General features: G+C 67.8%; 58 protein-coding genes (1 of these 58 only partly in view). 27 read left to right on the top strand and 31 right to left on the bottom strand.

Features of this window, described 5'->3' with window-relative positions:
• Positions 1–991, bottom strand: partial view of a zinc-dependent metalloprotease gene (locus BLQ10_RS20305; protein ID WP_175558710.1) — the 5' portion only. 182 nt of this gene lie to the left of the window's left edge; only the first 991 of its 1,173 coding nucleotides appear in the window; its start codon is at positions 989–991; its stop codon lies beyond the left edge, outside the window.
• 112 nt (positions 992–1,103) lie between these two features.
• Positions 1,104–2,609: a D-alanyl-D-alanine carboxypeptidase/D-alanyl-D-alanine endopeptidase gene (gene dacB / locus BLQ10_RS20300; RefSeq protein WP_254785691.1), complete on the bottom strand. Its 1,506-nt coding sequence runs from the start codon at positions 2,607–2,609 to the stop codon at positions 1,104–1,106.
• A gap of 141 nt (positions 2,610–2,750) precedes the next feature.
• On the opposite strand from dacB, the gene BLQ10_RS20295 reads away from it, so the two are divergent.
• Both BLQ10_RS20295 and BLQ10_RS20290 read left to right on the top strand, forming a co-directional pair.
• On the top strand, positions 2,751–3,242 hold the full coding sequence (locus BLQ10_RS20295; RefSeq protein ID WP_091564802.1) for an inorganic diphosphatase: 492 nt from the start codon (positions 2,751–2,753) through the stop codon (positions 3,240–3,242).
• 100 nt (positions 3,243–3,342) lie between these two features.
• Positions 3,343–4,092, top strand: coding sequence for a DUF429 domain-containing protein (locus BLQ10_RS20290; protein WP_091564801.1), 750 nt, complete (start codon positions 3,343–3,345; stop codon positions 4,090–4,092).
• Between the two features lie 14 nt (positions 4,093–4,106).
• Here the strand turns inward: BLQ10_RS20290 and BLQ10_RS20285 are convergent, their stop codons facing one another.
• Positions 4,107–6,491 (bottom strand): phosphoketolase family protein, encoded by a 2,385-nt coding sequence (locus tag BLQ10_RS20285; protein WP_091564800.1) that lies wholly within the window; start codon positions 6,489–6,491, stop codon positions 4,107–4,109.
• 176 nt (positions 6,492–6,667) lie between these two features.
• Here BLQ10_RS20285 and BLQ10_RS20280 point away from each other — a divergent pair, with 176 nt between their 5' ends.
• Positions 6,668–7,267 carry a MarR family transcriptional regulator gene (locus tag BLQ10_RS20280; protein ID WP_091564799.1) on the top strand — a complete coding sequence of 200 codons (600 nt, stop codon included), beginning with the start codon at positions 6,668–6,670 and terminating at the stop codon, positions 7,265–7,267.
• 42 nt (positions 7,268–7,309) lie between these two features.
• On the opposite strand, the gene BLQ10_RS20275 is transcribed toward BLQ10_RS20280, so the two are convergent.
• Positions 7,310–8,245, bottom strand: a complete 936-nt coding sequence (locus BLQ10_RS20275; protein WP_091564798.1) for an HAD family hydrolase — start codon at positions 8,243–8,245, stop codon at positions 7,310–7,312.
• A gap of 148 nt (positions 8,246–8,393) precedes the next feature.
• Positions 8,394–9,674 carry a serine--tRNA ligase gene (gene serS, locus BLQ10_RS20270; protein WP_091564797.1) on the bottom strand — a complete coding sequence of 427 codons (1,281 nt, stop codon included), beginning with the start codon at positions 9,672–9,674 and terminating at the stop codon, positions 8,394–8,396.
• A gap of 78 nt (positions 9,675–9,752) precedes the next feature.
• Here serS and BLQ10_RS20265 point away from each other — a divergent pair, with 78 nt between their 5' ends.
• A complete protein-coding gene (locus tag BLQ10_RS20265) occupies positions 9,753–10,817 on the top strand; it encodes a diacylglycerol/lipid kinase family protein (protein ID WP_091564796.1) in 1,065 nt (354 codons plus the stop codon).
• Between the two features lie 23 nt (positions 10,818–10,840).
• Here BLQ10_RS20265 and BLQ10_RS20260 read toward each other — a convergent pair whose 3' ends face one another.
• From BLQ10_RS20260 to BLQ10_RS20250, 3 genes are all read right to left on the bottom strand, one after another.
• The gene (locus tag BLQ10_RS20260; protein ID WP_018774949.1) at positions 10,841–11,062 is read right to left on the bottom strand and encodes a hypothetical protein; all 222 of its coding nucleotides are present in this window, start codon (positions 11,060–11,062) and stop codon (positions 10,841–10,843) included.
• 94 nt (positions 11,063–11,156) lie between these two features.
• Positions 11,157–12,140 (bottom strand): prephenate dehydratase, encoded by a 984-nt coding sequence (gene pheA / locus BLQ10_RS20255; protein WP_091564795.1) that lies wholly within the window; start codon positions 12,138–12,140, stop codon positions 11,157–11,159.
• 18 nt (positions 12,141–12,158) lie between these two features.
• Positions 12,159–12,485, bottom strand: coding sequence for a rhodanese-like domain-containing protein (locus tag BLQ10_RS20250; protein WP_091564794.1), 327 nt, complete (start codon positions 12,483–12,485; stop codon positions 12,159–12,161).
• Positions 12,486–12,773: 288 nt separating this feature from the next.
• On the opposite strand from BLQ10_RS20250, the gene BLQ10_RS20245 reads away from it, so the two are divergent.
• The 4 genes from BLQ10_RS20245 to BLQ10_RS20230 all read left to right on the top strand — a co-directional run bounded on the left by BLQ10_RS20245 (position 12,774) and on the right by BLQ10_RS20230 (position 18,319).
• Entirely contained in the window at positions 12,774–14,249 is a 1,476-nt protein-coding gene (locus BLQ10_RS20245) for an amidase (RefSeq protein ID WP_091564793.1), read from the top strand.
• Positions 14,250–14,694: 445 nt separating this feature from the next.
• Complete coding sequence (locus tag BLQ10_RS20240; protein WP_091564792.1) at positions 14,695–15,828, top strand: alcohol dehydrogenase catalytic domain-containing protein; 1,134 nt, start codon at positions 14,695–14,697, stop codon at positions 15,826–15,828.
• A gap of 126 nt (positions 15,829–15,954) precedes the next feature.
• Positions 15,955–17,460: a peptide MFS transporter gene (locus tag BLQ10_RS20235; protein WP_091564791.1), complete on the top strand. Its 1,506-nt coding sequence runs from the start codon at positions 15,955–15,957 to the stop codon at positions 17,458–17,460.
• Positions 17,461–17,464: 4 nt separating this feature from the next.
• Positions 17,465–18,319 (top strand): phosphotransferase, encoded by an 855-nt coding sequence (locus tag BLQ10_RS20230; RefSeq protein ID WP_175558709.1) that lies wholly within the window; start codon positions 17,465–17,467, stop codon positions 18,317–18,319.
• Between the two features lie 31 nt (positions 18,320–18,350).
• On the opposite strand, the gene BLQ10_RS20225 is transcribed toward BLQ10_RS20230, so the two are convergent.
• The gene (locus tag BLQ10_RS20225) at positions 18,351–19,001 is read right to left on the bottom strand and encodes a DUF4190 domain-containing protein (RefSeq protein WP_091564790.1); all 651 of its coding nucleotides are present in this window, start codon (positions 18,999–19,001) and stop codon (positions 18,351–18,353) included.
• A 148-nt stretch (positions 19,002–19,149) separates the two neighbouring features.
• On the opposite strand from BLQ10_RS20225, the gene pgm reads away from it, so the two are divergent.
• Positions 19,150–20,799, top strand: coding sequence for a phosphoglucomutase (alpha-D-glucose-1,6-bisphosphate-dependent) (gene pgm / locus BLQ10_RS20220; protein WP_090583114.1), 1,650 nt, complete (start codon positions 19,150–19,152; stop codon positions 20,797–20,799).
• Here the strand turns inward: pgm and BLQ10_RS20215 are convergent.
• From BLQ10_RS20215 to BLQ10_RS20205, 3 genes are all read right to left on the bottom strand, one after another.
• Entirely contained in the window at positions 20,789–21,949 is a 1,161-nt protein-coding gene (locus tag BLQ10_RS20215; RefSeq protein WP_091564789.1) for a GGDEF domain-containing protein, read from the bottom strand. The two genes, pgm and BLQ10_RS20215, sit on opposite strands and share 11 nt — an antisense overlap.
• Before the next feature lie 158 nt (positions 21,950–22,107).
• A complete protein-coding gene (locus BLQ10_RS20210; RefSeq protein WP_091564788.1) occupies positions 22,108–22,680 on the bottom strand; it encodes a hypothetical protein in 573 nt (190 codons plus the stop codon).
• 234 nt (positions 22,681–22,914) lie between these two features.
• The gene (locus tag BLQ10_RS20205; protein WP_091564787.1) at positions 22,915–23,520 is read right to left on the bottom strand and encodes a malonic semialdehyde reductase; all 606 of its coding nucleotides are present in this window, start codon (positions 23,518–23,520) and stop codon (positions 22,915–22,917) included.
• Between the two features lie 288 nt (positions 23,521–23,808).
• On the opposite strand from BLQ10_RS20205, the gene BLQ10_RS20200 reads away from it, so the two are divergent.
• Positions 23,809–25,164, top strand: a complete 1,356-nt coding sequence (locus tag BLQ10_RS20200; RefSeq protein ID WP_091564786.1) for a uracil-xanthine permease family protein — start codon at positions 23,809–23,811, stop codon at positions 25,162–25,164.
• 153 nt (positions 25,165–25,317) lie between these two features.
• Here the strand turns inward: BLQ10_RS20200 and BLQ10_RS20195 are convergent, their stop codons facing one another.
• Entirely contained in the window at positions 25,318–25,839 is a 522-nt protein-coding gene (locus BLQ10_RS20195; protein ID WP_091564785.1) for a hypothetical protein, read from the bottom strand.
• 59 nt (positions 25,840–25,898) lie between these two features.
• Positions 25,899–26,849, bottom strand: a complete 951-nt coding sequence (locus BLQ10_RS20190; RefSeq protein WP_254785690.1) for an SDR family oxidoreductase — start codon at positions 26,847–26,849, stop codon at positions 25,899–25,901.
• Between the two features lie 236 nt (positions 26,850–27,085).
• Between BLQ10_RS20190 and BLQ10_RS20185 the strand changes: the two genes are divergently transcribed.
• Both BLQ10_RS20185 and BLQ10_RS20180 read left to right on the top strand, forming a co-directional pair.
• Positions 27,086–27,586, top strand: a complete 501-nt coding sequence (locus BLQ10_RS20185; RefSeq protein WP_091564783.1) for a DUF6328 family protein — start codon at positions 27,086–27,088, stop codon at positions 27,584–27,586.
• Positions 27,583–28,293, top strand: a complete 711-nt coding sequence (locus BLQ10_RS20180) for a DUF6766 family protein (protein ID WP_368086533.1) — start codon at positions 27,583–27,585, stop codon at positions 28,291–28,293. Before BLQ10_RS20185 ends, BLQ10_RS20180 begins: the two co-directional genes overlap by 4 nt.
• A gap of 53 nt (positions 28,294–28,346) precedes the next feature.
• Here BLQ10_RS20180 and BLQ10_RS20175 read toward each other — a convergent pair whose 3' ends face one another.
• Positions 28,347–29,471, bottom strand: a complete 1,125-nt coding sequence (locus BLQ10_RS20175) for a glycerate kinase (RefSeq protein ID WP_091564781.1) — start codon at positions 29,469–29,471, stop codon at positions 28,347–28,349.
• Positions 29,472–29,627: 156 nt separating this feature from the next.
• Between BLQ10_RS20175 and BLQ10_RS20170 the strand changes: the two genes are divergently transcribed.
• The gene (locus tag BLQ10_RS20170) at positions 29,628–30,395 is read left to right on the top strand and encodes a histidine phosphatase family protein (protein ID WP_254785692.1); all 768 of its coding nucleotides are present in this window, start codon (positions 29,628–29,630) and stop codon (positions 30,393–30,395) included.
• Positions 30,379–31,305, top strand: coding sequence for an NAD(P)H-hydrate dehydratase (locus tag BLQ10_RS20165; RefSeq protein WP_091564779.1), 927 nt, complete (start codon positions 30,379–30,381; stop codon positions 31,303–31,305). Before BLQ10_RS20170 ends, BLQ10_RS20165 begins: the two co-directional genes overlap by 17 nt.
• 33 nt (positions 31,306–31,338) lie before the next feature.
• Here BLQ10_RS20165 and BLQ10_RS20160 read toward each other — a convergent pair whose 3' ends face one another.
• From BLQ10_RS20160 to BLQ10_RS20120, 9 genes are all read right to left on the bottom strand, one after another.
• The gene (locus tag BLQ10_RS20160; protein ID WP_091564778.1) at positions 31,339–32,181 is read right to left on the bottom strand and encodes a glycerophosphodiester phosphodiesterase family protein; all 843 of its coding nucleotides are present in this window, start codon (positions 32,179–32,181) and stop codon (positions 31,339–31,341) included.
• A 109-nt stretch (positions 32,182–32,290) separates the two neighbouring features.
• Positions 32,291–32,539, bottom strand: a complete 249-nt coding sequence (locus BLQ10_RS20155) for a hypothetical protein (protein ID WP_091564777.1) — start codon at positions 32,537–32,539, stop codon at positions 32,291–32,293.
• 173 nt (positions 32,540–32,712) lie between these two features.
• Positions 32,713–33,531, bottom strand: coding sequence for an HAD family hydrolase (locus BLQ10_RS20150; protein WP_091564776.1), 819 nt, complete (start codon positions 33,529–33,531; stop codon positions 32,713–32,715).
• Positions 33,532–33,713: 182 nt separating this feature from the next.
• Positions 33,714–34,226 (bottom strand): YbhB/YbcL family Raf kinase inhibitor-like protein, encoded by a 513-nt coding sequence (locus BLQ10_RS20145; RefSeq protein ID WP_091564775.1) that lies wholly within the window; start codon positions 34,224–34,226, stop codon positions 33,714–33,716.
• 13 nt (positions 34,227–34,239) lie between these two features.
• Positions 34,240–35,193 (bottom strand): carbohydrate kinase family protein, encoded by a 954-nt coding sequence (locus BLQ10_RS20140; RefSeq protein WP_091564821.1) that lies wholly within the window; start codon positions 35,191–35,193, stop codon positions 34,240–34,242.
• Positions 35,194–35,249: 56 nt separating this feature from the next.
• Positions 35,250–36,611, bottom strand: a complete 1,362-nt coding sequence (locus BLQ10_RS20135; RefSeq protein WP_091564774.1) for an MBL fold metallo-hydrolase — start codon at positions 36,609–36,611, stop codon at positions 35,250–35,252.
• 15 nt (positions 36,612–36,626) lie between these two features.
• Positions 36,627–36,929: a rhodanese-like domain-containing protein gene (locus BLQ10_RS20130; protein WP_091564773.1), complete on the bottom strand. Its 303-nt coding sequence runs from the start codon at positions 36,927–36,929 to the stop codon at positions 36,627–36,629.
• 159 nt (positions 36,930–37,088) lie between these two features.
• Positions 37,089–38,438: a Na+/H+ antiporter NhaA gene (nhaA, locus tag BLQ10_RS20125; protein WP_091564772.1), complete on the bottom strand. Its 1,350-nt coding sequence runs from the start codon at positions 38,436–38,438 to the stop codon at positions 37,089–37,091.
• A 156-nt stretch (positions 38,439–38,594) separates the two neighbouring features.
• Positions 38,595–39,392: an alpha/beta hydrolase gene (locus BLQ10_RS20120; protein WP_091564771.1), complete on the bottom strand. Its 798-nt coding sequence runs from the start codon at positions 39,390–39,392 to the stop codon at positions 38,595–38,597.
• A gap of 233 nt (positions 39,393–39,625) precedes the next feature.
• On the opposite strand from BLQ10_RS20120, the gene BLQ10_RS20115 reads away from it, so the two are divergent.
• Entirely contained in the window at positions 39,626–40,732 is a 1,107-nt protein-coding gene (locus BLQ10_RS20115; protein WP_091564770.1) for a GTP pyrophosphokinase, read from the top strand.
• Positions 40,733–40,899: 167 nt separating this feature from the next.
• On the opposite strand, the gene BLQ10_RS20110 is transcribed toward BLQ10_RS20115, so the two are convergent.
• The gene (locus tag BLQ10_RS20110) at positions 40,900–41,691 is read right to left on the bottom strand and encodes a sigma-70 family RNA polymerase sigma factor (protein ID WP_091564769.1); all 792 of its coding nucleotides are present in this window, start codon (positions 41,689–41,691) and stop codon (positions 40,900–40,902) included.
• A gap of 386 nt (positions 41,692–42,077) precedes the next feature.
• Here BLQ10_RS20110 and BLQ10_RS20105 point away from each other — a divergent pair, with 386 nt between their 5' ends.
• The 4 genes from BLQ10_RS20105 to BLQ10_RS20090 all read left to right on the top strand — a co-directional run bounded on the left by BLQ10_RS20105 (position 42,078) and on the right by BLQ10_RS20090 (position 43,959).
• Positions 42,078–42,503 carry a hypothetical protein gene (locus tag BLQ10_RS20105; protein ID WP_091564768.1) on the top strand — a complete coding sequence of 142 codons (426 nt, stop codon included), beginning with the start codon at positions 42,078–42,080 and terminating at the stop codon, positions 42,501–42,503.
• Between the two features lie 111 nt (positions 42,504–42,614).
• Positions 42,615–42,932 (top strand): hypothetical protein, encoded by a 318-nt coding sequence (locus tag BLQ10_RS20100; protein ID WP_254785689.1) that lies wholly within the window; start codon positions 42,615–42,617, stop codon positions 42,930–42,932.
• On the top strand, positions 42,929–43,390 hold the full coding sequence (locus tag BLQ10_RS20095) for a hypothetical protein (protein WP_139164303.1): 462 nt from the start codon (positions 42,929–42,931) through the stop codon (positions 43,388–43,390). Before BLQ10_RS20100 ends, BLQ10_RS20095 begins: the two co-directional genes overlap by 4 nt.
• Positions 43,391–43,431: 41 nt before the next feature.
• Positions 43,432–43,959 carry an HPP family protein gene (locus tag BLQ10_RS20090; protein WP_254785688.1) on the top strand — a complete coding sequence of 176 codons (528 nt, stop codon included), beginning with the start codon at positions 43,432–43,434 and terminating at the stop codon, positions 43,957–43,959.
• A gap of 572 nt (positions 43,960–44,531) precedes the next feature.
• Here the strand turns inward: BLQ10_RS20090 and BLQ10_RS20080 are convergent.
• Together BLQ10_RS20080 and BLQ10_RS22505 are read right to left on the bottom strand one after the other, a co-directional pair.
• Positions 44,532–44,816 carry a DUF1540 domain-containing protein gene (locus BLQ10_RS20080; RefSeq protein WP_091564765.1) on the bottom strand — a complete coding sequence of 95 codons (285 nt, stop codon included), beginning with the start codon at positions 44,814–44,816 and terminating at the stop codon, positions 44,532–44,534.
• A 128-nt stretch (positions 44,817–44,944) separates the two neighbouring features.
• Positions 44,945–45,106 (bottom strand): hypothetical protein, encoded by a 162-nt coding sequence (locus tag BLQ10_RS22505; protein WP_175558707.1) that lies wholly within the window; start codon positions 45,104–45,106, stop codon positions 44,945–44,947.
• Between the two features lie 198 nt (positions 45,107–45,304).
• On the opposite strand from BLQ10_RS22505, the gene BLQ10_RS20075 reads away from it, so the two are divergent.
• Positions 45,305–46,372: a bile acid:sodium symporter family protein gene (locus BLQ10_RS20075; protein ID WP_091564764.1), complete on the top strand. Its 1,068-nt coding sequence runs from the start codon at positions 45,305–45,307 to the stop codon at positions 46,370–46,372.
• 8 nt (positions 46,373–46,380) lie between these two features.
• On the opposite strand, the gene BLQ10_RS20070 is transcribed toward BLQ10_RS20075, so the two are convergent.
• The gene (locus tag BLQ10_RS20070; RefSeq protein WP_091564763.1) at positions 46,381–46,956 is read right to left on the bottom strand and encodes a LacI family DNA-binding transcriptional regulator; all 576 of its coding nucleotides are present in this window, start codon (positions 46,954–46,956) and stop codon (positions 46,381–46,383) included.
• A 320-nt stretch (positions 46,957–47,276) separates the two neighbouring features.
• Between BLQ10_RS20070 and BLQ10_RS20065 the strand changes: the two genes are divergently transcribed.
• Together BLQ10_RS20065 and BLQ10_RS20060 are read left to right on the top strand one after the other, a co-directional pair.
• Complete coding sequence (locus BLQ10_RS20065) at positions 47,277–47,804, top strand: SRPBCC family protein (RefSeq protein ID WP_091564762.1); 528 nt, start codon at positions 47,277–47,279, stop codon at positions 47,802–47,804.
• Positions 47,805–47,806: 2 nt separating this feature from the next.
• Positions 47,807–48,409: a DUF6919 domain-containing protein gene (locus BLQ10_RS20060; RefSeq protein ID WP_091564761.1), complete on the top strand. Its 603-nt coding sequence runs from the start codon at positions 47,807–47,809 to the stop codon at positions 48,407–48,409.
• Positions 48,410–48,463: 54 nt separating this feature from the next.
• On the opposite strand, the gene BLQ10_RS20055 is transcribed toward BLQ10_RS20060, so the two are convergent.
• A complete protein-coding gene (locus BLQ10_RS20055; protein ID WP_091564760.1) occupies positions 48,464–48,793 on the bottom strand; it encodes an antibiotic biosynthesis monooxygenase family protein in 330 nt (109 codons plus the stop codon).
• Positions 48,794–49,023: 230 nt separating this feature from the next.
• On the opposite strand from BLQ10_RS20055, the gene BLQ10_RS20050 reads away from it, so the two are divergent.
• From BLQ10_RS20050 to BLQ10_RS20040, 3 genes are all read left to right on the top strand, one after another.
• Positions 49,024–49,344: a GYD domain-containing protein gene (locus tag BLQ10_RS20050; protein ID WP_091564759.1), complete on the top strand. Its 321-nt coding sequence runs from the start codon at positions 49,024–49,026 to the stop codon at positions 49,342–49,344.
• Between the two features lie 97 nt (positions 49,345–49,441).
• Positions 49,442–49,720, top strand: coding sequence for a DUF4190 domain-containing protein (locus BLQ10_RS20045; RefSeq protein WP_139164302.1), 279 nt, complete (start codon positions 49,442–49,444; stop codon positions 49,718–49,720).
• Positions 49,721–49,874: 154 nt separating this feature from the next.
• Positions 49,875–50,438, top strand: coding sequence for a hypothetical protein (locus BLQ10_RS20040; protein WP_139164301.1), 564 nt, complete (start codon positions 49,875–49,877; stop codon positions 50,436–50,438).
• A gap of 343 nt (positions 50,439–50,781) precedes the next feature.
• Here the strand turns inward: BLQ10_RS20040 and BLQ10_RS20030 are convergent, their stop codons facing one another.
• Positions 50,782–51,825: an NAD(P)-dependent alcohol dehydrogenase gene (locus tag BLQ10_RS20030; RefSeq protein WP_091564756.1), complete on the bottom strand. Its 1,044-nt coding sequence runs from the start codon at positions 51,823–51,825 to the stop codon at positions 50,782–50,784.
• A 144-nt stretch (positions 51,826–51,969) separates the two neighbouring features.
• Between BLQ10_RS20030 and BLQ10_RS20025 the strand changes: the two genes are divergently transcribed.
• Complete coding sequence (locus BLQ10_RS20025) at positions 51,970–52,863, top strand: helix-turn-helix transcriptional regulator (RefSeq protein WP_091564755.1); 894 nt, start codon at positions 51,970–51,972, stop codon at positions 52,861–52,863.
• 23 nt (positions 52,864–52,886) lie between these two features.
• On the opposite strand, the gene BLQ10_RS20020 is transcribed toward BLQ10_RS20025, so the two are convergent.
• Positions 52,887–53,306, bottom strand: coding sequence for a DUF7793 family protein (locus BLQ10_RS20020; protein WP_175558708.1), 420 nt, complete (start codon positions 53,304–53,306; stop codon positions 52,887–52,889).
• Between the two features lie 446 nt (positions 53,307–53,752).
• On the opposite strand from BLQ10_RS20020, the gene BLQ10_RS20015 reads away from it, so the two are divergent.
• On the top strand, positions 53,753–54,522 hold a 770-nt coding region (locus tag BLQ10_RS20015), incomplete at its 3' end, for a M20/M25/M40 family metallo-hydrolase (protein ID WP_139164300.1).

The raw sequence follows: 54,522 nt of genomic DNA, 5'->3' as shown, positions 1-54,522 counted from the left end.
GCAGGTTGCGGATGAACTTTTCGATCATGCCGCGGTCCTGGCCGCGGGCGTTGAAACGCTGCCGGATGGTCTGCACCGACGGGACGATGCTGGCGTCCACGGCGTCCATGACCACATTGGCGTGGCCCTCAAGAAGGCTCATGAGGGCCGTCAGGCGGGACAGGGCCGCCTTTTCTTCCGGGTTCTGGAGCAGGTCCAGGATTGCGCCGCGTCCGGGCGCGGCACCGGGTGCCGCGCGGTCCTTCAGCGACTTCGCGGCCGCGGAGGCCCGTTCCATCAGGGAATCGACGTTGCCCAGCAGCAGCCCGCTGAGGTTTTCGATCTCTTGGAGCATGTGGTGCCGCAGCCACGGGGCGGCGGCGAACTGCACCCGGTGGGTCTGTTCGTGGAGGCAGACCCAGAGCCGGAAGTCCGCGGGCTCGACGTTCAGTTCGCGTTCCACGGAGATGATGTTCGGCGCAACGAGCAGCAGGCGGCCGGATGCGGGGGCCGTGGAGTTCTCGGCCAACGCGGAGAAGGGGTCGTACTGGCCCAGGACTTTGCTGGAAAGGAAGGCCAGGATGGCGCCGAGTTGGCTGCCGGTGATGGCCGCGCTGACGCCGGCAGCTCCGGGGCTGAAGGAGCCGCGGCCCTCCAGCAGCTTTTGCATGGCGGGCTTGAGCATGACGGCGAAGCTCTGAGTGTTGGCCTTGGCCCATGAGGCCCTGTCCACCACGAGGACCTCGGAGTCGCGCAGGTCCCGGGCGGCGTCAAGGCCGGTGATGTGGTGGACGTGCGGCACGGAAATGTCCGCCATGAGCCGCAGGTTTTCGACGGCGGCGCCGATCTCGGCGGCGCCCAGGACAGGGCCCGCCGGCGTCAGACGGGCTGCCGTGGACGCGGCGAGCTCCCAGTTGATGAGATCTTGGGCCTGGACCGAGGTCTCGCTTGATGTCCCGCTCGGCGTCTTTGGTGACGGATTGCTTGATGTCTCGCGTGCAGAGGGCTCCATGGGATCCATCAGATCACAGGGGCCCGACATTCCGCCTTAATTTTCGCTGACCGGCGAACCAGCCGGGCCCAAGTCCCAGGCGGGCACCGGCTTCCAGGCGGCCCGCCGACCGTCAGCGGCAGCCGCAGCCGGCGAGGACGGCGGCGGAGCGGTCCAGCGCGGCCTTGTTCGCGGCGCCGGGGGTCAGTCCGTTGCCGACGAAGGAAAAGACCAGGAGGCGGCCGTCGGCGTCGACGACGTAACCGCTGAGCGCAATGACCGTGTTCAGCGTGCCCGTCTTGGCGCGGACCAGCCCGGCGCCCGCGGCCGAAGCCGCGTCCGTGTACCGGTCCCCCAGGGTGCCGGTGAGCCCAGCGACCGGGAACCCGGTGAGGGCGGCGCGCAGCCGGGTGTCTGTCCCCGAGGTCATGGCCCGGACCACGTCCGTGAGCTGCCGGGCCGAGACCCGGTTGGCCAGGGCCAGGCCGGAGACGTCCGCGGCCCGGAGGGCGTCAGTGGGAACGCCCATGTCCTGGACCTGCGCCAGCACGGCGGCAATGGCGTCGGCGCTGCTGCCGGGCCGTCCGACGCCGCGGGCGGTCATCCGTCCCATCACCTCGGCGAGGTAGTTGTCCGAGGTCTGCAGCATGAAGTCCACCTGCTGCCCCACCGTGGCGGACTGGACCTCGGCCAGGACCTTGGCGTGTCCGCTGTCCGGTGCACTGTCCGCTGCGCTGCCGGGCTCGATCCGGGCGACCCCGGGGGCCACGGACAGCCCCGCGGCCGCCGCGGCCGCCGTGAGCCGGGCGGCGAACGCCTCGGCAGCGGTCATGGCGGCGTCCTGCGGGCGGGGTCCGGTGGTCTTGGCGGGATCGAACCTGGCGGAGTTCAATGCCAGCGGGTACAGCGGGGCCATCTCCCCGGCGGCGACGTCCTCGGGGCTCCACGCCTGGCTGAGCGACGGGCCGCTGAAGAGGGAGTCATCCAGCAGGACGCTCACGGCGCCGGTCACGCCGCCGGTCTTGAGGGCGTGGATCGTGGCCTCGGCGAGCGTGGCGAGCCCGGCGCGGCCCAGCACGGCCCCGGGGGCGGATTCTCCGGCGCCCAGGAGGACGTCGCCCCCGCCGGTCAGGACCACAGAGCCGGGGGTGGGCCCTGCCACCACCCGGGTGCTGAAGCGGCGGTCCGGGCCAAGGACGCGCAAGGCCGCGCCGGCTGTGAGCAGCTTCATGTTCGACGCCGGAATGCGGGCCTGGTCCGCCCCCCGGTCAAAGAGCACCTGCCCCGTGGTGGCGTCCTGGACGATCCCGGTGAAGGTGCCGGCGCCGTCAGGCTTGAGGGTCCTGTTGAGCTCCGCCGCGAGGGCGGCGCCGGCCGGGACTGGCGCGGCATCGCTGAGGGGCCCGATTCCGCCGGCACTGCTGCCGGGGACGCTCAGCGTGGCGGGGATCTGCTGCCACGGCAGCGCTGTCTGCGAGGCGTTGGAGGACCGGTCCGGGCCGAGGAATGCCGGGGCGATGGCGATGCCGGCAGGCAGTGCCACCGCCACCACCAGGAGGGTCTGGAGCAGCAGCGCGGGGATCCCGCGAAGCCTGCCGGGCGCCTGTCCGGTGCCCGCGCGGCTGGTTCTCGGTTTCATGCTGCTGCTGGTCCTTAGTTCTGAAATGTCCCCACTAGTTCCTGAAACCAGCGCCTCTCGCTATATCCTCAATAGTAGTCGGCGGCACCGACAGCCCTGATGCACGTGCCGCGCACCCCTGAATTCGTCAAGGAGCATTCCATGAAGCATGACGTGACCATCGAGATCCCCAAGGGATCGCGCGTCAAGTACGAAGTCGACCACGAGACCGGCCGCGTCCGCCTGGACCGCGTCCTGTTTACGTCGATGCAGTACCCCACCCACTACGGTTTCTTCGAAAACACCCTGGGTGAGGACGGAGATCCGCTGGACGCACTGGTGCTCCTCCAGGACTACGACCTCTACCCCGGCGTGATCGTCGAGTCCCGCCCGATCGGCGTTTTCAACATGACCGACGACGGCGGCGGAGACGCCAAGGTCCTGTGCGTCCCGACCGATGCCCGGTTCGACCACATCAAAGAGATCAGCGATGTCAGCGAGTTCCTGATCAAGGAAATCGAGCACTTCTTTACCCGCTACAAGGACCTGGAGCCGGGCAAGTGGGTCAAGGCCGAGGGTTGGGGCGACCGCGCCGCCGCCGAAGCCGAACTGGCTGCTTCCATCAAGCGCTACGTTCCGGCAGCTGGCCACTGACCGTTCCTGCACTCCAACGCGGGGTCGATTACCGCTCATCCGGACCTCCGGAACGGGCGGCAATTGACCCCGCGTTTTTTCGATTGGCGGGAGCCCGACGATGAGGACCCTCGGCGTCGACCTCGCTGCCGCCGCGAAGAAGACGGCGGTGGCCGTCACCGATTGGGCCGACGGCGCGGCACGCCTGGAGCATCTGTCCCTGGACGTGGGTGACGAGGAGATCCTGCGCCTCTTCGGCACCAGCGACATGACGGGGATCGACTGCCCCTTGGGCTGGCCGGACGCGTTTCTTCCCTTTATCGCCGGGCACTTGAACTTCGACGCCCATCCGGTGCTGGACCATGACGGGATCGCAGGCCGCCGGCTGCTGGCCTACCGGGACACAGACAGATTCGTCACCGGTCAAACCGGCCTGATCCCGCTCAGCGTCTCCGCGGACCGGCTGGCCCACCCGGCGATGCGTTGCGCCGTCATCCAGGCAAAGATCGCCCGGGAGTACGGGCCGCAGGCCAGGGACGGCAGCGGCCGGCTTGCCGAGGTGTACCCGGCGGCTTCGCTGAAATTGTGGGGCCTGCCGACCCGCGGCTACAAGGGGCGGGGCACACCGGAAACGGAGCGGCTGGCAGTGGCCCTTGACGCGCTGTCGACGGCGGCACCGTGGCTGGACCTGGCCGGACACGATGACCGGCTGGCCGCCTCCGATGACATGTTCGACGCCCTCATCGCCTCCCTGACCGGCCGGGCAGTCGCCCTCGGCAGGACGCTGCGCCCCGACGGACCTCCCGGGGCCGCCCTGACCGAGGGCTGGATCCACCTCCCCCGGGGCGGGCTGCAAGAGCTCCCTGGCTAGCCCCGACGGAAGGGCTACCCAATTCGCAGCGACCAGTTGCTGATCTCGGCCGGGTCCTCGCCGTGCTCCCGGGTGTGGTCCCGGGCGCGCATGCGGCTGTCCTGCAGGGACTGGCGCAACAGCGAGTGCTTCTCGGACAACCCGGGGACCCGGTCGATCGCGTCAATTGCCAGCTGGAACCGGTCGATCCCGTTCAGCATGGCCATGTCGAACGGGGTCGTGGTGGTGCCTTCCTCCTTATAGCCGCGCACATGCAGGCCCTCCCGGTTGGTGCGCCGGTACGTGAGCCGGTGGATCAGCGCGGGATAGCCGTGGTAGGCGAAGATCACCGGTTTGTCTGCCGTGAAAATGCCGTCGAAGTCCCGGGACGTCAGCCCGTGCGGGTGCTCGCTGGCGTCCTGGAGCCGCATGAGGTCCACCACGTTGACCACCCGCACTTTCAGCCCCGGCGCCCCCTGCTTTAGGAGCTCGGCCGCGGCAACGGTCTCGACCGTGGGGACATCGCCGGCACAGGCCAGGACGACGTCGGGCTCCTCACCGCTGACTTCGGAGCCGGCGAACTCCCAGATTCCCAGGCCCCGGCGGCAATGGTGCGAGGCCGCGTCCGGCCCGAGCCAGGTTGGCGAGGGCTGCTTTCCGCTGACCACGATGTTGATGTAGTCGCGGGAGCCCAGGCAGTGCTCCATCACGGCCAGCAGTGTGTTGGCGTCCGGCGGCAGGTAGACCCGGATGATCTCGGCCTTCTTGTTGACGGCGTGGTCGATGAAGCCGGGGTCCTGGTGCGAAAAGCCGTTGTGGTCCTGCTGCCACACATGGGAGGACAACAGGTAGTTCAGGGAGGCCACCGGCTGGCGCCACGGCAACTGCCGGTGGACCTTGAGCCATTTGGCATGCTGGTTGAACATCGAATCGACAATGTGGATGAACGCCTCATAGCAGTTGAACACCCCGTGCCGGCCGGTCAGCAGGTAGCCCTCCAGCCAGCCCTGGCAGAGGTGTTCGCTCAGGACCTCCATCACCCGCCCGGCCCGGGCAATATGCTCATCCAGCGCATCAATCCTGTACTGCCAGACCTTGTCGGTGGCCTCGTAGACGTCCTGCAGCCGGTTCGACGCGGTCTCGTCGGGGCCGAAAAGCCGGAAGGTGTCCGGGTTCAGCGCAATCACATCCCGCAGCCAGGGACCGAGCGTCATCATGGGACTGATCCGTTCAGCTCCGGGTTCGGCAACGTCGACGGCGTGCCGGCGGTAGTCCGGCAGGGTGAGCGGACGCAGCAGGAGCCCGCCGTTGGCATGAGGGGTTGCGCTCATCCGCAGCGGACCGGCAGGGGCGTTCCCGGCCGTCTCCGGCAGCAGGCGTCCGCGGCCGTCGAAGAGTTCCTCCGGCCGGTAGGACTCGAGCCACTGCTCCAGCTGGCTCAGGTGCTCAGGGTTGGTGCGGACCTCGTCCAGCGGGACCTGGTGGCTGCGCCAGGTCCCCTCCACCTGCTTCCCGTCAACTTTCTTGGGCCCGGTCCAGCCCTTGGGCGAACGCAGCACGATCATCGGCCACTGCGGAGCGCCATCCTGCGCCGTCCCGCCGCTGCGGTGGCGCTGCTGGATGGTCCGGATCTGGGCCAGGCAGGTGTCCAGTGCGGCCGCGAAATCCCGGTGCGCCGCGGCTGTGTCCGCCGGGTCGGCCACCGTGACGAAATGGGGGACGTGCCCGTAGCCGCGTAGCAGCTGATCCAGCTGGGCTTCTGGCATGCGGGCCAAAATCGTGGGGTTGGCAATCTTGTAGCCATTCAGGTGCAGAATGGGCAGCACCGCGCCGTCGGCCGCCGGGTCCAGGAAGTTGTGTGAATGCCAGCTGGCGGCCAGCGGCCCGGTCTCGGCCTCGCCGTCCCCGATGACGACGGCGGTGATCAGCTCCGGGTTGTCGAAGACGGACCCGTACGCGTGTGCGAGTGAGTAGCCGAGCTCGCCGCCTTCGCTGATCGAGCCGGGGGTCTCCGGGGCGGCGTGGCTTGGTATGCCTCCCGGATAGGAGAACTGCCGGAACAGCTCGGCCAGGCCGGCTTCGTCGTCGCTGACGTGGCCGTAAATCTCCGAATAGGTGCCTTCCAGCCAGGCGTTGGCCACCAATGCGGGGCCGCCATGGCCGGGGCCGGCGACGAACAGCATCTGCTGGTTGTCCCGGCGGATCGCCCGGTTCAGGTGGGCATAGACAAAATTCAGTCCGGGTGTGGTCCCCCAGTGGCCAAGGAGCCGGGACTTTGTGTGTTCCGCGCTGAGGGGTTCACGCAGCAGCGGATTGGACCGAAGGTAGATTTGCCCCACTGAGACATAGTTCGCCGCGCGCCACCAGCGGTCCACCAGGTCCATGGCTGTTGTGTCCAGGATCGGGCCGTCGGCTGGCATCTGAGTGCGGGTGGTTCCATTCACGTCACTGCTCACTAGGGGTCCTCGCTTTGCTTGGTCCTGCCTCGGCGTATTTTGTCCATCGCAACACGTCAGGCGGACGGGACACAACTCCGGTCCACCGGCGCCGCCGGCGACTTGCCCCCCAAGTGCCAGCAGGTAGTGTGTCATCCAGAATGTTCACGCTGACCATCAATCAAACCGACAGCCGGCGCGACGGCGACCGTGTGCCGCAGCTCCTCAAGGACCTGCGGCACATTCCGGCGCGCCTCGATTTCGACCGGTCCGTCGAGGACGAGGTCCAAGGGATCCTGGACTGTCCGCATCAGGCGGTGGAAGCGGCCATGGTCGCCCTGCGCAGCGGCAGCTGGTACGTGGGCATTGGCGTGGGGCCGGTCAATGAACCCCTGCCGAACCAGATCAAGGACGCCTCCGGACACGGGCTGATCTATGCCCGGCGCGCCGTGGATCGCCTCCGGAACGGCAAGGACCGCGTTCGGGTGGCCGTGGAGGGACCGCTGGCCGATATTGCGGCTGAGGCCGAAGCCGTCCTGCGTCTGCTGGGCCACATTGTGCACGACCGGAGTCACGCCGAATGGCGGGTGCTGGACCTGCTCACTCCAGGGGTGCGGGGTCAGCAGAAGGCAGTCGCCGAGGAACTCGGGATCACCACGCAGGCGGTGAGCAAGGCCGTGGCCCGCTCCCAGTGGAACGAAGAGCACGCGGCCCGGCCCGCTGCGGCAAGGCTCCTGAGCCTCATCCTGGACGTCCGCTAGCCGGCCCGGTCCCGCCCTGGAACCTCCCGTCCCGCGCGGCGCTTAGAGGAGGCTGCGAAGTACGTGCGCGGCGCCGTCGTCGTAGACCGATTTCGTCACTTCATCTGCGGCGGCAATCACTTCAACGGGGGCCTGGCCCATGGCCACGCCGCGCCGCGCCCAGGTCAGCATCTCGATGTCGTTGCGGCCATCCCCGACGGCGACAGTGCGGTGGGCTTCAATGCTGAGCCGGTCCCGGAGCTGCTCCAGCGCGCTGGCCTTTGTGACACCGGCGGCGGCAATGTCCAGCCATGCCGTCCAGCCCACCGAATACGTCACGCCGGCGAGCCCGATGTGGCGGATCGCGGTGTTGAACTCTTCGGGCGTGTTCTCAGAGCTGAAGACCACCACGCGCACGGCAGTTGCCTCCAGCATGGTCTGGAAGTCGACGCCGACCGCTTCGACGCCGAAGCTGGCGTCCTGGAAGCGTTCGGTGGACAGGAAGTTGCCGTCCCCGTCCTCGAGCGCGTACTTGGCCGTGGGCAGCCGCTTGCGCAGGGCGCGAAGCACCGGCCCGGGGTCAAATGTTGCCTTGTGGAGGATTTCGTAGCCGTCCGGCAGCCCGGAGTCGACACGCAGGATCACACCGCCGTTGGAGCACACGGCGTAGCCGTTGTCGATCCCGATGTGTTCGATGACGGGCAACGTGGCGTTGAGGGACCGGCCGGTGGCGATCATGACGTGGTGGCCGGCAGCCACGACGGCCTGGGCGGCCTCGCGGACAGGATCCGACATGTGCCCATCGTGGTCCACGAGGGTGCCGTCGACGTCCAAGGCGATCAGCATCTTTTCGCCGGCGCCGTTCCGGGCGCTTTTGTCCCGGGCCGACCTGGTCGGGGCTGCCGCGTTCCGGTCTGCCGTGTTCTTCTCTGTCGTGTTCTGGTGTGTGGTGCGCCGGTCATCGTTGCCGGCGACTGAGGATTCAGTCATGGTTGTCATCTCACAAGTAGAGCAGACACCCCCGACGGCCGCTAGGACACACGCCACAGCAGGGCGTGAACTTGCGGTAAACACCCACACTTTGTCCCCAGTGTGAATGTTTACCCGGCGGCCACCGGAGGCCTGGCTGGCGGTTAGGGACCGGGGGTTAGAGGACGGGGAAGACCGTCATGCCGCCGAGGTACTTCTGCAGTGCGGCGGGGACGTTGACGGAGCCGTCGGGGTTCTGGTGGTGCTCCAGGATGGCGACGATCCAGCGCGTGGTGGCCAGGGTGCCGTTGAGCGTGGCCACGGCCCGGGTGCCCTTGGGCGCACCGTCCTCGTTGACAACCCGTTCCCGGATGTTCAGGCGGCGCGCCTGGAACGTCGTGCAGTTCGAGGTGGAGGTCAGCTCCCGGTATGCGCCCTGGGTGGGGACCCAGGCCTCACAGTCGAACTTCCGGGCCGCCGAATTGCCCAGATCCCCGGCCGCAGTGTCAATGACGCGGTACGGGAGCTCGCACTTGGCCAGCATCTCCTCTTCCCACGCCAGGAGGCGGGCGTGCTCGGCGGCGGCCTCCTCAACGGTGGTGTAGATGAACATCTCCACCTTGTTGAACTGGTGGACGCGGATGATGCCGCGGGTGTCCTTGCCGTGCGAACCCGCCTCGCGGCGGTAGCACGAGCTCTGGCCTGCGTAGCGGATGGGACCGGCCGAAAGGTCCAGGATCTCGTCGGCGTGGTAACCGGCGAGGGCTACTTCCGAGGTGCCCACCAGGTACAGGTCGTCTTCGGCGAGACGGTAGATCTCGGCGTCGTGCTTGACGTCGAAGCCGGTGCCCTGCATGGTTTCCGGGCGGACCAGGGTGGGCGTGATCATGGGGACGAACCCGGCATCGATGGCCTGTTCCATGGCCATCTGGAGCAGCGCCATTTCCAGCCGGGCGCCGACGCCGCGCAGGAAGTAGAAGCGGGAACCGGAAACCTTCGCCCCGCGTTCCATGTCGATGGCCCCGATCAGCTCGCCGATCTCCAGGTGGTCCTTCGGCTCGAAGTCGGGGAATTCGCGCGGCTTGCCCACCGTCTTGACCACAATGTAGTCGTCCTCGCCGCCGGCCGGGACGCCGTCCTCGATCAGGTTGGGGATGGCGCGGAGCAGTTCCTCCTGGGTTGTCTGGGCTAGATCGGCCTCCGCCGATGCGCTCTTGACTGAAGCAGCCAGAACCTTCAGCTCGGCGAGGAGGGCCTGCTTCTCCTCGCCCTTGGCCTGAGCGACCTTCTTGCCGTAGACATTCTGTTCGGCCCGGAGGTTCTCGAACCGGATCAGCGCCGCGCGCCGGGCCGAGTCCGCAGCGATGATCGCGTCCACCACGGATTCGTCGGCGCCGCGGGCGCGCTGGCTGGCACGGAACTTGTCCGGATATTCGCTGAGGTCTTTTACGTCGATCACCAGACAAGAGTATCCAATCCGGCCACCGTTGCCGGGCAAGCCCGGCGGAGGACGCTGGCGGGATACTGTTGGATCACAATGCGCGACTGGCTGCTCTACCTCGTCATCGCTGGGGTCCTGGTCTTCGCCGCCTCCAGTTGGTGGGGGGTGCGCCGGCTGAAGGTCAAGCACACCCGCCGTGCCGTGTGGGAGGAGACCCACAGCCCGGGCCCGGGCCGCCAGACGGTGGCCGTGGTCCTGAACCCGATCAAGGCGAGGTCGGTCGAGGCCCGGGGCCTGATTGATGCCGCGTGCGCGGAGGCCGGCTGGCCGGCGCCGCGTGTCTTTGAAACCACCGCGGAGGACCCCGGCTTCTCGCAGGCGCAGGCGGCGGTGGCCTACGGGGCCGACGTCGTCCTGGCCGCCGGCGGCGACGGTACCGTGCGTGTGGTGGCCGAGGTCCTCGCCGGGACGGACACCGCGATGGGCCTGATCCCGCTGGGCACGGGGAATCTCCTGGCCCGCAATGTGCATCTGGAGGTGAACGACCTCTCCGGCAACGTGCAGGCGGCCTTGTTCGGGCATCAGCGGTTCATCGATACGGCGCGGCTCAGCCTGGAGAATTCACACACCGGGGAATCCGCGCAGCACACGTTCCTGGTGATCGCGGGCATGGGCATGGACGCCGAGGTGGTCACTGACACCCTTGTCGGCCTGAAGAACACGGTGGGCTGGCTGGCGTATACGGAAGCCTGGGTCCGGCACCTTGCGGGGCGCCGGAAGAAGGTCTCGATAGCGCTGGATGACCAGCCTGAGCAGGCCCGGAAGATCCGCAGCGTCTTGTTCGCGAATTGTGGCCTGATCCCCGGGGGAATCGACTTCATCCCGCAGGCCATGATCGATGACGGGATGCTGGACATCGTGGTGATGAGCCCGCGCAGTGCAATCGGCTGGCTGGCCATGTCCACAAAGATCGTGTTGAAGCACAAGAAGGACCTGCCAGTCATGACGTATTACCGCTCCGGCAAGATCACCATCCGGTGCCCCGAACCTATGCCCACCCAGGTCGACGGCGATCCTTCGGGCGAGGCCACGAAGGTCACCGTGGAGGTGGCGCCGGGATCCCTGCTGGTCCGGGTCAAGGCCGGTACCGAAGGCGGCTAGGCCGACGGCGACTGGGGCGAGGACTAGGCGCTGGCGGCCTTCTTCGCCTCTGCCGCCTTTTTTGCCTCTGCTGCAGCCTTGGCGGCCCGGGCTTCGGACTGCTCCCGGATCATGGCCTGTTCCTCTTCGAAGCGCAGGCGGTCCGCGCGGTCGGCGTCGTCGCCGTCCCAGTCCTGGTTCTCAGCAGTCGGCTTGGGATTGACAATCATTCCCTGGCCGTCATTTTCTGTGCTGGTGCCTGACATGACCCGCTCCCTCCCGTAGGGGACTTCCCCAATATGGATCAGGCAAGCATACGCACAGTTGGGAGGGGGTGGAAGTGCGCCATATGGCATTTGCCTACGCTCTGGGCGAAGCTCCCGGCGTATATTCCGCCTCAGCAGATGCGCCGCCCAGTATGTCTTTCACCCACGCATGCGCGGCGCGGAATGCCTGGTCCGAGGTGTGCGGGGCTACGTTGGTCCGGTGGCCGTCGGCACGCTGGTAGGAGCCGAGGAAGCGGGTGGCCGGGCTGATCCGGTGCAGGCCTGCGAGCGCGTCGGCCACCCGTGCGTCGGCTACGTGGCCATCGGCATCAATGCTGAAAAAGTAGTGGCCCAGGTACTGCCCGGTCGGCCGGGATTCGATCCGGCTCAGGTTCACGCCGCGGGTGGCGAACTGGTCGAGGATCTCCATCAGCGCACCCGGCCGGTCCTCGGGCAGCGGCACCACCACGGTGGTCTTGTCCGCGCCGGTGGGGGCCGGCAGTTCGCCCGGTCGGCCCACGAGCACGAACCGGGTGACCGCGCCGGGGTTGTCACCTATGTTTTCGGCTAGCACCTTCAGGGCGGGCTGCTCGGTGGCCACTATCGGGGCGCAGATCGCGGCGTCGTAGTGGGCCCCGTCGCCGTCCAGCAGGCCCATGGCCGCAGCGGCGGTGGATGACCCGGGGATATATTCCGCGTTGGGAATGTTAGTGTCCACCCAGAGCCGGCACTGGGCCCAGGCGTGACCGTGGGTGGAGACGCGCCGGATGTCCCCGATCGCCACGCCGGGCCTGGCCACCAGGACGAAGCTGATGGGCACCAGGGCCTCCCGGAGGATCCTGAGTTCCTGGCCGGTGGCGATGGCGTCCAAGGTAGCCGTGACGCCGCCCTCGACCGAGTTTTCGATCGGCACCATGGCCGCATCGACGGAGCCGTCCCGCACCTTGTCCAGCGCCGTGTTCACATTCGAGGACGGGATGCGAATAGCCTTCGCCGCGTCCGGGACCTGCATCAAGGCGGCCTCGGTGAAGGTGCCCTCGGGTCCGAGGAATGTGTAGGTGAGCGTTGGTGCGGGCATCAGTTCTTCCTTCTTCAGTTACAGGACAACCGGTTTGAGGCCGTTGTCGGACACCAGCGGCATGCCGGACTCGACCCACTGGTCCATGCCGCCGGCCACATTCAGCGCGGAATATCCCATTCCCACGAGCCACTGCGTGGCCCGGTAGGAACGGCCGCCGGTGCGGCAAATGACATAGACGTCCTCGTCCGGGTCGAGCTCCTCGATCCGGGCCGGCAGCTGGTCCATGGGAACGTGCAGGGCGCCCTCGGCATGGCCCGCAACCCATTCATAGTCCTCGCGGACGTCCACGATCTTGGCACCATCGGGGATGCCGGACACGCTTACGGTCTGGAAGTCGCTCATGTTCACCCTTTCCGCGGAATTCAAGCTCCGATCCCAGCGTATCCCCCGCCGCTTCCAGGGCGCCCACGCTGGCGGCAGGTTACGCTTCTGGAGACCGCAAAGGAGACCTGATGGCTGCCGAACACCCCGCGGAGCGGCCCGTCCGCGGCCCCCGCCACGGGACATGCCCTCCCCTGGCCGCGAGCGCTGGACATGATGCCATTGTGTCCTTCCGCGGTGCGCAAGAATGGGCATGTCCCCCCGGGATCCACGCCGCGCAGCCCGGGGAACGGCTGGAGTCCCGCCTCCTTGGCTGAGATCCACGAACTCTCCGCCGTCCAGCTCCGCGACGCGCTCCGATCCGGGGAGCTGTCCGCCAGGCAGTCCACCGATCACTTCCTGGACCGCATCGAAGCCCAAAATCCGCACCTCGGGGCCTTCATTACCGTCACCGCGGAACAGGCGCAGAAGGACGCCGCGGCGGCGGACCGGCTCCACGCCCTCCGGAGCCGGAACGGCGGCGCTCTGCCCGCGCTGCATGGAATGCCGGTCGCCTTCAAGGACCTGACGGATGTGGCAGGGGTCGTGACCACGCATGGCAGCGCCGCCCTGGAGCGCAAACCGGCGCTGGCCGACGGCGCGCTTCCCGTCGCGCTCAAGACTGCGGGGGTCATCTCGCTGGGCAAGACTCAGGTCCCGGAGTTCGGCCTGACGGCCTACAGCGAGAACCGGGTCGCTCCGCCGTCGCGTAATCCGCATGCACTCAGCCGCAGTTCGGGCGGCTCCTCGGGCGGCAGCGCTGCCGCCGTGGCCGCGGGGCTGTTGCCGTTCGCCCCCGGGTCCGACGGCGGCGGCTCCGTGCGGATCCCGGCCGCGGCGTGCGGGCTGGTCGGGCTGAAGCCCGGACGCGGGCTCGTGCCGGCCGGGGAAAGCGCGGGCGATCCCGCCCAGCTCGTGGTTGCCGGACCGCTCGCCCGCTCCGCCGCCGATGCCGCCCTGTTGCTCGATGCCCTGATGCCCGGTGCGACCCCGCAAGGACCGGGCCAACAAAGTGCGGACAGGCAGGCCGCGGTCGGCGGCGCGCACGCCGGCTATCTCGAACTGACCGCCAGGGAGCCGCGCCGGCTGCGGATCGGGATGAGCCTCGACAGCCCCTGGCAATCAATGTTCCCTTTCGTCCCGGACCGGGAGGCGCTCGAGGCGCTGGCCGACGGCGTCGCGCGGCTGGAGGCGGCGGGACACGAGACGTCGGCGGCCGCGATTCGCTATGACAACCGCTACCCGGACGCCTTCACCACTGCCTGGACCGCCGGCATTGGCAGCGCGCGAATCTCACCCCAGCGCGAGGCGCTCCTGACCCCGCTCACAAGGACGTTCCGCCGGCGCGCACAGCAACGCAGTGCGGCCAAAGTCAATGAATCCGTCGGGTTCCTCCGGCAGTTCCAGCGCGACACGATCGCCCAGTACGCCCAATGGGACCTCATAGTTACGCCGGCCTTGGCGCAGACGCCCCGCCCGGTGGGCTGGTTCACGGGCGCGACCCACGGCGGGGACTACTGGCCGGCCGCAGAATGGGCCGGCGACGCCGACGACGACTACCGCAAACAGTGCGAATACGCGCCGTGGTCGTCCATGGTGAACGTCTGCGGGCTGCCGGCAATCAGTATCCCGGTGCACTGGACCGGCGGCGCCGCCGGTTCGGGCCTGCCGATGGGCATCCAGCTAATCGGGCCAATAGGCTCCGAGGGGCTGCTGCTCCAGGTGGCCGCCCAACTGGGGTTCTAGCCAAGGACCCGCCGCTCACCCGGGACATGCCCGCCCCTCACGCCGAGCACGGGACATGTTCGGAGCGCAGGTCGAACAAGGGACATGTCCAACCTCCACCGCTGAGGACGTGCCCACTCCCCACGCCGCACACGGGACATGCCCAACTGCCACATGTCCAACCTCCACCGCTGAGGACATGCCCACTCCGCACGCCGCACACGGGACATGTCCAGCGCTCACCGGGGACATGCCCACTCCTTGCCGCGGCCGCTGGGCACAATGCCATCTTGTCCACCCGCGGGCGCCAAGAATGAGCATGTCCCCCGGTTGGGCCAAGGAAACCAACCGGCCCACCCCCTCCGCCCGGCGTCAGTGCGGCCGCCGTCGGGAGCCCCAAATGGACGCTGGCTGCGGCCGGCGGCTATCGTTCACTCAAACCCGACGCGGCCGCGAAAGAGGACCAATGAAGATCACCGGTGCAGTACTCGAGGAAATCGGCCGCCCGCGTCCCTTCGCGGAATCCAGGCCCATCAGCATCTCCGAGCTGGAACTCGCGGCTCCCGGGCCCACCGAGATTCTCGTCCGGCTGGAGGCCGCCGGGATCTGCCACTCGGACCTGAGCGTCGTCGACGGCAACCGGGTCCGGCCAGTCCCCATGCTGCTGGGCCACGAGGCGGCGGGCCGGGTCGTGGAGGTCGGGTCCGGCGTCAATGATCTGCAGCCCGGGCAGCGCGTGGTCATGTCCTTCCTGCCCCGGTGCGAGAACTGCGCCAACTGCGCCGAAGACGGCCGGCTGCCCTGCACGGCCGGTTCGCAGAGCAACAACGAAGGGACCCTGCTGCACGGATCCAGGCGCTTGAGCCGCGGGGGCGAGCCCGTCCACCACCATCTGGGCGTCTCGGGATTCGCCACCCACGCCGTGGTGGACCGCGCTTCCGCCGTGCCGGTGGACGACGACATCCCGGCGGACATTGCGGCGGTCCTGGGCTGCGCCGTGCTGACCGGCGGCGGTGCGGTGCTCAACGCGGCCCGGCCCCGCCCGCAGGACAGCATCATGGTCGTCGGTCTCGGCGGCGTGGGCATGGCGGCGCTCATCACCGCCATCTCCCAGGGAATCTCGCGGATCATCGCCGTGGACACGCTGGAGCAGAAACTCGATCACGCCCGCCGCCTCGGCGCGCACGAAACGTACACTCCGCAGCAGGTCCTCGACGCCGGGGTCAAAGCCAGGTATGTGATCGAATGCGCGGGGAATCCGCGCGCGTTCGAAACCGCGTTTGCCGCCACCGCCCCCGGCGGGACCACCGTCACGGCCGGGCTGCCCTCCCCCGATGCCCGCGCCCAGCTGGCGCCGCTGACCGTCACCGCCGAAGCCAGGACGATCGTGGGGAGCTACCTTGGTTCCGCCGTCCCGTCGCGGGACATCCCGAAATACGCCCAGCTGTGGCGGGACGGGAAACTGCCTGTCGAGGAGCTGATCTCGGACCGCATCGCCCTCGCCGATATCAACCGGGCCATGGACCAGCTGGCAGACGGCCATGCCATCCGGCAGATCATCATGTTCGACGCCGGCGAGCCCGTCGGGGAGCCCGCCTAGGACACGGCCGCCCAGCCCGGCACGCCCTGGGAAACCGCCGAAAGAGAGGCAAAACACGGTCCGGGTTGCTTGCCTCGGGCCTGCCCGAATGTGACAATCGCGCGTCACAATGTCACCATTAAGTAAATGAGCACAACTCATTTATCCAATCCCCCCGCTACAACGCCGGGCGATCCCTCATTCAGTCCCCCCACCAAGACGCCGGGCGACACATCGTTTTTTGGCCACCCAAAGATGCTGGCCAGCCTCTTCTCCGTAGAGATGTGGGAGCGCTTCTCCTTCTACGGAATGCAGGGGATCCTCCTCTACTACATGTACTTCACGGCCGCCCAGGGTGGCCTTGAGATTCCGCAGGCCTTGGCGGCCGGCCTCGTCGGCGCCTACGGTGGCGGCGTCTACCTCTCCACAATCCTAGGCGCCTGGCTCGCGGACCGGCTCTTCGGGTCGGAGCGGGTGCTGTTCGGCGCGGCCGTCCTGATCATGGCGGGCCACATCGGGCTGGCACTCGTGCCCGGCATACCCGGCCTGATCGCCGGACTGGTGCTGGTGGGCGTCGGCTCCGGCGGCCTGAAGGCCAATGCCACCGCCCTCGTCGGCAGCCTGTACGGCGAGAAGGACGAACGCCGCGACGCGGGGTTCTCCATCTTCTACATGGGCATCAACGCCGGTGCGCTGATCGGCCCGCTGGTCACCGGCTGGCTGCAGGAAAGCCAGGGCTTCCACTGGGGCTTCGGCGCCGCCGCCGTCGGCATGGCCATAGGCCTGGTCATCTACACGCTGGGCCGCAAGAAGCTGCCTGAAGAAGCACACCGGGTACCGAACCCCCTCCCCGCCGCCCAGCGCACCCGCTACGGCCTGATCTTCGCCGGCATCGCTGTGATCATCGCAGTGCTGCTCGCGACCGGCACCGTCAACGCCGAGAACCTTGCCATGTCCATGGCCTACGCGGCCATTGGCGCGTCTGTGCTGTACTTCGCCCTGATCTTCAAGAGCAAGAAGATCACCCCCACCGAGCGCGGACGGGTGGCGGCGTTTATCCCGCTGTACATCGCCTCGGCCGCATTCTGGGCGCTGTTCCAGCAGCAGTTCACGTTCATTGCCGTGTACTCGGAGGAGAAACTGGACCGGAATCTCTTCGGCTGGGAAATGCCTGCCGCCTGGGTCCAGTCCATCAACCCGGTGTTCATCATCATCTTTGCCGGCATCATGGCTGCCCTGTGGACCCGGCTCGGCCGAAAGCAGCCCGGTTCGGCCCTGAAGTTCTCGATAGGCCTCTTCGTGATGGGCCTTGCTTTCCTGGCCTTCATCCCGCTGGCCGGCGGCGGCAAGACCCCTCTGCTGGCCCTGGTTGGAATCCTGCTTCTGTTCACCCTCGCAGAGCTGTTCCTCTCCCCCATCGGCCTGTCTGTGACCACCAAGCTGGCGCCCAAGGCCTTCCACACCCAGATGGTGGCACTGTTCTTCCTCTCCGTCTCCTTGGGCACTACCCTGGCCGGCATCCTGTCCGGTCTGTACAACCCGCAGGACGAGCTGCCCTACTTCATCGGCATCGGTGGAACCGCGATGCTGCTGGCTGTCGGACTGGCGGTCGCCTCGCCGGCGATCAAGAAGCTCATGGGCGGCGTACGCTGACCCGATGAACCCCGCACATCGCGTCCCGGTTGCTTCGCGCGTCTACACCCCCGCCCCCGGCGAGGCGTCCGACGTCGAACATATGCCGGCGGGCGATGTCACCGACGGTGTGGTGCGGGTTGGCGGAACCATCCGCCGCCCGCACCAACCGCAATCCCTCGCCGTGGGCGAGTACCTCGACTGGCTGGACGACGCCGGCTTTGCGGGGTCCCCGCGCTTCCTCGGCCGCGACGCACAGGGCCGGGATGTCCTGACGTTCGTGCCGGGACAGTGCTCCGGGGCCTTTCCCGAAGCCTGGGTGCAGTCCGGGGACCTATTGGTCTCCGTGGGGCGCCTGGTGCGGCGCCTGCACACGGCGTCGGCAGGCTTCGTGCCGGAGGCTCACCCGTTCCCGCCGCGGCCGGTCCAGCCGAACCCTACCGACGCTGCCGGGCTCATTTGCCATCTGGACATAACACCGCAGAACGTGGTGGTCCGGGACGGCCTGGCCGCGGGGCTGGTGGATTTCGACCTCGCCGGACCCGCCACTGCACTTCATGATTCTCTCAATACCGCCATGCACTGGGTGCCGCTCCGCGACCCCGCCGACGCGTGGCCAGGCTGGGAAGACCAGGACCCGTTCCACCGGCTGCGCATCTTCGCCGACGCCTACGGCTGGACCGAGGATGAACGACGTCGGGTGCCCGGTGCCGGGATCGAGGCCGCCGCGCTGAGCTACGAGCGGATGCGGCACAACGCCGCTGCCCTGGGCGGCGGCTGGGCCCGGATGTGGCAGGACGGCGTGGGTGGCCTGATCAACCGCCGGCGCGCGTGGCTTGAGGCCAATGCCGGACCGCTGGTGGCTGCGCTGACACGCTGAGCCGACGCCGGCCCTCAGCCGCTGGGCAGGCCTAGACGCCGTATCCGCTGTTGCGCGCGGTGCCGATGACCAGTCCGAAAATGACCAGCACCAGGATGGTGACGGCGATGCCCACGTACCCCATCACGAGGCCGGCGATCGCCATGCCCCGGCCGGCCGGTTCGCGCCGCAGGGCGAGGTGTCCCAGGATGACGGCGGCCAGCTGCGGGAGCAGGAAGAATCCGAATCCCACCAGCGCGGCGATGCCGCAGCACATGCTGACGATGCTCAGGGTTTTGGGCGCAGACGGCGCCCCGTAGTACGCGGGCTGGCCATAGGCGTTGGGGCTGCCCGGCTGAGCGTACGGCGACGGTTGGCCATACGGCGGCTGGCCGTAGGCCGGCTGGCCCGCGGCATATGGCGTCCGGCCGGACTCGCCGTAGACCGGAGGGTACGGGCTTGAGAACTGGCCATGGTCCGGTGCCGCCTGGCCGGGCTGCTGGGGGGACTCAGGCTGCCGGCCCGTGTAGGGCTGCTGCTGGGATTCAGGTTGCGCGAACTGCTGCGTCGCTGATTGGCCTTGGTCCTGGCTGGCGGGCGGCGCCTGCTCTGGCGGAACGTCCGGTTGGTGGTCCGGGAGTCGGAGGGTCGGCTGGTAACCCTCCGGGGTCTCGTCTTTGCCTTGTTTTGGCTGTTCAGTCATGGCATGTCCCCTTATGAAGTCTCTGGATCCAGCGTACCGCCGCCGGGTTGGCTTGGGACCGGGCCGATCGGCGGGTTTTCTTTCGTCACAGGAACGGGTTTGACGCGAAACCGTGTTGCACTCCGCCCCCGTCTGGCATGCTGGTGCCATGGCTAGCCGCGCGGGCACTGTTGCCCAACCCCAAGACCTTGTTGACCTCACTGCGCTTTTGGACGCGTACTACGACGTTTCGCCGGACCTCTCGGACCCGGGCCAGCGGGTGGCCTTCGGCACCTCCGGGCACCGGGGATCGAGCCTGAAGGCGTCCTTCAACGAACCCCACATCCTCGCCATCACGCAGGCGATCGTGGAATACCGGGCGGGCCAGGGCATCACCGGCCCCCTCTACATGGCGAAGGACACCCACGGCCTGAGCGAGCCCGCACAAAACTCCGCCCTTGAGGTGCTGGCAGCGAACGGCGTGCACGTCCTCATCGACGCCCGCCACGGCTACACGCCCACCCCTGCCCTGAGCCACGCCATCCTTACGCACAACCGGAACGCCGCCCCGGGCGCGCCGCAGGCCGACGGCATCGTGGTGACCCCGAGCCACAACCCTCCGGGAGACGGTGGATTCAAGTACAACCCCCCGCACGGCGGCCCCGCGGACACCGACGCCACCGGCTGGATCGCAAACCGCGCCAACGAGCTCCTGGAAAACGGCCTGCGCGGTGTCAAGCGGATCCCGGTGGCCGACGCCCTCGCCGCCGGGACCACCGGCAAGTTCGACTTCCTCAGCAGCTACGTGGACGACCTCCCCTCGGTCCTGGACCTGAATGCGATCCGCGAGGCAGGCGTCCGGATCGGCGCCGACCCCATGGGCGGCGCGTCGGTGGACTACTGGGGCGAGATCGGCGAGCGCCACCATCTGAACCTCACTGTGGTTAACCCGACCGTCGACCCGCAGTGGGCCTTCATGACCCTCGACTGGGACGAGAAGATCCGGATGGATTGCTCCTCGCCGTCGGCAATGGCCTCCCTGATCAACCGTATGTCCGACGGCGCCAAGTTCGACGTCGCCACCGGTAACGACGCAGACGCCGACCGCCACGGGATTGTTACTCCGGACGGCGGGTTGATGAACCCGAACCATTACCTCGCCGTCGCCATCGATTACCTGTACCGGCACCGGACCGGCTGGAACCCGCAGTCCGTGATCGGCAAAACCCTGGTCTCCTCCTCGATCATTGACCGCGTGGCTGAAAGCCTGGGCCGCAAGCTCGTGGAGGTTCCCGTGGGCTTTAAGTGGTTCGTCCCCGGGCTGCTCTCCGGGGAAGGTGCCTTCGGCGGCGAGGAATCCGCCGGCGCCTCCTTCAACAAGATGGACGGGAGCGTCTGGACCACCGACAAGGACGGCATCCTGCTGGCCCTGCTGGCCTCGGAGATCACGGCGGTAACGGGCAAGTCACCGTCGCAGCTGTACAAGGGCCTAACCGACCAGTTCGGCGACCCGGTCTACGCCCGGATCGACGCAGCGGCCACCCGGGAGCAGAAGGCGGCCCTGGGCAAGCTTTCACCCTCGGACGTCACCGCGACCGAACTGGCCGGCGAAACGATTACGGCCAAGCTGACCGAGGCGCCGGGCAACGGCGCTGCGATTGGCGGCCTCAAGGTTGTCACCGAAAACGCCTGGTTCGCGGCCCGGCCGTCCGGCACGGAGGACGTCTACAAGATCTACGCCGAGTCCTTCAAGGGTGCCGAGCACCTCAAGCAGGTCCAGGCCGAGGCGAAAGCGCTGGTGGACGGGGTTATTTCGTAGTTCCGTCGCCGGCGGCCACCTCGGCGCGGTCCCTGCCAAGCATCTTTGCCTGGTAGAGGGCCGCGTCGGCCGAAACCACTGCAGCGTCGAGGCCGCCCGGTCCGGAGCCGGTGGCCGCGATGCCGTAGCTCACGGTGGGCAGCCGGGGGATGATTGCCGAGCCGGTTTGATGGAGCCGGACGCTGATGTCGGCCGCGATTTCCTGCGCCCTGTCCGGCGTGACGCCGGGCAGCAGGAGGATGAATTCTTCGCCGCCGTAGCGGCCAACGAGGTCGGTGGAGCGGACGGTCCCGGCGCAGGCCCTGGCAAACGCCTGCAGGGCGGCGTCACCGGCCGTGTGTCCGAACTGGTCGTTGATCGTCTTGAAGTGGTCCAGGTCCGCCAGAATGAGCGACGCCGTGGTGCCGGTCCGGCGCAAGCGGCGCAGTTCGTTTTCCGCGAGATCCAGGAACGCCGAGCGGTTGAGCAGGCCCGTGAGTCCGTCCACAGTGGCGCGTGCCCGCAGCTCCCGTGTCTGTTGTTCGTAGCTCAGGTCGGCCATGGTGAAGGACGCAACCACGAGCGTGACCATCGTCAAGACCGTCATGGGTACGGAACCGAAGGCTGACGTGAAAACCGGGCCGTCCGGTCCCTTAATCAGGTAGGCGAAGAGGCGGCCCAGATAGAAAACGGCCAGGATGCCGGCGCCCACGGCGAGGGGACGGTGGACGCGCGAGTAGTCGCGCTCGAGCAGGAACAGCTCCCGGGCTGCCAGGCCGATCAGCACGGCCATGAATCCCAGATACACCGGGCCTCCCGCCCAGGCGTTGGTGGCCGGGTGGTCAAGAACTGAAGCGACGGCGGTGGCCGCAGGGCCGGCCGCGAGGTGCCAGGGCCGGGGTGAGGGGGCCCGCAGCGATCGTCCGCCGGCCCAGATGCTGGCGGCGCCGGCGACCAGCAGGACGTTGCCGGCAGGGATGGCCCACCCCTGGTGCGCGGTACCGCCCAGCAGGTACACGGAGTTGCCGACCAGGAACAGCAAGAGGGCCATGCACCACCAGCCGCTGTAGGGCGACCGGGTGCGCCGGAAGGTGATGAAGTAGAAAAGCATGAGCAGTGTGAGATCGACCAGCGCCAATGCGACCCGAAGTGTCGCGGTGTCAAGCATCATTTAGTGGTCCCCCCGGTCCGCCGTGATTTGCCCGAAATACGTCACTCCGTCGTCGAAAACCGTCGAAGTTGACCCAAGTATGGCACCCGGCCCGCAGGAATCGGCCGCCGGAGTCGCGGATATGACGTGCAGGCCCTCTTATGAGGCCGTTCCGGTGCTTACGCCGCCGGGCCTCGGGTCCACAACTTCAGGATCCGGCGGGTGGCGTGGCCGCCGTCGGGCGCCATATCCACCAGCGCTATCCGGTCAAGGGCGAAGCTGTCGCCCTGCTCGAGCCGTTTGTCGCCGTGGTGCGAGACGTGCGGCCGGTACCCGGCCAGGGTGAAGGCGGGCGTGGAGATCCTGCCGGGCAGCTGCTCCACGATCCGGACCAACTGGTTGTGGAGGACCTGCAGCTGTTCGCTGGGTTCAATCAGGTTGACCGGGATCGACCCTGCTCGCCCGAACCCGGCTTCGCCGTCCACGTTGAGTCGGCTGCCCAGCGCAGCGGCCACCGGATCCGTCATGAGGGTGGCGATCTGTTCGGCGAGCAGATCGCCTGAAGCCGGTGGCAAGCCTGGTTCGGGTTCCGCGCCGGCTTTCTGGCGGGGTTCGACGACGTCGACCCTTACGACGTCGACCTTGACCACGTCGAACTTAACCAGGGTGAGGTGCAGCGGCCAGTCATCACGCGGAAATTCGAGCCCTTCGGCTACCGGCTCTACGAAGGCCACCGCGATCAGGTTCCGCATGGGAAAAGTTTGCCACGCCGCGGCGCCCAGGGGCCGGGCGCGTAACCCAAACGCACAGTGCCGCCGGCGAAGGCACGGACTAAAATGGGAAGTGGCCTTGGATGTGGGCCTTGCGCTGAACCGCAGAATCGCATCCCGCGTGCCTCCGGCCTGTCCCCCATGGTGCCGGAGGCACCTCCGCGTCAAAAACAGTGCCGGCGAAAAGGACAGTGCCGGAGAACGGTGCCGGGGTCCTTAGACGGTACGGACGACGTCCTCGTAGGCGAATTTCGGCTTGGCTTCGCCCCATGCGTCTTCCCCGGGCTGGCCGATGTTGACCACCAGGAAGCTCTTCTGGCTTCCGTCGGGGAAGAAGGCGGCGTCGATCTTGGCGAAGTCAGCACCGGTCATGGGGCCGGCCGCGAGGCCCAGGGAGCGGACGGCGAGGATGAAGTAACCGGCTTGCAGGTGCGCATTGTTGTTGCCCGTGGCCGCGGCCAGATCCGGCGCGGCGTCATACATGGCCTTGGGGGCGTTGTAGCCGGGGAGGAAGCTGTCCCACTGATCCTGCCAAGCGGTGTCGTAGCTCAGGACGGCGACGAGGGGTGCGGATGCCGTCTTGGCGCGGTTTCCGGCGGAAAGTGCGTCCACGAGCGTGGTCCGGGCTTCGTCGGAGCGCACGTAGGTGACGCGCAGCGGCTGCGAGTTGAAGGCGGTGGGGCCGAACTTTGTCAGCTCGTAGATGGCGCGGGCCTGGTCTTCAGTGACGTCGCCGGTGAAGGCGTTGGCGGTGCGCGCCTCGGCAAAGATGGCGTCGACGGCGGCTGCCTCGATTACTGCTTCATCGTGGGCGATTGTCATTGGCATCCCTTTCCCTGTGCCCGCGCACCATCTGGCGGCCGGCTTCTTCTGCTGTCCTTAGTTGCAACTTCAACCAGCCGCGTCTGCTTCCCCCTTCCCCTGTGACGTCGAACACTGTGACGTCGAACACTGTGACCTCGAACACTGTGACGTCGAACACCGTGATGTCCGGTCCGGCGCACACGGACCGGTCCCGCCCCGGGAAGCGGGCGGTAAGACCGTGCGCGGTAAAGTTGCTCCGGAAGATTCCTTCCCCGCCCGCCCCCCATTCTCTGAAAGGCTCCCGGCATGAGCATGCTCGGCACCAAATGGAAGCTCCACGGCAACGGCACGTCCGTGCGCCCCGGCGAGGTCGTCAGGCCGGATGAGCGGCTCACCTGGCCCTTGACGGTAGGGATCGGAATGCAGCACGTTGTGGCCATGTTCGGTGCCACCTTCCTGGTCCCGATCATCACGGGCATGCCGCCAGCCACCACCTTGTTCTTCTCCGGCATCGGCACCCTGCTGTTCCTGGTCATCACGCAGGGACGCGTGCCGAGCTACCTCGGTTCCAGCTTCGCGTTCATCGCCCCAATCCTGGCTTCCCAGCAGCAGTTCGGCATCCCCGGGGCGCTGGGCGGGGTGGTGCTGGCCGGCGCGACCCTCGCCGTCGTTGGCGCCGTGGTGCAGAAGTTCGGCGCCGGCTGGATCAACCGGGTCATGCCGCCGATCGTAACCGGTGCAATCGTGGCTTTGATCGGGCTGAACCTGGCGCCCGCGGCGAAGGCCAATTTCGACCAGGCCCCAGTGACTGCCTTCATCACGCTGGCGGTCATCATCGTGGTCAGTGTACTGTTCCGCGGCATGCTGGGCCGGCTGAGCATCCTGGTGGGCGTCCTGGTGGGCTACCTTTTTGCCGTGATCCGGGGCGAGGTGGACTTCTCCAAGATGGACGGCGCGGCGTGGGTCGGCCTGCCGCACTTCCAGACTCCGGAATTCCACCTCGGCGTCGTGGGCCTCTTCGTGCCGGTGGTGCTGGTGCTGGTGGCAGAGAACATCGGCCATGTGAAGTCCGTGTCGGCCATGACCGGACAGAACCTCGACGGCGTGTCCGGCCGGGCGCTGCTGGCCGACGGTGCCGCCACCGTGCTTGCCGGGCTTGGCGGCGGGTCCGGGACCACCACGTACGCCGAGAACATCGGCGTCATGGCTGCCACCAAGGTGTATTCGACGGCGGCTTACTGGGTTGCCGGCGTCTTCGCCGTGATCCTGAGCTTCTCGCCGAAGTTCGGCGAACTCATCGCCACCGTCCCTGCCGGCGTCCTCGGCGGCGCGGCCACGATGCTCTACGGGATGATCGGTGTGCTGGGTGTGAAGATCTGGGTCCAGAACAAGGTGAACTTCTCCAACTCGATCAACCTGACCACGGCCGCCGTCGCCCTCATTGTCGGGATTGCCGACTACACCTGGACCATCGGCGACCTGAAGTTCACCGGGATCGCGCTGGGCTCCGCCGCGGCCCTGGTGATCTACCACGGCATGAAGGCGATCGCGAAGGTGCGCGGCACGGTGGCGGAGCCGGAAACTGAAGATCTCTCGCCGGCAGCGGCCTCGACGGCCGCGGTCAGGGCAGCCTCCAAGCGCGCCTCCAAGAAGCGCCGCTAAGGAACGCCCCTGAGGAAGCACCGCGAGCGGGCAACTTCCCGCAGACGAAGGAGGCCGGACTCCGCCCACAGGCAGGAGTCCGGCCTCCATCGCTGTCAGGGCCCCTCCTTGGGGCGGCAGCACCCGCCGCGGCGGACGGCGACGGCGCCGGGACTAGCCGGCGTCGAAGGCGTCCTTGTCATCGTCGCTGTCCTTCGGCGACTTGCTCTCCGGCAGGTCCGTCCCGGAGCCGTCCGGCAGGCCCGCCGCATCCTGTCCGGGCTCGGAGGAGAAAGAGCGCCCGGCGTCGGGCTCTTCCGTATTGGCCTCGTCCATCTCCGCCTCCGAGGACGGCACGGCGGCCTCGGAATTCTCCGAGGCGTCGGCGTCGAAGCTGGGGGTTGTGGTGGCGTTTTCTGAACTCATTTGTTCCTCCGTTCCTCCGAAGCGTCCTGCTCCGGGTTCTCCTGCACTGTCTTGGTCTTCGGCGCCGAACTGACTTAGGTCCGGGGCGCCGGCCGGATACGTCTCGCCGTCGGCGCTGTCCTGGTTCAGCCCCGCAGCGTCGAAGGCCTCTTCCTCGCGGGGCTGGGCAAATTTCTTCTCATCGCCGCCCATCTCCTGCTCGGCGGTCGGCGTGCCGTAGCCGCCCGCTTCTTCGGTGACGGTCTTGGGATCCTGCTGGTTTTCAGTCATGTCATTCCTCCTGGTGCTGGAAATGGGACTTTCGGGAATTGAGCGGGTTCAAAGCTGGCTCAGAGGCCCTTGCCTCCGGTGACCGGTAGGACGGCCCCGGAGATGTAGGAACCGTGGTCGGAGGCGAGAAGCACGTAGGCGGCCGCGAGTTCCGCCGGCTGGCCGGCGCGTTGCAGGGGCGTGTCCTGGCCAAAGGACGGGAGCTTGTCGGGCCATTCGGTGGCCGGAATCAGCGGCGTCCAGATGGGGCCCGGGGCCACGGCGTTGACCCTGATCCCCTTGGGTCCGAGCTCCTGGGCCAGCGCCTTGGTGAAAGCCACCTGGGCCGCCTTGGTCATGGCGTAGTCAATGAGTCCCGGGGAAGGGTTGAAGGCCTGGATCGACGCGGTGGTGATGATCGATGCACCCGCTTCCAGATGCGGGACCGCGGCACGGGCCGTCCAGAGCAGGGAGTACAGGTTGGTTTTGAAAACGCGGTCAAACTCTTCGGTGGGCAGTGATTCAAAGCTCTCGCGGTTCTTCTGGTAGGCCGCATTCAGCACCAGGACGTCCAGGCGCCCGAATTCGGCCAGCGTGGCCTTCACGATGTCCGCCGCGAAGTCTTCAGTGCGGCCGTCGCCGGGAAGCAGCAGGGCTTTCCGGCCGGCTTTCCGGATCCATTCGGCGGTGTCCTGCGCGTCCTCGTCCTCCCCCGGCAGGTAAGAGATGGCGACGTCGGCTCCCTCGCGGGCGAAGGCGATCGCCACCGCCTTGCCGATTCCGGAGTCACCGCCGGTGATCAGGGCGGCTTTGCCGCTCAGGGCACCGCTGCCCCGGTAGCTTTCCTCGCCATGGTCCGGTTTGGGCTCCATGGGCGAGGTGAGGCCGGGCTGTTTCTGGACCTGTTCCGGGAACGGGCCCGAGTGGTAGCCGGCGCGGGGATCGCGCGGCTGGTCTTGCTGCTTGGGCTGGTCCTGCTGCTTGCCGGGGTCGCCGCCGGAGGCGCTGGCTGCCGTGCTTGAGTCGCTCAAAGTCCACCTAACCATGTGTCGGTTTCCAGGGAAGTTCATCGGACCGGTGCAACCGTGCCCTCTAAACCATCCCAGTGAAGCAATCAGTTTCTACCCTAGCCTCAAAAATCGTCAGCAGACTTACTACCAACTTGTCTTTTGGTAACTTTCAAGCCTAGGTTGAGGGTGGGCCGCATGCTGCGGCCGGTTCAGAATTGGTTTCAGAATTGGTTTCAGAATTGCGCGAAGGAGCACCAATGACAGGCCCAGCGGCGCCGCGGGATGACGGCAGGAACGAATCGCGCGCTGAGCGGATGGATCGCAACTGGGCGGAGCTCGTGCAGGAACTGCGGGTACTCCAGACGGGTGTCCAGATTCTCGCAGGCTTCCTCTTGACGCTACCGTTCCAGTCGCGCTTCGAGACTCTCGATGACTACCAGACCCGCCTGTACCTCGCCAACGTTGTCCTGGCCGCCCTCACCACGGCCACCATCCTGCTGCCCGTGAGCGTGCACCGGCGGCTGTTCCGGCAAGGGCTGAAGGCCACGCTCGTGGCCAGCGCCGACACCATCGCCAAGTTTTCATTGACCGGCGTGGCGCTCCTGAGCGTGGGGACCACATCCCTCATCTTCGACGTCACCGCAGGCCGGACGGCGGGCGTGATAGCCGGCTTCGGACTGCTGGCCGTACTGGTACTGCTACTAGTTCTTGTCCCTGCCCGGATCCGCCGGCAGGCTCGCAAAGAGGAGTCACTGTGACAAACGTTTCACATGAGCGGCCCACCGCTGGCACGGGAGGAACCATGGGAAAGTGGGTCAAGGACCACGGACTTCTGCTGGCCAACATCGGTTTGTTCGTCGTGTTTTTCGGCGGAATGGTCCTGAGCGGCGCAAGCACCTACAGCGACGAGCAGCTGGCCCACGGCGAACCAGCCGTAACCGTGCTGCAGTACCTAGGCACCGGGGCGTTCGCGGAGGCGACATTCGAGAACTGGGAATCGGAATTCCTGCAGATGGGCATGTATGTCCTCTTGACCGTCTTCCTGTTCCAGAAGGGGTCCTCCGAGTCCAAGCCGATGGGCCGCAGCGCCCCGCAGGACGAGGACCCCCGGCAGGCCCCGCTCAAGGCATCCACCCCGTGGCCCGTGCGGCGCGGCGGCTGGGTGCTCAAGCTCTACGAACACTCGCTCTCGATCATGTTCCTACTGCTGTTCCTGGCGTCCTTCATCCTGCACGCGGTTGGCGGCGCGGACGACTACAACAGTGACCAGGAGGCGCACGGACAGCCCACCGTGACGGTGCTGGGCTATCTGGCGACGAGCCGATTCTGGTTCGAGTCCTTCCAGAACTGGCAAAGCGAGTTCCTCGCCGTGGCGGTCCTGGTGGGCGCCTCGGTCTACCTGCGCGAGAAGGGCTCCCCCGAGTCAAAACCCGTGGCCGAGCCGCACTACGAGACCGGCGCCTAAACGGCAAGGTGGCCGGCAAGCCGGCCGGCATGGCAGCCGGCCAGCAGGTGCCCCTAGGCGCCCTCGAGGACCTGGCTGGTGACCCAGGCAAGGTACTTTGCCGCGTTTGCGATGGCGTCCTCGGGGCTGCCTGCGACGTCCAGCAGCTGCGCCGCGGCGACTACTCCGTGCGGGGCGAGGTCCTCCGGGGTGACGAGGATCCGGCCGGCCACCACGATCACCGGAATGCCGAGGGCCTGGGCGGCGTCGGCGAGGGCGATCGGTGCCTTCCCTGTCAGCGATTGGCTGTCCATGGAGCCTTCTCCGGTGATGACCAAATCAGCCACCGCGAGTTTCGCGGCGAGCCCGGTGAGCCCGGCCACCAGCTCGAAGCCGCCCTCCAGGGCGGCGGTGCTGAAGGCCAGGAACGACGCCGGGAAGCCGCCGGCCGCTCCGGCGCCGGGCACGTTGACGTCCCGGCCGGTCGACTCGCGCAGGACCGAGGCCCAGTTGCGCAGGCCGGCGTCGAGCAGGTCCATCGCATCGGCGTCGGCCCCTTTTTGCGGACCGAACACGTATGCGGCCCCTTCGCTGCCGTACAGGGGGTTTTGGACGTCGACGGCGATCCTGAACTTGACCTCGGCCAGCCGCGGATCCAGGCCGCTGATGTCCACGGACGCGACATCGGCGAGCGATCCCCCGCCAAGGGGCACAACGTTGCCGGCGGCGTCCAACGGTTTGAGTCCGAGGGCCCGGAGGGCGCCGCTGCCGCCGTCGCTCATGGCCGAACCGCCCACGCCCAGCACGATTTCCGTGGCACCGGCCTCCAGCGCGGCGGCGATCAGCTGGCCGCAGCCATAACTGTGGGCGCGCAGCGAGTTGGCCGGTGTGGGCTCCATGTGCGCCAGCCCGGAGGCCTGCGCCGTTTCAATCACCGCGGTGGCCCCGCCGAAGGCGTCCGCGCGGATGGCCCACGCGGCTCCGATCGGGGCCAGGATGGGGCCAACAACTGCGTTGAGCCGTTCCTCGTAGCCGGCCGCGACGGCCGCCTCGAGGGTCCCTTCGCCGCCGTCGGCCACCGGAAACTGGACGGCTTCGGCGTCGGGGTAGACGCGCAGAGCGCCTTCGGCAATGGCGGCGGCCGCTTCGACGGCGGTGAGGGAACCCTTGAACTTGTCCGGGGCGATGAGGATGCGCATGGCTCTATCCTGCCAGTCCGGCGGTCCCTGACCATGCTCGGCTGCCCGGTGCAGCGACAAATCCGGGCCACCGGGAGTAACGTGGCTGCCACAGACATTCCGGCCCGGGTCGGCCCGGTGGAGGACGACGTTGGCAACCAACGGACAGGGGGATCGGTGAGCCACCACGGACACGGCGCCAGCGTTCCAGGCGTGACTGAGCTGCTGCTGGTGCGTCACGGTGAAAGCCAGGGCAATGTTGCCGCCACGCTTGCTCAACAGGCCGGTGCGCATGTCATTGATGTCCCGGCCCGGGATGCGGATGTCGGGTTGTCGGACACGGGACGGGAGCAGGCGCTGGCCCTGGGCAGGGTCCTCGCGGGGTACCCGGACGGCCGGCGCACCCCAGTCTGGTCCTCGCCCTATCTGCGGGCACGGCAGACCGCCGAACTCGCCGTGCAGAGCGGCGGCTGGCAAACGGCAATCCTGATCGACGAGCGGCTGCGCGACCGCGAGCTCGGCATCCTGGACATGCTCACTTCAGCCGGGGTGGAAGCCCGCCTCCCCGAGGAAGCAGGGCGCCGGCGGTGGCTCGGCAAGTTCTACTACCGGCCCCCGGGCGGCGAGTCCTGGGCGGACGTGGTGCTGCGGCTTCGCTCGCTGCTCGCCGACCTCGACAACAAACATCCCGGCGAGGGCGTCCTGCTGGTCTGCCACGACGCCGTGATCCTGCTCATCCGCTACATCCTGGAGGGGCTCTCGGAGCAGCAGCTGCTGGACATCGCGGCCACGTCCACCATCCTCAATGCCTCCGTCAGCCGCTTCGTCCGGCCCGACGGCAGGGGGGAATGGCTGCTGGAGACTTTCAATATGGCCGACCACCTCATGAGCGAAGGTGTCCCAGTAACCCAGCACTCAGGGGACGCCGATGTCCACCCCCGCTAAGTCCCGGCAGGCCAAACCTCCTCACGCCGAGGCCGTTACCCCGACGTTGCTGCGTGCCTGGCCGCTTCCTGGCGGCGGCTCCGGGAAGGACGACCGCGGCTCTGTGCTGGTCATCGGCGGTGCGCGCAAGACGCCCGGAGCGGCGTTGCTCGCCGGCGTCGCTGCCCTCCGCGCGGGTGCGGGCCGGCTGACCTTGGCCGTGGCGGACTCCGTGGCGGTACCGCTCGGCGTCGCCCTGCCCGAAGCTGGCGTCCTTGGACTGCCGGAAACAACGGCCGGGACGGTGGTGGGTTCCGCCGCCGGTTCCCTGGCCGCCGAGCTGGAATCCGCGGACGCCGTCCTGGTGGGGCCCGGCCTGGACGACAAGGATCAAACCACGGCGCTGCTGCGCGAACTCCTCAAAGCCACCCCGGGCAGCCGGCCGTGCTTTGTCTTGGATGCCTTTGCCCTTGCCAGCCTGCCGGAGCTCGAAGACGAGCTGGCTCCGTGGGCGGGCCGGCTGATCCTGACCCCGAACATCACGGAGGCGGGCATCCTGCTCGGGCGCGACGTCGAGGACCTGCCCCGCCAGCTCCCTGAGGTGGCCGACAAATACCAGGCCGTGGTCACCTGCCAGGGGGTGATAGCAGAACCCCGCAGCAGCGGCAGGGGTGCCGCTTCCGGGCCTGGCCTCTGGGAGATCACCACCGGGCACAGCGGACTGGGCACCTCGGGCAGCGGAGATGTCCTCTCCGGTGCCATCACCGGCCTCCGTGCCAGGGGAACGGGCAACGCGCAGGCCGCCTGCTGGGGTACACATCTGCATGCTGCGGCCGGAGACCGTCTTGCCAGCCGGCTGGGCGGCCTGGGCTACCTCGCCCGGGAGCTCAACGAGGAACTGCCGCCACTCATGATGGAACTTTCCGCCTGAGCGCCGGGGCGCTCGCTTCAAGACCAGGTCCCGTCAAGACCAGGTCCCGCGCTCCTGGAGGACCGCCTTGAGCAGGTCCGCGCGGTCCGTGACAATCCCGTCGACGCCGAGGTCCAGCAGCCGGTGCATTTCCGCGGGCTCGTTGACTGTCCATACATGCACCTGCAGGCCGTGCCGGTGTGCCCGCCGGATGAAGCCGGGCGTCACCACTGGCACGGCGCCGTAGCGGACCGGGACCTGCAGGGCGTGGACTCCGCGCAGTGCCCGGCGCGCCACGAGGGACATCAGCGGCGTCGGCAGCACGGCGCCCAGCAGGACGAACACGGCATTGGACACGATGCCGGCCGAGCCCGCGGCCGGACGGCTCAACTGCTTCAGCACTGCGCGGCGCCGCCGGTCCGAGAAACTGGCCACCAGCACGCGGTCGTGCAATCCGTGGCGCTCGATCGCGGAGGCCAGGGTGGCCACCGAATTCCAGTCCTTGACGTCGACATTGAGCCGGACCTCCGGGAAAGCCTCGATCAGCTCCTCGAACCGCGGGATCGGTTCGGTTCCGCCGATCCTGGCCAGGTCCACGGTCGCGGCCGGAAGGTCCGCGATCCGGCCCCGGCCCTCCGTGATTCGGTCCAGGGTCTTGTCGTGGAAGAGCACCAACACGCCGTCGGCGGTTGTGTGCACGTCCGTCTCCAGATGCCGGAACCCGAGGTCGACGGCGGCGCGGAACGCGGTCATCGAGTTCTCCAGCCCGTCCAGCGAGAAGCCCCGGTGGGCCATCGCCAGGGGCGCCCGGGCCCCGCCCCGGGCCCGGGCGGCTGGGTCCTCCGGTCCGCCGTCGCGGTTGTCGCGCGGGGCAAAGTAGGGGTGCGGATCAGTCACTCCTGAAGCGTACCCGAGGCCTCGATCTGCCGGGGCCGAGGAGTTGGGGCTGAGCCGGACCGGGCCTCAGCAGGCCCTAGCGGGGACCGGGCCTTAGCGGGATGGGGTGTCAGGAGTCGTGCTGGCGGATTTCCACGTCGTCGCTGCAGTGCAGCAGCGTGCGGCCGCGGCCGCCGTCGAGGTCCACCCAGACCATGCTGTGGTCCGCCGTGACGGCGTCCACGAGACCGCCGGTCTCGAATCCCGGCCCCAGCCGGACACTGACGCGGTCGCCCTGGCGCAGCTGCCTCCAGTGCCGGTCCGGCTCCACCGGGTGCAGGGGTTGTTCGTCGGTGTTCCTGATGCGGTGCCTGGCCATGATGTCCCCATTATCGGTCAACGAATTGTCGCGAGCTCCCAGCCTAGGAGGCCAAGGTGAACGCCAGTTGGCCGTCCGCTGGGAATCCGGTGTCCGCGGGGACATGGACCGGGGTGAGGAGGAGTACGGCGGCGCCGGCGGTGTCCATTCGGACAGCCGGCCGCCGGATGGCTTTAGGGCAGCCGGACGCCGAGTTCGGCGAGTTTGGCCTCGAGGATCTGGGCGACTCCGTCGTCGTCGAAGTGCGGGGCCTGCTGGCCGGCGGCCCGGATCGCTTCCGGGTGGCCGCTGGCCATCGCGTAGCCGTGCCCGGCCCAGCGAAGCATCTCGATGTCGTTGGGCATGTCCCCGAAAGCCACCACGTCCGGGGCGCCGATGCCGAGGGACGCCGCATATTCCGCCAGGGCCACGGCCTTGTTCACGCCGGGCAGGGACAGCTCCAGCAGGGCCATGTTCGGCGCCGAGTGCGTCGCGGCGGCCAGATGGGCGACGGCGGGCGTCACCTCGGCCAGGAACTCGTCGGCGGCGCCTTCCCGGACAATGGCCAGGAACTTCGCAATGGAGTCCCCCGCCGTGAGGGTGGTGTGCAGCGGGGCCGGGGTGAATTCCGCGAGCAGTTCGCTCGAGCCGTTTTCGATAAAGCCCGGTTCCAGGTGGAAGCCGGTCAGAGTTTCGGCGGCAAACAGCGCGGACGGGCGCAACCGCTTGATGATGCGGCGGACCTCGAACATGGCGTCGAGGTCCAATGTCCGCGCCGAGAGCATGCGGTCTGCCTCGAGGTCCCACACGACGGCGCCGTTGGAGCAGATGACCGTTCCGGTGTGCCCCAATTGGTCCTGCAGGGGGTGGAGCCAGCGCGGCGGCCGTCCCGTGACGAACACCAGTTCCAGCCCGGCGTCGCGGCAGGCGTGGAACGCGCGGACGGTCCGGTCGCTGATTTTGCCGTCATGGCCGAGGATCGTTCCGTCGATGTCACTTGCTACCAGCCGCATAATGCCAGTCTACGTGCGCCGGGACGGTCGGCCCTCGCGGCCGTATGCGCCGAGATCGCCGGACCTGGTCGGGTTCGCCGGAGAATTCCGGCGATCTGGAGAGTTTCCGGCGGACTCGACGGCGGCGGGCGGCGGACTCGACGGCGGCGGGCGGCGGCGGCGGGCGACGGCGGGCGGCGGGCTCAGTGGCGTTCGAGGATGCCGGTGAGCGTGCCCCGGCCCAGGGTGTGCCGCGACAGCTTCGCTTCCAGGCTGCCGGGAGCAGCGTGCTCGTTCAACCCGGACGGTGCGATGTCGAGCGCGTGCACGGTGATGACGTACCGGTGCGGCCCGTGCCCCGGAGGCGGCGCGGCGCCCAGGTATCCGTGAAACCCGCCGTCGTTCCTCAACTGGATGGCGCCCGCGGGCAGGAGCTTGCCGCCCTCGGCGCCCGCCCCTGCCGGCAGGGACGTGGCATCGGCGGGGACGTCCACCACGGCCCAATGCCAGAAGCCGCCGCGTCCCGGGGCGTCGGGGTCAAACATGGTGACTGCATAGCCCTTGGTGCCGGCCGGGGCGCCGCTCCAGCTCAGCTGCGGGGATTCGTCCTGGCCGCCGGCGCGCATTTTGCCGCTGCGCTGGGCAGGCGGGAGCGTCTGGCCCTCGGCGAAGGATTCACTGCGGACAGGGAACTGCGGAAATTCGTGGTGTGTCATGGCTGCCTTTCTCTTATTGCAGGGGCTGGGCCCCCATTTCCATCCGTGCCAGCTCCGCGCGCGTGGGCGGGTTGGCGCCGGCGCGGGACACGGTGACCGCCGCTGCCCGGGAGGCATGGGCGAGGAGATCGCGGAGATTTTCGGCGGATAGTTCGCGCAAGGCCGTGCGGTTTTGTGCCCCGTCCAGGCCGAGGTCCACCACGCCGGACAGCAGCGCGGCCATGAACGAATCCCCTGCCCCGACTGTGTCCGCGACGCTGATCTCGGGGGCGGGGAACTGCGCCACACCTGCGGCGTTGATACCCCAGGGGCCTTTGCCGCCGCGGGTCACCACCACCATGGCGGGCCCCTCGGAGCCGCCCAGCGCCAGCCAGCGGCGGGCCGAATCCAGCGGGTTCACACCGGGGTAGAGCCATTCGAGGTCCTCGTCGGAGGCTTTCACAACGTCAGAGAGAGTCACGAACTTTTCGGCCTGCCCGCGGGCGTAGTCCACGTCCGGGATGATGCTGGGGCGGCAATTGGGGTCAAAGCTGATGGTGGCGGACGGGTGGGCACGCTCGACGGCGGCCAGCACCTCGGCGGCACCGGGCGCCAGCATGGTGGCGATGGATCCGGTGTGCAGCAGAGTAGTTCCCTGGAGCAGGAACGGCAGGCGCGCCGCGACGCCGGGAAGCTCCCAGGCGAGGTCGAACGTGTAGGTGGCGGCGCCGGCGTCGTCGATCTGGGCGGCGGCCACGCTCGTGGGAAGCTCGTCGGGCCCCACCGGGAGCAGCACGGAGCTCGACTTCAGGTGCGCGGCCAGGGCCTCGCCATAGGCATCGCGGCCGTAGCGGCCAATGAACTGGACGGGATGGTCCAGCCGCGCCAGCCCTACCGCCACGTTGAGGGGGCTGCCGCCGACATGGGCCTGGACGCCGGAGGACCGCTGGACGACATCAACCAGCCCCTCGCCAATAACTGTGAGCATGACCATACTCTGCCAGAGAATCCGGCCCGGCGCCGTGTGTTGCGGACCTCCGGGGCTCAGGCCGCGGTGGTGTCCAGTGCGATCCCGGCGGACGCGGCGTCGGCGAACCTGGCGTCGATGTGGACCACCTCCCGGCCTGCCCGCTGGAGGAGGCTGGCGGCAACTCCGGCACGGTAGCCGGAACCGCAGTGCACCCAGAGCTTCCCGGCCGGGACCTCGTCCAGGCGCAGCAGCAGTTCATGGATCGGCACGTTGACAGCGCCCAGCACGCGGGCGGCGGCGAATTCGTCGGCCCGGCGCACGTCCAGAACGGTGTCCCCGACGGCCCGGCCGGCGAGCACGCCGTCCCAGCCCACGCGCGGATACGAGGCGAGGCCGGCCCGCGGCGCCAGCGCGTGCGGCTCGGTTCCGACGGCGGCATCCGGGGAGTCGATGCCGATCCGGGAGAGGTCGCGGATGGCGTTCTCGAGGTCCTCCTGCGAGCCCACGAGGGTCAGCGGTTCACCCCACGGCAGTACCCATCCCACGTAGGTGGTGAAACTGGTGCCGGTCCCGTACTCAAAACTGACGGCGCCCTTGAGATGGCTGCTGGCGAACGCGACGCGGCGCCGCAGGTCCACCACCCACTCACCATCGTCCAGTCGCCGGGTGAGTTCGGCGGCATCGAGCGATTCGGGGACGGCCAGCTCCGCGGGGCCCGGGCCCCTCAGGTTGGCCGGACTCATGTGGGCGTAGTACGAGGGGTGGTCCGTGAGGTTGGCAATGAGCTGGCGGACGAAGTGGTCCTCGTCGGGGTCCGTCAGGGCGTGATTGGCGGCAAGCTGCTCGCCGATGGTCGAGGACCGGGCGCCGCTTGCGGGTCCGGAGGAGCAGAACGAGCCGAAGCCGTGGGTCGGGAACAGCGCGGCGTCATGGCCGGCCTCAGCGGCGAGGCGCCGGACCGAGGCGTACTGGTCATGGGTCAAGCCGATCGTGTCCGCCTCGGCAACAAGGTCGGTGCGGCCAACCGAGCCGTACAGCAGGCTGCCGCCGGAGAAGACGGCCTGCTTCTCGCCGTCGTCCACGATGAACGACATGTGGTTGTGCGTGTGGCCGGGCGTGGCGACCGCCTTGACCGTGAGCGCGCCCACCCGGACCGTTTCGCCGTCCGTGATGGGGGTGCGCTCGAACGCCACGGGATCGGCGGCGTTCACGAGATAGCTGGCGCCGTGGGCGCGGGCCAGGATCAGCCCGCCGGTGATGTAGTCATTGTGCAGGTGGGTCTCGGCCACGTGCGTGATAGCCACCCCGGCGTCGCGTGCGGCCGCCTCGATGCGGTCGGTGTCACGCTGCGGGTCGATCGCCAGCGCCACGGAGCCGTCGTGGACCAGGTAGCTGCGGTCCCCGAGCTGCGGGGTCTCGATGGCGATGACTTCCATGATCCCTCCGTGAGGTCAGCCCCGGTTGACGGGGTGTCCCTCGTCCTGCCACTTCATGATCCCGCCGGTGACGTTGACGGCGTCGTACCCCTGGTCCTCCAGGTAGGTGGTGGCCTGGGCGCTGCGGCCCCCGGCGGCGCACATGATGTAGACGGTTCCGCTGGCCGGAACCTCGTCGAGGGACTGGACAAACCGTGAGAGTGGGATGCTCCTGGCGCCAGGAACGCGGACAGCGGCGTATTCGTCTTCCTCGCGGACATCGACGATTTCGGTGGCCTCGCCCAGGGCGGCCAGGTCCTTGACGGAAATGCTCTTCATGCCTGTTCCTTTCGCGGGCGCCGGACGGCCCGGCGCGCGTATTCCAGCTAGACAATGATACCCCTTGGGGTATCATTGACGCTCCGGACGGCACCTCCTGCCGCACCCTCAAATCTAGCCCGTCGACCTAGCCTGTCCACCTACCCTGCGGGACACCACCTAGCCTGCCGGACGGTCTTGCTGGTAGACGTCCGGGATCCCGTCGTGGTCCGAGTCGATCTTTTCTTCCGCCTCCGCCTGGCGGTACTGCTTGTTGCGGGCGCGGAGCACCGCCGTCGCGAGGAGAGCTGCGATCACGGAGGCCGCGAGGATCGCCACCTTCGCGTGGTCGTCGTGGACAGTGCCTTGGCCGAAGCTCAGTTCGGCCACGAGCAGCGACACCGTGAAACCGATGCCGGCAAGGATGGACAGCCCGAAGACGTCGATCCACTTGAACGAACGGTCCAGCCTGGCCCGCGTGGCCTTGGTGATGAACCATGTGGTGCCGAGGATCCCGGCCGGTTTTCCGAGCACGAGGGCCAGGACAATACCCACGGCGACGGGGTCCGTCAGGGCGGCACCGAGGCCCTGCCAGCCGCCGACGGCCACTCCGGCGGAAAAGAACGCGAAGACCGGGACGGCGAATCCAGCCGAGATGGGGCGGAACCGGTGTTCAAAGATCTCCGCAAGGCCCGGTCCGGCCTCGGGCCCGCCACTGGCCTGGGAACGCCTGACGGGGACCGCAAAGCCCAGCAGGACCCCGGCCACGGTGGCGTGGATGCCTGAGGCGTGGACGAGCGCCCACGTGGCGGCGCCGAGCGGCAGCAGGATCACCCACGCGGCCAGCGCGTGCAGGCCGAAGAACCGGCGGTATTTCTGTACCAGGAACGTATACAGGCCGAGCGGGAGCAGGGCCAGCAGGAGCGGCACGGGATGCAGCTCGCTCGTGTAGAAGATCGCAATGATGGTGATGGCCAGAAGGTCGTCCACGACGGCGAGGGTGAGCAGGAAGATCCGCAGCGCACTGGGAAGGTGGGAACCGATGATCGCCAGCACCGCGAGTGCGAAGGCGATGTCAGTGGCGGTGGGGATCGCCCAGCCCCGCAGGGCGTCGGGGCCACTGAGGTTGACTGCCGCGTAGATGAGCGCGGGAAGGGCCACGCCGCCCACGGCGGCGGCCACCGGGACCACGGATTTGTTCAGCTGGCGCAGGTCGCCCGCGACGAATTCGCGCTTGAGTTCGAGCCCGACCAGGAAGAAGAATATGGCCAGCAGGCCGTCGGCGGCCCATGCGCCCAGGCTCAGGTCAAGATGCCAGGGCTCGTAGCCGATGGTGAAGTCGCGCAGGGCGAAGTAACTCTCCGAGGCCGCGGAGTTGGCCCAGATCAGGGCCACTGCCGCCGCGGTGACCAGCAGCGCGCCGCCTACGGTTTCCTTGCGGAGGATTTCGCCGATTCGCAGGGCCTCGGCGTAGCTGCCCCGGCCGAAAATGGTGAGGCGAGGTGGTGTGGGCGGTGGCAGGGCGCTCATGGAGTCCTCAAAGTGGGGTCGACGGAATCATGCCGACCAGACTTCCCGGCGCACCTGGGGTCCAGTCTATTGGCATTCGCCGGCCACGGCGACGCCCGGCGGGTGCCTGGCCGGCAGCCCGGCGGGTGCGTGGCCGGCCGCGGGTCCGGCCGGATTTCAGACCAGCAGCTGCTGCACGAGTTCACGGCATTTCCGGTAGGCCAGCGACTTCGGGTCAATGAGCGCAAAGTGGTCGCCCGGGACCTTCAGCAGCTGGACCGGCGCACCGGCCGCCTTGGCCGCTGCGGCATAGGTCTCGGACTGGCTGGCAGGCACGTCGTCGTCCTCCGTACTGTGGACGGCGTATACAGGCACGCAGAGCGGCACCGCGCTCATGGGGTCCGCATATTTATGCCGTTTGGGATATTTCTCCGACGAGCCGCCCAGGAAGTTGCTGACGGCGCCGTTGCTCAGGTTGAGCCGCTCGGCGGCTGCAAGGTCCAGTACCCCCGACTGGCTGACGACGCCGGTAAGCTGCACCGCGCCGTCGTGGTCGCCACGGCGAGTGAGCTGACGGTCCGCGTCCGGGGCGCCGAGCCCGGCGAGCCGGCTGCGTCCCGCCGCCCAGACCGCTAAGTGACCGCCGGCCGAGTGGCCCAGGGCCACCACGCGGTCCAGCCCGAGCCCGTGCTCGTCTGCGACTTCCCCGAGCTTGTCGATTCCGGCCAGGACGTCGGCAAAGGTGTTGGGCCAGCCTCCCCCGTTGCCGGCGCGCCGGTACTCCAGATTCCAGGCTGCCATGCCGTGCGCGGCGAGGTCCTTGGCCAGGGGCTCCCCCAGTTCTGCGCCGTACTGCGAACGCCAGTACCCGCCATGGATCACCACCACCACACCCTTGGGCGCGGCCACCTCCGGGAGGAAGAGCTCGCCCCACTGGCTGGGGTCCTCGCCATATTGGTACTTCTGCCTCTTCACTGCGTCCTCCTCGGGGCCCGGTGAACAGACGGCGGAGACTGCCCCCAGTGTCACCGTCGCTGCGGCCGCGAGCAAAGCCCGCCGCCGCATATCAGCCATGTGCTGAGCCTACAGTGGGCGCCAAGCGGCACGGCGGAGGCGGGCCCTGCACGCCGCCCTTGCACACCGCCGGATGGCGGCGGCTGCGGGAGAGCCTGCGGGCCGCCGTCGGGGGTGCGCCGTAAGCTGGATCCATGGCGAGCAACTGGGACCGTTTGGACTTGAGCCTGCGCGATTCCGTGCAGGAGAACGTGGAACTGTACGAGCGGGTCCGGCCTGCCCTGAAGCTGGTCACCCGGGAGGTCCTGCTCACGCTGCGGACCATGCTCAAGGACACCGAGGTCACGCCGTTGTTCGTCACCGGCCGCACCAAGACCGTTGAATCCTTCCGCGAGAAGATTTCCCGGACGGAAGAACCGCTGGAACCGGGCGGTCCACTGGTGTTGAAGTTCCCGGACCCGTTCCGGACCCTGAACGACATGGTGGGCATCCGCGTGATCACCAAGCTGCCGGCGGAAAACGCGGTGGTGGCCAATCTGATCAAGCGCCAGCGCCAGCTCTTTGACTGCCGGGGGGACCGCGAAAAGGACATCGGCTCGATCGAGTCCGGCACCTACGGCTACTCCAGCCGGCACCTGATCCTGCGGACCATCCAGAACGAGGCCGTCAAGGACTACCAGCTGGCCTTCAACCCGGACGTCCCGCCGAACGGCAGCTACTTCTTCGAGTGCCAGATCCGCACAGTGTTCGCGCACGCATGGAGCGAGATCGAGCACGACATCCGTTTCAAGGCCGAGGACCCGCGGGCCTGGACCCCGCACTTCGACCGCCAGTTCACCGCCACGGCCGCCATGCTGGAGACCGTGGAGAGCGCGTTCTCGGACCTGCATGAGCGCTACGAGGAGGTCCGCGGTTTCTGGGATGTGGACGGCGAGGGCGCCGCGCCGCTGACGCCCAACCGTATCCGCGACGTCTGGCGGACCCTGCTGCCGCACGTGGACCGGAAGGTCGACGACGACTGGGGCTGGGCAGCGGAGCTCATGGCCGCCCACGGCCTCAATCAGACCATGCAGCTCGCCGGGCTGCTCAGCGCCAACCGGATCACCGAGGTCCGCAAGGCCCTGGACCACCGCTACTCCCCCGGCCCGGACCGGCTCCTCGATGACCTGCTGCTGTGGCAGTACGGCACCGAACACATCGAGCTCACCGCCGAGCCGGCCGACGCCGTCCCGCACCCCCGGCGCGACAGCCTGCTCCGGCGGCTCAAGCAGATCGAGCGGTACCGGCTCACACAGGGCTAGCCCGTGCCCCGCGCCTGCCTGCCCTGCCCCCGCCTTCCTGCCTGCCTGCCGGCGCGGATTCTCCCCACCATTGAGACGGCGACGCCGGGGGCTTACCGGCCCTTCTGCCCGAATCGCCGGTGGTCCCGTCGCGGGGACCGGGATCCGGCCCTGCTGGGTGTCCGGGTTCAAGAGGTCCCGGACGCCGTCCGAGTTCTGGGATTGCTCTGAGAGTCGGCTTCGGCGAGCAGTTGCTGCAGTCGCATCAGCACCTTGGACAGCCGTCGCGAGACCTGCATTTGTGAGACGCCGAAGCGCCTTCCAAGTTCGGCCTGGCTTTCTTCGCAGAAATAGCGGTGGTACAGCAGTTCGCGTTCCTGCCCGGACAACTCGCCGATGGCCTGGTTAAGGCACAGGAGTTCCTCCAGTCGTTCCAGCGGCAGTTCCCGCGAGGCCAGTGCCTCCGCCCTGTGACCGCCGTCGTGATCGTCCACGACGTCGAGTGAATCCGGACGCATGCTCGACGCCGCGGCCAACGCCTCCTGTACGGCTGAGACGGGGACCCCGAGTTGCTGAGCCAGTTCACCGGGACTCGGCCGATGTCCCAGGGCCTGGGTCAGCTCCGGTTCGGACCGCAGTATTTCCGTTCGCAGGTCCTGGATCCTCCGCGGCGGCCTGACCACCCAGCAACGGTCGCGCAGATACCGCTTGAGCTCGCCCGTCACCGTGGGGGCAGCGTAGGCCGCGAAGCTTTCTCCCCTGGCCGCGTCAAATCGCCGCGCGGCTTTGATCAGTCCCAGATAAGCAACCTGGTTCAGATCATCGTGTTCCCGACCACGCCCTGTGAAGCGAAAGGCCAAGGCTTCCGCCAGTTCCAGATGGTCAAGGACCAGCCGGGTTTCAAATGCCTCCCGGATCTGACCTGTTGAAGCCCGCCCCGTCGCCGCGGGCTGCCCGGACTCGGCCGGGACATACGGCATACAGGATGGCGGGCGCTGGGGTTCTGCCATAGTCGTTCATTCCTCTGAACCGGAGTCGTTCAAAGCCTGCGGCAAGACCTAAGCAGTAGAAAACCATAAGCCTGCTTATTAAACAATGGCTGGCGGGCTCCGTCAGCAAACGAGTCCACTGGTGCCGGCGGATCCCTGATCTCCGCTCATCTGATCCCCGGCGGGAGGGGCGCCTCCCGCCGGCTCACCCACCAGGTTCTAGGCCTGGGGTGTTCCAGATCGCTTTCAGGACGGTAGGTGCTCTGATTCAGACTCCAGGACTCGCGGGCTATGGACTAGTTGTAAGCATGCTGATAATTCTGTGTTTGTCAGAACTACGCATGACAGCGGAATCGATGGAATGAAGGAGCAAGCTCATGGGACTTGGCGACAGCATTGCTAAAACGGCGAAGAATGCCATGGAGGATCTGGGCGGACTATCAGAGCCGACGGACGACGGCCATGTTCCGGATCCTGGTGCCCCTGAGGAAGAAATCAAGGTCCACTCCTCCATCAGTGAGGGATCAAACGCTGCGGATGAGCCGCGCGGTACCGACGAGTTACCCGGCCAGGCGGCGGCAGACGGGAGGAACGGGAGCACCGTCCGCGGCAATGGCGCATTCGGAGACGCCGGCGCGGCGCGAGGGTCCGGCGATGCGGGCGAGGCACCGGACTCCAACACGTTCGCGCCGTCGCGCGACGTTCCCGGACCTGGCGGACTGCCTGATCCGGACCCTGACGACCTGCGGGCTGATCCGTCCGAGTCCGATGTGGATCCCTCTTCCGGAATGGGCCGTGGCTGACCGGAAGCGCAGTTGCTGAAATGTCGTTGGTACGAACACCCGCCGTGGGCTCGTGAAGGAGGTTGGTCATGGTTGACCGGATAGCCAATATCCGGGGGACAAGAACGCCGTATGCCCGGCCTGTGGCCGGTCCGTGTGGATCAGGCGCTCGACGGCGGCGGCGCTGAAGACACGGTGGACCGCTGGGGGCAGTCCGCGTGTGTACTGTGCGGCAATGGCTGCGCCTGTGACATCGCCGTCAAGGACGGTGCCATGGTGGGCACCCGTGATCATGCCGGGGATCCGGTCAACCACGGCCGCCTCGAACCACAAGGACTGTTTGCCAACTGGCAGGGAGAATGCCGCCATGGCCGTCGAGAAAATCACCGACGCTGCAGCGCCGCCCCGGTTCCCGAAGCCATCCGGCCCGGAAAGGAAGGCAGGCCATGAACCTTCGCATCTGTCTCGGCATGCTCCATCAGGCCGAACAAACGCGGGCTGACTCCTTCCGTCAGGTCGCGGGCGGCCACGGCGCGCAGCCAGATGTCGACTTCCTCTGCCTCAGACTAGCCGGCCAGTGCGACCGGCCACCGCGAACTGCTCCTGCCGGTCCTGCAGCGATACGGCGAGACACCTCGGACAACGAACCGATGCGGCTTCACGCCGAGGGGCTATCGGAAACTCGCAGCGGGCGGGTCGGGCTGCTGCGCGATCTGGAGGACCTCTACCTGCTGGCCAGCCTCGTTGACGTCACCTGGACCATAATCAAGCAGGCCGGATCTGCCCTGCGCGACCACGAACTGCTGGCAGTGGTGGAGAAATGTGATGCCGAAACCGCTGTCCAACTACGCTGGCTCAAGACTCGGATGAAGCAGGCCGCCCCGAAGGCATCGGTAGCGGCGCGTTAAGGACCCCCAAAGAAGCGGAGCAAAGCATGAAACCTTCCGTCTTGGACCGCCTCAAAAAGGGCCAGAAAACCCTGGGAGCCGGAATCTACGCCGCCGTCCTGTCCCTTGTGGTTCTGGCCCTCAGCGGTACCGTCGGACTTCTGCTCCATCTGCCCTGGCTCTTCCCCAGCCTGGGACCGACAGTCATGCTCTTCTTCGAATCCCCCGAACAGCCCGCGTCCCGGCCGGGAAACACGATCGTGGGACACGGCGTCGGACTACTCGCCGGCATCCTGTGCCTGTACGGCTTCGGCCTCCAGAACCATACCTCTGCGCCCGTCGGCGGACTGACCCCCACGCATGTTCTCGCAGGAGCGCTCTCGGTAGCGCTGACGACACTCGCCCTCACATGGATCCGAATGCCGCACCCTCCGGCCGGAGCAACGACCCTTATCGTCAGCCTCGGCATCCTGACCACCCCGATCCAACTGCTCTCGATCGCAGGAGCGGTCCTCCTCATTACCGCCGCCGGATGGGGCCTGAACATGCTCCTGGGAACCCGACCCTCAAAGAAGGAACCGACCCAGTAGGGCGGCGTGAGCCCTGGACAAGCCGCAGCGCTCGGTTGGGCCGGAATCAGGTGGCCGGTCGCCAGAGGCGCAGCGCATGAGACCGGGCGAAAGTCCGGACAGTCGGGGCTTGCTAGCTGCGCGTGGGGTCCGGGCCGGACGGCCTCGGCCCGGGATCTGGCACCGGGCCGGGCCCCGGAAACGTCGGGTCCGGGGACCCCGGCTCAGGCACCGGGGACGTCGGATCCGGAGAGGCGGGGCCCGGCCCGGGGTCAGGCGGAAACGGCTCGGGTTCTCGTTGCGGCGGAATAGTCATGGACTGCCCCTAAAGACTGGCCTCAAAACGGAAGGAGACTCCAGACTAGATCCCGCCGCCCTGAAAGAACAGGGCGCGTTGCGGGCACCGGGGCAGCCTGGTGCCAGGCCCGCCCGGCAGCCGCACCAGAACGGGTGACAGGGTTCAAATCCGTCGCCCGGACCACCTCATCAGCCGTCCCCCAGGACGGCGGCGATGAGATCCAGCGGGGCCAGTGGAAGTGGGTGATAATCCTTTGCTCGATGGACGCGGACACCGCACGCGGCTTACACGCCGCTTACCTGTGGGCGTAGGTGAGGCAATCAGCGTTGTCGACCCCCGGGCCCACGTGCACTTCGGGCGCCTTGCACATCAGATGGTCGTTGTGGGCGCATTCGGAACGCTGGCAGGCGCCGACGTCGGCCAGCACCTTGGGGAGCCCACCGTGCACACCGATATCGACGAAGGTGGCGCAGGAGGCATGGTCTTCAGCTCCGCCGACGGTAATGGCCGCCGCGTTGCAGTTGGAGTGATCGTTGAACGAGCAATTGCTCACGCTGCAGTCCGCTACGTGCGTCGTCATTGGATTTCCTCCATGCTCCGGCCACCCCGGACGGGCGGCTCCGTCGTTCCACGGTAGGCCGCACCAGGGCAAAACAAAAAGACCCAAACGCGTGACCTAATACCGGCCCGGGGAGGATGCCATGCCGACTAGTTTGCGGCGCAGAGCTTGCCGGCCAGACGTTCGCGCAGCAGGGCGCTGGCCTCGTTCAGGCCCACGACGTCGACGCTCTTGCCGTGCCGTCGGTACTTCTCCGTGATGGCATCCAAAGCGGCGGTCGCGGAGGCGCCCCGCTGGCCGCCGCGCTCCACACCCGAACTCGCTGGAAACTTGCGAGATCGCCGTAACGTTCCGGCGACTTGGCAGCGCTCCCGCGAACTCGGGATCCGGACCCCGGACCCGGATGCGGGGCACGGGAACCCGGCGCCGGTGCCCAAAAATCTGACATATTTGTCCGACAGGTGGTCACGAAGTAGCCACTCTGCGGACCGCGGTGGCACCATTCTTGGATGCTTGAGGCAACTAAAACCCCGAATCATGCCCCGGACGCGGGCGCTGCCGCTGATGTCCCGGCCAATCCCGCCCTCGCCGCCGAGGCAAAGATCGCCCGCATCGCGGTGACGGTCTTCCCGATCCTCGTTGTGGCGGCCGGGCTCGCCGGTTTCCTGCTCCCTGGGGCGTTCAAGCCTCTCGCGCCCAGCGTGCCCTTCCTGCTGGGCATCATCATGTTCTGCATGGGCCTGACGCTGACCCCGCCCGATTTCGCCTCGGTGGCCAAGCGTCCCTGGGCGGTGGCCCTGGGCATCGTGGCGCACTACGTCATCATGCCGGGGGCTGGCTGGCTGATCGCCGTCGCCCTCCACCTCGAGCCGGAGCTTGCGGTGGGCCTGATCCTGGTGGGCTGCGCGCCGTCGGGAACCGCCTCCAACGTGATGGCGTTCCTCGCCAAGGGTGACGTCGCCCTGTCCGTAGCCGTCGCTTCCGTGTCCACCCTGATCGCCCCGATCGTGACCCCGCTGCTGGTGCTGTTCCTGGCCGGCTCGTACCTGAGTATCGACGCCGGCGGCATGGTCCAGGACATCGTCAAGACCGTCCTCCTGCCCGTCATCGCGGGCCTGCTGGCCCGCCTGTTCCTCCGCAAGCTCGTGGCCAAGGTCCTCCCAGCGCTGCCGTGGGCCTCCGCCGTCGTAATTTCCCTGATCGTGGCGATCGTGGTGGCCGGCAGCGCCAGCAAGATCGTCGCCGCGGGCGGAATCGTGTTCCTCGCCGTGGTGCTGCACAACGGCTTCGGACTGGGCCTGGGCTACCTGGCCGGCAAGCTGGGGCGGCTGGATGACAAGGCGCGCAGGGCACTCGCCTTTGAAGTCGGGATGCAGAATTCCGGCCTGGCCGCCACCCTCGCTACGGCGCACTTCAGCGCGCTGGCCGCGCTGCCGTCTGCCGTCTTCTCCCTGTGGCACAACGTCTCCGGCGCGATCGTGGCCGCGTGGCTGGCCCGGCGCCCCCTGCGGGAAACCGCAACGCGGGAAACCGCAACGCAAGACACAGCACCGGAGGCCGCCGCGCTGAAGGCCTAAGCGGGGAACTAGCTACGGAGCCGGGCGAGCAGTGCCGCCACGGCGCGCTCGGCCAGGACCTCGGGGGTGTCCGTTCCGGCGGGGACCACATCGTATCCGCCCTGAACACCGAGGCGGCCGCCCCCGGCGCCGTCCGCAATGAGCACCTGGGCCACGCCGCGGCCGGCGAGCTCCACCGTTGTCCCGGAATCGTCGGAGGTATCCGGCGCGCAGGTGTGGATCACGCCGTCGGCGCCGCCGGAGAGCATGAACTGCCGCCAGCCCCCGCCCAGCAGGATGACTGCCTGGTAGCCGCGCTCCGGCAGGATCCCGGCCAGCACCGTGGCGATGGCCCTGTCCCGCGGCTCCTCGAGGTCCGCGACGGCAACGGCCACCAGCTCCGTCCGGCCCCGGCGCATTCCCCGGGCGGCACGGTTAGCCACGTAGCCAAGTTCGCGGACCGCGGAGTGCACCCGGTCCTGGGTGGCCTGACTGATCCGGGTAGTGCCGCCGGAGCGGCCGGAGAGCACGTAGGAGACCGTGGTCAGGGACACCCCGGCCGTCTCCGCGACGTCGCGGATGGTGGGCTTGGATCCATGCCGCACGAATTGCTCCCGGGTACTTCGGCGCCGCGAATGCGCCGCGGCTGAGGCGATACCGGCACGGCGCGGAAGTCGCGCCGGCCTGTTCTGCACTCTATCGCCGGGATGGCCCCCGGCGTGACCGGGCCGGCAGGTCCTTGGTGAAGGCCAGCGGTCCGATGGTTTCCGGGTCGTCCGCGGACGCGGCCTGAACGCCGAGAGTTACCGAAGATTGCCCTGCGTGACGTGGCGGGAAGAAATTGTTCACGGCGGCCCGCAACTGGCCTAGCCTGCATAGAAGACCTGCAGGGTGACAGCACGATACAGGAGGGGTGAACTTGTCAGTGAGCACGCACCAGAGGACACACCGGACCACGCACCGGCTCGGCATCAACGCCCCGGCGGACCTTGTCTTCAGCATGCTGCGGGACGCCTCACACTGGCCCTACCTCGACGGCTTGACGGTGTACTCGGAGCGCGTCAGCGGCGACGACGCCGCACACGAGCTCCGCACGTCGGTGGTTTCCAACGGCTCGCTCAGTTCAAGCCACTGCTGGCGTGTCTTTGATGCCGCCAGCCACCGCGCCCAGTTCCACCAGCTGGACCTCGAACCCCCGCTCCGGGAGCTCGGCGGCGCCTGGGAGATCCGGCCGGCGGACGGGCTCTCCGTGGTCACACTGACCCACGAGTTCGAGGTCGACGACGAGCACCTCGCCGAGCGCATCAATGCGATCATCGAGGACTACAGCCGGCGTGAACTGGAGGCGCTCCGGGTCAGCTGCGAACGGTTGTCCCTCCTCCTGCAGCACCATGCCCCGCAGACGCACCCCACCCCGCATCCCACCCCGCAGTCCACAGCAAAGGAGGCCTGAGAATGTCAGAAGTCAGGTTCACCACGGAAAGGGACAGCTTCGGCCGGCTTCTCGCGGACCGCGAAGTCTGGCGGCAGGCAGCCACCATCCCCGCGGCCGGCGAGCTGACCGCCCGCTGGCTGGAGGGCCACAGCGAGTACCAGCCGGGAGTCTTCTCGCCCGGGTTCGACGACGAGACCACAACCCTCGCCGGAGAGCTCGCCCGGCTCAACCGCAACGGGCTCTTCACCAAGGAATCGCAGCCGGGCGTTCAGGCCGGGGGCGTCGCGCAGCGCGCCTACGTGACGGCCTTCTGCAGCCCGGAGACAGCGTCGGCGCTTCTGGCGCTGTCCACCCGGACCGGACTGGTGACGGTCGCGCACGCCCCCGGTGAGACGAGCAGCGCCTCTATCCCGGTGACCGTCCAGGATGACGACGTCGTGACCGTGCTCGGAAGCAGCGAAGGGCCGGTTGGGGAAGACCAGCTCAGGGACTGGGCGGCCGAGACCAACGAGACATTGGCGCTCGTCCTGGCGGATGCCTGGTACGTGGAAATCTTCGATCCCGTCTGGGGCCGGAACGATGTCCTGCTGACCGCCGTTTTCGAGGCGCTGCAGGCCGAGTAATCTGCGGGAACGTGCGCCGCCGATCGGCCGGCGGCTGCCCGTTTCCCGTGAATGTCACATGTCGGCGGCATCCCAGCCGATGCTGGCCGCCTCGTCCAGGGTGCGCGACTCGAAATGTTCCAGCATGTCTTTCATTGCCTCGACGCTCTGCTTGAACAAGGCAGAGTCCCGCCACTGCTCAATCTGTTCCAAGGATTCCCAGGGACCGGTGCTGATAAACCGGTTCTTGACGTCGTGGTCGTGCATCAACACGGCTTTGGCATTGGGAAAATCCTCCTTCGTTTTCCTGGCCAGGTCCCGCCAGGCCTGCACAAAATCGTTCTCGCGGCCGGGATGCACCAGCCAGATTCCGAGCGTATAGACAGACACGTCGATCGCCTCCATGGTCCGTACGGGGTTGATACGGCGATTATGTTCCAGTCCTCCGGCCGGCGGTAGGGCCGGATTGCCCGACGGGCGCGCTCGGGGCCCACCAACAGACCGTTGTATGGGTGAAGTGGAAGGCCTAGCATGTGGGCAGGCCCCACTCTGGGGACCAGCCCCGGACCTTCCAATAATGGGAGCGGGCAGGCTTGGGAGGCCGATGTCCTGGGCGTCACAGGATAGGAAAAACGATGAGCAAATATCTTTTCGAAGCGAACTACGTTGGCGACGGAATCAAGGGCCTCATGCGTGAGGGCGGCACCAAGCGGCGTGACGCGGTGGTCGAGGCCCTTAAATCGGTGGGCGGCTCACTCGATAGCTTTTACTACGCCTTCGGGGAGACCGACGTCGTGGGGGTCTTCGATATCCCCGATCAGGCCAACGCCGTCGCGCTGTCGCTGATGATCAATTCCACCGGTGCCGTGAACCTGCACCTGAAACCGCTCATGACAGCGGAGGATCTCGACGAGGCGTCCACGAAGACGCCGTCGTACCGGCCCCCGGGGCAATAGAACACGAACACCGGGCCGCGTTCTGAGGGATCCCCCGCGGCGGTGAACCGTAGGACTAGACTCGTCCCAGCTACGTGAGAAAAGGGGACGCGTGGGATTGTCTGAGCTTCAAATGCGTCAGAGCACGCACTATAACCGACTGGCCATTGTGTCGCTGGCCTTGGCTGCAGTGGCCGGCATGGCAGTTCTCGCCGGCATGGCAGTTCTCGCCGTCTTTGCCGTCGGAGCCGGCCATGCATCGCTCGGCCAGATTAAGGCACGCGGCGAGCGGGGACGCGGGCTGGCGCTCACCGCGCTCGTGATCGGCTACGGCATCGCTGCCCTGGCCCTCGCATCCACGATCTACTTCGCTGCAGTCTTCTCCGTTCAGCAATAGCCAGTTCACCAATAGCCGGTTCAGCAGCAGTAGTCGACCCTGACCGGCGGCAACAGCCGACGGCGGGCGCCGCCAGGGCGTACCGTTTGCCTGCCTGCGCGGCGCACCAGCGGCGACGCGTGGGTGCCCGCAGCTCTGCCAGTAGGCTCGGGGCATGTCACTGAGCAAGTCACTCCACCGGGGAAGACACTGGATGCGCGGCACCGCGCTGCTGTTGGCTATGGCTGGCACGGCTGCGGGCCTGGCCGGGTGCGAATACCCCGATGACGTAACAGATCCGACGGCGGCGCCCACCAGGACTGGCCGGCCGGCGCGTTCGCTGTCGCCACCGGTGGACCCGGGAGTCGCCACCGCGGAGCAGCGCAACCTGGATGACCTCGGAGCCGTCCTCGGCACCCGGCCTGACGGGCTCGTCCTCGGCGGAACGGGCGGGATTGGCGGCAGCGGCTTCCGCTACTCGACCGCAGCGGTGCCGAAGGGAACCTACACGCTCACCGCAGCCTGCACCGGCGCACCGAACGCGTTCCTGACGGTGTCCCAGGACGGCCTCCGGGGCGGCGGCAGAGCGGAGATGAACCTCGACTGCGGAGCAGCTGCAACAACGCGGGTCGACCTGAGGGCCGGACCAGTCCAGATTCAGGGATTCCGTCCCGGCGCCGACCCCGCCGCCGGCGAAGTTGCCGGCTTCTGGCTCGTTCCGGCCGCGCCGGGGTCCTAGCCGGGCACCGATTCGGTGCCAGCGGCTTCAGGGCAAGCGGCTTCGGGGCCAGCGGCTTCATGGCAAGCGCCACCTGGCATGCCGGGCGGGCCCGTCCCCTCACAGGGGCCCGCCCGGGCAGCGCCGGCGGTTTTAGCTCAGTTGTGTTACTTGGTGCCGTTGTATTCCTCGTCGGTGACGAGGTCACCCCACTCGGACTCCGCGCCCTCGGCCGGGGCTTCCCACATCGCGAGGTGGGTCATGAACTGGTCCGGCGCGGCGCCGTGCCAGTGCCATGTGTTTGTCTGCGCGTTAATGGGCTGGCGCGAGGCCGCGTCCCTGGCCCGGGGCCCGGTTCGGCTTCCTAGTTCAGGGTCGCGGTGTCAATCACGAAGCGGTAGCGGACGTCGGAGGCCAGGACGCGCTCGTAGGCGTCGTTGATCTTCGCTGCCGGGATAACCTCGATCTCGGCGCCCAGGCCGTGCTCAGCGCAGAAGTTGAGCATTTCCTGGGTTTCGCGGATGCCGCCGATGGCCGAACCGGCGAAGGAGCGGCGCCCCGTGATCAGGGAGAACACATTCACCGGGAGTGGTTCCGCGGGCGCGCCGACGTTGACCAGGGCGCCGTCGAGGGACAGCAGCTGCAGGTAGGCGCTGATGTCGATCGCGGCACTGACCGTGTTGATGATCAGGTCAAAGGTGCCGGCGAGTTCAGTGAACGTGTTTTCGTCGCTCGTGGCGTAGTAGTGGTCCGCGCCCAGGCGAAGCCCGTCTTCCTGCTTCTTCAGCGACTGGGACAGGACGGTGACGTCGGCGCCCATGGCGTGGGCGATCTTGACTGCCATGTGGCCCAGGCCGCCCAGGCCAACGATCGCGACCTTTTTGCCGGGGCCTGCGCCCCAGTGGTTCAGCGGCGAGTAGGTGGTGATACCGGCGCACAGCAGCGGCGCGGCGACGTCGAGCTCGATGCCCTCGGGGATGGTGACCACGAAGTCTTCGGCCACCACCACGTGGGTGGAGTAGCCGCCCTGGGTGATGGTGCCGTCACGGTCGACGGCGCCGTAGGTGCCGGTGTTTCCGGCCAGGCAGTACTGCTCCTCGCCGGCCTGGCAGTTCACGCACTCGCCGCAGGAGTTGACCATGCAGCCGACGCCGACGCGGTCGCCGACCGTGTGCTTGGTCACGGCGGAGCCGATCTTGGTGACGATCCCGGCGATTTCATGGCCAGGGACCAGTGGATACGTCTGCGGACCCCAGTCGCCGCGGACGGTGTGGATGTCCGAATGGCAGATCCCGGCGAATTTGATCTCGATCAGGACATCGTGCGGGCCCACGCCGCGGCGCTCGATGGTGGTGAGGGCGAGCGGCTCGGTCGCGGAAGGTGAGGCGTAAGCGTTGACGGTAGGCAATGAATCTCCTGCTTGTTGATCGTTGGGGGTTGTTCAACGGAACACCATCCATCAAACCCTTCTTCGCAGCGCTGAGGGAGTCACTGCTGATAGGGGTACTGGCAGGGTCTCCCTCAGGGGGCCGTACGGCCTAACGTTGATGGCATGGACAATCGAGACGCGACCCGCGAATTCCTTGCCTCGCGCCGGGCCAAGATCACCCCCGAGCAGTCGGGGCTGCCGGTCTACGGCGCCAAGCGCCGGGTGCCGGGGCTGCGTCGCGGGGAAGTCGCGATGCTGGCCGGCGTCAGCGTCGAGTATTACACCCGGCTGGAGCGGGGAATCCTGTCCGGCGTTTCGGAAGGTGTGCTGGATGCGGTGGCAAGAGCTCTGCAGCTCGACGACGCCGAACGCGCCCACCTCTTCGACTTGGCCCGGGCGGCGGCCCCGGGCAGCCGGACCCGCCGTCGTCCCCGTCCCGCGGAGTCCGTCCGACGGAGCGTTCAGCTGACGCTGAACGCAATCACCAACGCGCCCGCCTTTGTCCGGAATGGACGCATGGACATCATTGCCGCCAACCCGCTGGGCTATGCCCTGTATTCGGACATGTATGTGGGACCGGGCCGCCCGGCTAACCATGCCCGCTTCATCTTCCTGGACGGCCGCTCGCGCAGCTTCTACCCGGACTGGGAGCGTGCGGCGAACGACACCGTCGCGATCCTGCGCACCGAGGCCGGCAGGGACCCCTTCGACCGGGGGCTGACCGACCTGGTCGGCGAGCTATCGACCCGTAGCGAGGAATTCCGCACCCTGTGGGCCGCGCACAACGTGCGCCAGCACTATACGGGGCTCAAGCACTTCCACCACCCGGTGGTCGGGGAGCTCCACCTGATGTTCGAAGCTTTGGATGTCTCGGCCGACGCCGGGCTGTCCCTGCTGGTCTACAACGCCGAGCCCGGCTCCGCGTCGGAGGACGCGCTGCGGCTGCTGGCCAGCTGGGCCGCGACCAACCGGCAGGTCAAGGAGGCCGAGGCAGCGACTACGGTGGACAAGGCCTAACCGCAGGGAGCAGGCCGGAACTGTCAGGCCAGGGCGGAAATGCCGTCCGCGTATCCACCGGGCTGGCCGCCGTTGGCGGTGAAGTTGTTCAGCCAGGCCATGGCGTCGTTCCTGGAAGTGAAGAACTCGTGGGGGTAGGCGGTGTGCCGGCTCATTGCCGCCGCAATCACGCGATCCACGGTGCTGGATCCAAGCACGGCGATCGCCAGAACCCCTGTTGTCTGCGCGAACTCATACCTGGCGGCCGCGCTGATCTCCACATCCGTCATTTCGGAGAGCATCGGCATCGGGGTTCCGCCGCTGATCTGCGCTACGGCCTGCATGGCGTCCCTGGCGTCATGGACATCAACAAACGAGCCGGGCTGCCAGACCGATGTGATGATGCCCGCGCTGACGCTCAGCACGTTCTTTCCATCAGCAGCTGCAATATGTCCTGGCATCATCGTGACCATTCTAGGGCTGGCCCCGCCAAGCCAGGGCTTTGTGGCTCGGTGCGCGTGGCGGACCGCAACCTGTGGCTGGTTGCGCTCGATTGGACATGTCCCCCTCGCGGAATGGACATGTCCCTCGGGGCGGCGCAGGGATGGACACAGTGGGCTTATGTCCATCCCTGAACGCCGGAGGAGGGCCTGTCCCGCCGTCAGGGAGGCCTCGAGCAGATTCCGAACCGCATCCCGGGCACGGACGGGCCCACCCGCGATTTCCTCAGGATATTCACAGCTTCGGAGCCTATGGCAGATGCAGCCGAAGGACTGACAATGGTTTCCACCTGATAGGAGTATTTGCCGGGCGATGACGGCCGCGACTTACTGGAGCGTCAGTGGCGAGCGTCTTGCCTTTCGACCTGAGGGCAAGCGAACTTGTTCCGACTACTGATGGGTTGCCCGACATGATCACCCTGCGAAAGCACCTACTTCCCTCGGTCCTCGCCCTCGTTCTGCTCTCGACCTCGGCCTGTACCCCCGGGACCCCGTCCGGTTCGCCGCCCGACTCCCGGCCCGATTCGCCCTCCAGTGCCGCGGCGGGCAAATCTGCCAAGCCCGCCATTCCCAGCGCTTCGGTGCCCCAGGTAACGCCTGTCAGCGCGGTGGACGCGCGGGCGGTGCTGGCGGCGTTCAAGTCCAGGGGCATGGTGGGGCACATGCAGGCGCTGCAGCGCGTGGCCGATGCCAACGGCGGAAACCGCGCTTCGGGGACTTCCGGGTATGAGGAATCGGCCCGCTACGTCGAGGCGCAGCTGCGCGCAGCCGGGTATGCACCGGTGCGGCAGACCTTCACGTTCAGGGGCGGCCGGAAGAAGCCGCGGGTGGAGTCCTTCAACATCCTCGCCGACACCGGCGGCGATGCCGGGCACACCGTGGTGGTGGGCGCGCACCTGGACTCCGTGAAGGAGGGCCCGGGCATCAACGACAACGGCAGCGGGGTGGCGGCGGTCCTGGAGACCGCACGGTGGATGAAGGAGGCCGGGATCACCCCGGCCAACCGGGTCCGGTTCGCGTTCTGGGGCGGCGAGGAGGACGGCCTCTACGGGTCCCAGCACTACGTCGACGAACTCAGCCAGGCCGAGATCGGCCAGACCGCGGCGAACCTGAACGTGGACATGGCGGCCTCGCCCAACGGTGTGCGGTCCGTGCATGACGGGGACGGCGCGGATTTCGG

The organism is Arthrobacter sp. ok362 (assembly GCF_900102785.1).
In the GTDB taxonomy this organism is placed as follows: domain Bacteria; phylum Actinomycetota; class Actinomycetes; order Actinomycetales; family Micrococcaceae; genus Arthrobacter.
This window is presented reverse-complemented; position numbering and strand designations above follow the sequence as displayed.

What these genes read in the sequence shown, in the direction of transcription:
- dacB (WP_254785691.1), bottom strand. Translation starts at nt 2,609, where the DNA reads ATGAAACCGAGAACCAGCCGCGCGGGCACCGGACAGGCGCCCGGCAGG.
- BLQ10_RS20295 (WP_091564802.1), top strand. Translation starts at nt 2,751, where the DNA reads ATGAAGCATGACGTGACCATCGAGATCCCCAAGGGATCGCGCGTCAAG.
- BLQ10_RS20290 (WP_091564801.1), top strand. Translation starts at nt 3,343, where the DNA reads ATGAGGACCCTCGGCGTCGACCTCGCTGCCGCCGCGAAGAAGACGGCG.
- BLQ10_RS20285 (WP_091564800.1), bottom strand. Translation starts at nt 6,491, where the DNA reads ATGCCAGCCGACGGCCCGATCCTGGACACAACAGCCATGGACCTGGTG.
- BLQ10_RS20280 (WP_091564799.1), top strand. Translation starts at nt 6,668, where the DNA reads ATGTTCACGCTGACCATCAATCAAACCGACAGCCGGCGCGACGGCGAC.
- BLQ10_RS20275 (WP_091564798.1), bottom strand. Translation starts at nt 8,245, where the DNA reads ATGACAACCATGACTGAATCCTCAGTCGCCGGCAACGATGACCGGCGC.
- BLQ10_RS20265 (WP_091564796.1), top strand. Translation starts at nt 9,753, where the DNA reads ATGCGCGACTGGCTGCTCTACCTCGTCATCGCTGGGGTCCTGGTCTTC.
- BLQ10_RS20260 (WP_018774949.1), bottom strand. Translation starts at nt 11,062, where the DNA reads ATGTCAGGCACCAGCACAGAAAATGACGGCCAGGGAATGATTGTCAAT.
- pheA (WP_091564795.1), bottom strand. Translation starts at nt 12,140, where the DNA reads ATGCCCGCACCAACGCTCACCTACACATTCCTCGGACCCGAGGGCACC.
- BLQ10_RS20250 (WP_091564794.1), bottom strand. Translation starts at nt 12,485, where the DNA reads ATGAGCGACTTCCAGACCGTAAGCGTGTCCGGCATCCCCGATGGTGCC.
- BLQ10_RS20240 (WP_091564792.1), top strand. Translation starts at nt 14,695, where the DNA reads ATGAAGATCACCGGTGCAGTACTCGAGGAAATCGGCCGCCCGCGTCCC.
- BLQ10_RS20235 (WP_091564791.1), top strand. Translation starts at nt 15,955, where the DNA reads ATGAGCACAACTCATTTATCCAATCCCCCCGCTACAACGCCGGGCGAT.
- BLQ10_RS20230 (WP_175558709.1), top strand. Translation starts at nt 17,465, where the DNA reads ATGAACCCCGCACATCGCGTCCCGGTTGCTTCGCGCGTCTACACCCCC.
- BLQ10_RS20225 (WP_091564790.1), bottom strand. Translation starts at nt 19,001, where the DNA reads ATGACTGAACAGCCAAAACAAGGCAAAGACGAGACCCCGGAGGGTTAC.
- pgm (WP_090583114.1), top strand. Translation starts at nt 19,150, where the DNA reads ATGGCTAGCCGCGCGGGCACTGTTGCCCAACCCCAAGACCTTGTTGAC.
- BLQ10_RS20215 (WP_091564789.1), bottom strand. Translation starts at nt 21,949, where the DNA reads ATGATGCTTGACACCGCGACACTTCGGGTCGCATTGGCGCTGGTCGAT.
- BLQ10_RS20210 (WP_091564788.1), bottom strand. Translation starts at nt 22,680, where the DNA reads ATGCGGAACCTGATCGCGGTGGCCTTCGTAGAGCCGGTAGCCGAAGGG.
- BLQ10_RS20205 (WP_091564787.1), bottom strand. Translation starts at nt 23,520, where the DNA reads ATGACAATCGCCCACGATGAAGCAGTAATCGAGGCAGCCGCCGTCGAC.
- BLQ10_RS20200 (WP_091564786.1), top strand. Translation starts at nt 23,809, where the DNA reads ATGAGCATGCTCGGCACCAAATGGAAGCTCCACGGCAACGGCACGTCC.
- BLQ10_RS20195 (WP_091564785.1), bottom strand. Translation starts at nt 25,839, where the DNA reads ATGACTGAAAACCAGCAGGATCCCAAGACCGTCACCGAAGAAGCGGGC.
- BLQ10_RS20185 (WP_091564783.1), top strand. Translation starts at nt 27,086, where the DNA reads ATGACAGGCCCAGCGGCGCCGCGGGATGACGGCAGGAACGAATCGCGC.
- BLQ10_RS20175 (WP_091564781.1), bottom strand. Translation starts at nt 29,471, where the DNA reads ATGCGCATCCTCATCGCCCCGGACAAGTTCAAGGGTTCCCTCACCGCC.
- BLQ10_RS20165 (WP_091564779.1), top strand. Translation starts at nt 30,379, where the DNA reads ATGTCCACCCCCGCTAAGTCCCGGCAGGCCAAACCTCCTCACGCCGAG.
- BLQ10_RS20155 (WP_091564777.1), bottom strand. Translation starts at nt 32,539, where the DNA reads ATGGCCAGGCACCGCATCAGGAACACCGACGAACAACCCCTGCACCCG.
- BLQ10_RS20150 (WP_091564776.1), bottom strand. Translation starts at nt 33,531, where the DNA reads ATGCGGCTGGTAGCAAGTGACATCGACGGAACGATCCTCGGCCATGAC.
- BLQ10_RS20145 (WP_091564775.1), bottom strand. Translation starts at nt 34,226, where the DNA reads ATGACACACCACGAATTTCCGCAGTTCCCTGTCCGCAGTGAATCCTTC.
- BLQ10_RS20140 (WP_091564821.1), bottom strand. Translation starts at nt 35,193, where the DNA reads ATGCTCACAGTTATTGGCGAGGGGCTGGTTGATGTCGTCCAGCGGTCC.
- BLQ10_RS20135 (WP_091564774.1), bottom strand. Translation starts at nt 36,611, where the DNA reads ATGGAAGTCATCGCCATCGAGACCCCGCAGCTCGGGGACCGCAGCTAC.
- BLQ10_RS20130 (WP_091564773.1), bottom strand. Translation starts at nt 36,929, where the DNA reads ATGAAGAGCATTTCCGTCAAGGACCTGGCCGCCCTGGGCGAGGCCACC.
- nhaA (WP_091564772.1), bottom strand. Translation starts at nt 38,438, where the DNA reads ATGAGCGCCCTGCCACCGCCCACACCACCTCGCCTCACCATTTTCGGC.
- BLQ10_RS20115 (WP_091564770.1), top strand. Translation starts at nt 39,626, where the DNA reads ATGGCGAGCAACTGGGACCGTTTGGACTTGAGCCTGCGCGATTCCGTG.
- BLQ10_RS20110 (WP_091564769.1), bottom strand. Translation starts at nt 41,691, where the DNA reads ATGCCGTATGTCCCGGCCGAGTCCGGGCAGCCCGCGGCGACGGGGCGG.
- BLQ10_RS20105 (WP_091564768.1), top strand. Translation starts at nt 42,078, where the DNA reads ATGGGACTTGGCGACAGCATTGCTAAAACGGCGAAGAATGCCATGGAG.
- BLQ10_RS20100 (WP_254785689.1), top strand. Translation starts at nt 42,615, where the DNA reads ATGCCCGGCCTGTGGCCGGTCCGTGTGGATCAGGCGCTCGACGGCGGC.
- BLQ10_RS20095 (WP_139164303.1), top strand. Translation starts at nt 42,929, where the DNA reads ATGAACCTTCGCATCTGTCTCGGCATGCTCCATCAGGCCGAACAAACG.
- BLQ10_RS20080 (WP_091564765.1), bottom strand. Translation starts at nt 44,816, where the DNA reads ATGACGACGCACGTAGCGGACTGCAGCGTGAGCAATTGCTCGTTCAAC.
- BLQ10_RS20075 (WP_091564764.1), top strand. Translation starts at nt 45,305, where the DNA reads ATGCTTGAGGCAACTAAAACCCCGAATCATGCCCCGGACGCGGGCGCT.
- BLQ10_RS20060 (WP_091564761.1), top strand. Translation starts at nt 47,807, where the DNA reads ATGTCAGAAGTCAGGTTCACCACGGAAAGGGACAGCTTCGGCCGGCTT.
- BLQ10_RS20055 (WP_091564760.1), bottom strand. Translation starts at nt 48,793, where the DNA reads ATGGAGGCGATCGACGTGTCTGTCTATACGCTCGGAATCTGGCTGGTG.
- BLQ10_RS20050 (WP_091564759.1), top strand. Translation starts at nt 49,024, where the DNA reads ATGAGCAAATATCTTTTCGAAGCGAACTACGTTGGCGACGGAATCAAG.
- BLQ10_RS20040 (WP_139164301.1), top strand. Translation starts at nt 49,875, where the DNA reads ATGTCACTGAGCAAGTCACTCCACCGGGGAAGACACTGGATGCGCGGC.
- BLQ10_RS20025 (WP_091564755.1), top strand. Translation starts at nt 51,970, where the DNA reads ATGGACAATCGAGACGCGACCCGCGAATTCCTTGCCTCGCGCCGGGCC.
- BLQ10_RS20020 (WP_175558708.1), bottom strand. Translation starts at nt 53,306, where the DNA reads ATGATGCCAGGACATATTGCAGCTGCTGATGGAAAGAACGTGCTGAGC.